39 protein-coding genes (1 of these 39 only partly in view) are annotated in these 46,322 nt (G+C 64.4%); 22 read left to right on the top strand and 17 right to left on the bottom strand.

The window, feature by feature from the left end:
• Positions 1-65 precede the first annotated feature (65 nt).
• Complete coding sequence (purM, locus tag FFS45_RS24125) at positions 66-1,133, bottom strand: phosphoribosylformylglycinamidine cyclo-ligase (protein ID WP_137957144.1); 1,068 nt, start codon at positions 1,131-1,133, stop codon at positions 66-68.
• Positions 1,134-1,247: 114 nt separating this feature from the next.
• Here purM and FFS45_RS24120 point away from each other — a divergent pair, with 114 nt between their 5' ends.
• The 8 genes from FFS45_RS24120 (at position 1,248) to FFS45_RS42785 (ending at position 7,976) form a co-directional block, all read left to right on the top strand.
• Positions 1,248-2,324 (top strand): AI-2E family transporter, encoded by a 1,077-nt coding sequence (locus FFS45_RS24120; RefSeq protein ID WP_137957143.1) that lies wholly within the window; start codon positions 1,248-1,250, stop codon positions 2,322-2,324.
• Between the two features lie 63 nt (positions 2,325-2,387).
• On the top strand, positions 2,388-3,170 hold the full coding sequence (gene hda, locus FFS45_RS24115) for a DnaA regulatory inactivator Hda (RefSeq protein ID WP_249362905.1): 783 nt from the start codon (positions 2,388-2,390) through the stop codon (positions 3,168-3,170).
• Complete coding sequence (locus FFS45_RS24110; protein WP_137957142.1) at positions 3,163-3,849, top strand: HAD family hydrolase; 687 nt, start codon at positions 3,163-3,165, stop codon at positions 3,847-3,849. Before hda ends, FFS45_RS24110 begins: the two co-directional genes overlap by 8 nt.
• Positions 3,846-5,447, top strand: a complete 1,602-nt coding sequence (gene pcnB, locus FFS45_RS24105) for a polynucleotide adenylyltransferase PcnB (protein WP_137957141.1) — start codon at positions 3,846-3,848, stop codon at positions 5,445-5,447. The genes FFS45_RS24110 and pcnB overlap by 4 nt, the downstream gene beginning before the upstream one ends.
• Positions 5,448-5,495: 48 nt before the next feature.
• Positions 5,496-6,062 carry a 2-amino-4-hydroxy-6-hydroxymethyldihydropteridine diphosphokinase gene (gene folK / locus FFS45_RS24100; RefSeq protein ID WP_137957140.1) on the top strand — a complete coding sequence of 189 codons (567 nt, stop codon included), beginning with the start codon at positions 5,496-5,498 and terminating at the stop codon, positions 6,060-6,062.
• Positions 6,059-6,784, top strand: a complete 726-nt coding sequence (locus FFS45_RS24095) for a deoxynucleoside kinase (protein ID WP_137957139.1) — start codon at positions 6,059-6,061, stop codon at positions 6,782-6,784. The genes folK and FFS45_RS24095 overlap by 4 nt, the downstream gene beginning before the upstream one ends.
• Before the next feature lie 37 nt (positions 6,785-6,821).
• Positions 6,822-7,637 (top strand): 3-methyl-2-oxobutanoate hydroxymethyltransferase, encoded by an 816-nt coding sequence (gene panB, locus FFS45_RS24090; protein ID WP_137957138.1) that lies wholly within the window; start codon positions 6,822-6,824, stop codon positions 7,635-7,637.
• A 204-nt stretch (positions 7,638-7,841) separates the two neighbouring features.
• Positions 7,842-7,976: a hypothetical protein gene (locus tag FFS45_RS42785; RefSeq protein WP_283204772.1), complete on the top strand. Its 135-nt coding sequence runs from the start codon at positions 7,842-7,844 to the stop codon at positions 7,974-7,976.
• An 87-nt stretch (positions 7,977-8,063) separates the two neighbouring features.
• Here the strand turns inward: FFS45_RS42785 and FFS45_RS24085 are convergent, their stop codons facing one another.
• The 7 genes from FFS45_RS24085 to hrcA all read right to left on the bottom strand — a co-directional run bounded on the left by FFS45_RS24085 (position 8,064) and on the right by hrcA (position 17,684).
• Positions 8,064-10,079: a bifunctional anthranilate synthase component I family protein/class IV aminotransferase gene (locus FFS45_RS24085; protein WP_137957137.1), complete on the bottom strand. Its 2,016-nt coding sequence runs from the start codon at positions 10,077-10,079 to the stop codon at positions 8,064-8,066.
• A 28-nt stretch (positions 10,080-10,107) separates the two neighbouring features.
• Entirely contained in the window at positions 10,108-11,247 is a 1,140-nt protein-coding gene (gene dnaJ / locus FFS45_RS24080; protein WP_137957136.1) for a molecular chaperone DnaJ, read from the bottom strand.
• 267 nt (positions 11,248-11,514) lie between these two features.
• Complete coding sequence (dnaK, locus tag FFS45_RS24075) at positions 11,515-13,473, bottom strand: molecular chaperone DnaK (RefSeq protein ID WP_137957135.1); 1,959 nt, start codon at positions 13,471-13,473, stop codon at positions 11,515-11,517.
• Positions 13,474-13,809: 336 nt separating this feature from the next.
• The gene (gene grpE, locus FFS45_RS24070) at positions 13,810-14,403 is read right to left on the bottom strand and encodes a nucleotide exchange factor GrpE (RefSeq protein WP_137957134.1); all 594 of its coding nucleotides are present in this window, start codon (positions 14,401-14,403) and stop codon (positions 13,810-13,812) included.
• A 495-nt stretch (positions 14,404-14,898) separates the two neighbouring features.
• Positions 14,899-15,306: an RNA-binding S4 domain-containing protein gene (locus FFS45_RS24065; RefSeq protein WP_137957133.1), complete on the bottom strand. Its 408-nt coding sequence runs from the start codon at positions 15,304-15,306 to the stop codon at positions 14,899-14,901.
• Positions 15,307-15,367: 61 nt separating this feature from the next.
• Complete coding sequence (gene hemH / locus FFS45_RS24060; RefSeq protein ID WP_137957132.1) at positions 15,368-16,438, bottom strand: ferrochelatase; 1,071 nt, start codon at positions 16,436-16,438, stop codon at positions 15,368-15,370.
• Between the two features lie 226 nt (positions 16,439-16,664).
• Positions 16,665-17,684, bottom strand: coding sequence for a heat-inducible transcriptional repressor HrcA (gene hrcA / locus FFS45_RS24055; RefSeq protein ID WP_137957131.1), 1,020 nt, complete (start codon positions 17,682-17,684; stop codon positions 16,665-16,667).
• Between the two features lie 301 nt (positions 17,685-17,985).
• Between hrcA and FFS45_RS24050 the strand changes: the two genes are divergently transcribed.
• A complete protein-coding gene (locus tag FFS45_RS24050) occupies positions 17,986-18,888 on the top strand; it encodes an NAD kinase (protein ID WP_137957130.1) in 903 nt (300 codons plus the stop codon).
• A gap of 54 nt (positions 18,889-18,942) precedes the next feature.
• Positions 18,943-20,652, top strand: a complete 1,710-nt coding sequence (recN, locus tag FFS45_RS24045) for a DNA repair protein RecN (RefSeq protein WP_137957129.1) — start codon at positions 18,943-18,945, stop codon at positions 20,650-20,652.
• A gap of 78 nt (positions 20,653-20,730) precedes the next feature.
• Here recN and glnE read toward each other — a convergent pair whose 3' ends face one another.
• Positions 20,731-23,523 carry a bifunctional [glutamate--ammonia ligase]-adenylyl-L-tyrosine phosphorylase/[glutamate--ammonia-ligase] adenylyltransferase gene (glnE, locus tag FFS45_RS24040; RefSeq protein ID WP_137957128.1) on the bottom strand — a complete coding sequence of 931 codons (2,793 nt, stop codon included), beginning with the start codon at positions 23,521-23,523 and terminating at the stop codon, positions 20,731-20,733.
• Between the two features lie 174 nt (positions 23,524-23,697).
• Here glnE and FFS45_RS24035 point away from each other — a divergent pair, with 174 nt between their 5' ends.
• The 6 genes from FFS45_RS24035 to FFS45_RS24010 all read left to right on the top strand — a co-directional run bounded on the left by FFS45_RS24035 (position 23,698) and on the right by FFS45_RS24010 (position 32,709).
• On the top strand, positions 23,698-27,888 hold the full coding sequence (locus FFS45_RS24035; protein WP_137957127.1) for a YhdP family protein: 4,191 nt from the start codon (positions 23,698-23,700) through the stop codon (positions 27,886-27,888).
• A 127-nt stretch (positions 27,889-28,015) separates the two neighbouring features.
• The gene (locus FFS45_RS24030; RefSeq protein ID WP_137957126.1) at positions 28,016-28,858 is read left to right on the top strand and encodes a carbon-nitrogen hydrolase family protein; all 843 of its coding nucleotides are present in this window, start codon (positions 28,016-28,018) and stop codon (positions 28,856-28,858) included.
• A gap of 97 nt (positions 28,859-28,955) precedes the next feature.
• Positions 28,956-30,422, top strand: a complete 1,467-nt coding sequence (gene tldD, locus FFS45_RS24025; protein WP_137957125.1) for a metalloprotease TldD — start codon at positions 28,956-28,958, stop codon at positions 30,420-30,422.
• 296 nt (positions 30,423-30,718) lie between these two features.
• A complete protein-coding gene (gene aroG, locus FFS45_RS24020; RefSeq protein ID WP_137957124.1) occupies positions 30,719-31,792 on the top strand; it encodes a 3-deoxy-7-phosphoheptulonate synthase AroG in 1,074 nt (357 codons plus the stop codon).
• Between the two features lie 243 nt (positions 31,793-32,035).
• Positions 32,036-32,374: a type II toxin-antitoxin system RelE/ParE family toxin gene (locus FFS45_RS24015; protein ID WP_137957123.1), complete on the top strand. Its 339-nt coding sequence runs from the start codon at positions 32,036-32,038 to the stop codon at positions 32,372-32,374.
• Positions 32,375-32,376: 2 nt separating this feature from the next.
• Complete coding sequence (locus FFS45_RS24010) at positions 32,377-32,709, top strand: XRE family transcriptional regulator (protein ID WP_137957122.1); 333 nt, start codon at positions 32,377-32,379, stop codon at positions 32,707-32,709.
• A 46-nt stretch (positions 32,710-32,755) separates the two neighbouring features.
• On the opposite strand, the gene FFS45_RS24005 is transcribed toward FFS45_RS24010, so the two are convergent.
• Positions 32,756-33,310 carry a cob(I)yrinic acid a,c-diamide adenosyltransferase gene (locus FFS45_RS24005; protein ID WP_137957121.1) on the bottom strand — a complete coding sequence of 185 codons (555 nt, stop codon included), beginning with the start codon at positions 33,308-33,310 and terminating at the stop codon, positions 32,756-32,758.
• Positions 33,311-33,492: 182 nt separating this feature from the next.
• Here FFS45_RS24005 and FFS45_RS24000 point away from each other — a divergent pair, with 182 nt between their 5' ends.
• The 6 genes from FFS45_RS24000 to proC all read left to right on the top strand — a co-directional run bounded on the left by FFS45_RS24000 (position 33,493) and on the right by proC (position 40,533).
• Positions 33,493-34,908 (top strand): FAD-linked oxidase C-terminal domain-containing protein, encoded by a 1,416-nt coding sequence (locus tag FFS45_RS24000; RefSeq protein WP_137957120.1) that lies wholly within the window; start codon positions 33,493-33,495, stop codon positions 34,906-34,908.
• A 90-nt stretch (positions 34,909-34,998) separates the two neighbouring features.
• Positions 34,999-36,492 carry an FAD-linked oxidase C-terminal domain-containing protein gene (locus FFS45_RS23995; protein WP_137957119.1) on the top strand — a complete coding sequence of 498 codons (1,494 nt, stop codon included), beginning with the start codon at positions 34,999-35,001 and terminating at the stop codon, positions 36,490-36,492.
• Positions 36,493-36,597: 105 nt separating this feature from the next.
• On the top strand, positions 36,598-37,686 hold the full coding sequence (gene glcE, locus FFS45_RS23990) for a glycolate oxidase subunit GlcE (RefSeq protein WP_137957118.1): 1,089 nt from the start codon (positions 36,598-36,600) through the stop codon (positions 37,684-37,686).
• Between the two features lie 7 nt (positions 37,687-37,693).
• Complete coding sequence (gene glcF / locus FFS45_RS23985) at positions 37,694-38,920, top strand: glycolate oxidase subunit GlcF (RefSeq protein ID WP_137957117.1); 1,227 nt, start codon at positions 37,694-37,696, stop codon at positions 38,918-38,920.
• Positions 38,921-39,002: 82 nt separating this feature from the next.
• Positions 39,003-39,701 (top strand): YggS family pyridoxal phosphate-dependent enzyme, encoded by a 699-nt coding sequence (locus FFS45_RS23980; protein WP_137957116.1) that lies wholly within the window; start codon positions 39,003-39,005, stop codon positions 39,699-39,701.
• 16 nt (positions 39,702-39,717) lie between these two features.
• Positions 39,718-40,533 (top strand): pyrroline-5-carboxylate reductase, encoded by an 816-nt coding sequence (gene proC / locus FFS45_RS23975; RefSeq protein ID WP_137957115.1) that lies wholly within the window; start codon positions 39,718-39,720, stop codon positions 40,531-40,533.
• Positions 40,534-40,677: 144 nt separating this feature from the next.
• Here proC and ubiA read toward each other — a convergent pair whose 3' ends face one another.
• The 7 genes from ubiA to recG form a co-directional block, all read right to left on the bottom strand.
• Positions 40,678-41,541, bottom strand: a complete 864-nt coding sequence (gene ubiA, locus FFS45_RS23970) for a 4-hydroxybenzoate octaprenyltransferase (RefSeq protein WP_137957114.1) — start codon at positions 41,539-41,541, stop codon at positions 40,678-40,680.
• Positions 41,542-41,665: 124 nt separating this feature from the next.
• Entirely contained in the window at positions 41,666-42,154 is a 489-nt protein-coding gene (locus FFS45_RS23965; protein ID WP_137957113.1) for a Dps family protein, read from the bottom strand.
• A 164-nt stretch (positions 42,155-42,318) separates the two neighbouring features.
• Positions 42,319-42,477, bottom strand: a complete 159-nt coding sequence (locus FFS45_RS41830; protein ID WP_171029728.1) for a hypothetical protein — start codon at positions 42,475-42,477, stop codon at positions 42,319-42,321.
• A 195-nt stretch (positions 42,478-42,672) separates the two neighbouring features.
• Complete coding sequence (locus tag FFS45_RS23960; RefSeq protein WP_137957112.1) at positions 42,673-44,124, bottom strand: catalase; 1,452 nt, start codon at positions 44,122-44,124, stop codon at positions 42,673-42,675.
• Between the two features lie 45 nt (positions 44,125-44,169).
• On the bottom strand, positions 44,170-44,307 hold the full coding sequence (locus tag FFS45_RS41825) for a hypothetical protein (protein ID WP_171029727.1): 138 nt from the start codon (positions 44,305-44,307) through the stop codon (positions 44,170-44,172).
• Positions 44,308-44,526: 219 nt separating this feature from the next.
• The gene (locus FFS45_RS23955; protein ID WP_137957111.1) at positions 44,527-45,486 is read right to left on the bottom strand and encodes a LysR substrate-binding domain-containing protein; all 960 of its coding nucleotides are present in this window, start codon (positions 45,484-45,486) and stop codon (positions 44,527-44,529) included.
• Between the two features lie 157 nt (positions 45,487-45,643).
• Positions 45,644-46,322, bottom strand: the 3' end of a protein-coding gene (recG, locus tag FFS45_RS23950) for an ATP-dependent DNA helicase RecG (RefSeq protein WP_137957110.1). 1,673 nt of this gene lie beyond the right edge of the window; the window shows 679 of its 2,352 coding nt (coding positions 1,674-2,352); the start codon falls outside the window, past its right edge; the stop codon is at positions 45,644-45,646.

Raw genomic sequence — 46,322 nt, 5'->3', positions numbered from 1 at the left:
CCTTCGAGCACCCCCAAACCCGCAGCGCGAAAAAACCCCCACCCCACGCTGCGCGCAAAAAAAACTCAAACCACCACAGTCTGCGCCTCACCCTCACCGCTATTGCGCACGACCCCAATCTTCCAGACCTGCTCCCCGGCGGCAGCCAACAGCCCAACAGCCTTATCAGCATCCTCAGCCGCGACAATCACGGCCATGCCAATCCCGCAATTGAACACCCGGTGCATCTCAGCGTCAGCAACGCCCCCATGCTTCTGCAACCACGAGAACAGCGGTGGCATCGTCCAAGCCCGATGATCCAGCTCAGCCGTCAGTCCAGCCCGCAAAACCCGCGGAATATTCTCCACCAACCCACCGCCGGTGATATGCGCCATCCCCTTGACGGAAATCTGCTCCATCAACGCCAACAACGGCTTCACATAAATATGCGTAGGCGCCATCAACGCATCAGCCAACGACCGGCCATCGAAGTCCGCCGACAGGTCCGGCTGCGCCCGCTCAATGATCTTGCGCACCAGCGAGAAACCGTTCGAATGAATCCCGCTGGAAGCCAGACCCAGCACAACATCACCCGGCTTGATCGTGCTGCCGTCGATAATCTTGCTCTTTTCGACCGCGCCAACCGCAAAACCCGCCAGGTCGTATTCGCCGTCCGGGTACATGCCCGGCATTTCCGCCGTTTCGCCGCCAATCAGCGCGCAGCCCGCCAGTTCGCAACCCTGTGCGATGCCCTTCACCACCGTCGCGGCCGTGCCGACGTCGAGCTTGCCGCAGGCAAAGTAGTCGAGGAAGAACAGCGGCTCGGCGCCCTGCACCAGGATGTCGTTGACGCTCATCGCCACCAGATCCTGGCCAACCGTGTCATGCTTGTTCAGATGAAACGCCAGCTTCAGCTTGGTGCCGACGCCGTCCGTGCCCGAAACCAGCACCGGTTCGCGGTATTTCTTCGGCACCTCGAAGAGCGCGCCAAACCCGCCGATGCCTCCCAGCACACCGTCACGCAACGTCTTTTTGGCAAAGGGCTTGATTGCGTCGACAAGAGCGTCGCCCGCGTCGATGTCCACGCCGGCGTCGCGATACGACAGACCTTGGGCCGAATCGGTTAGATGCTGGTCGGATTTCGGTTGATTCATGGGGAAGAGCTCGAAGGTCGGTAAAATGCGATTTTACCCGATGCCGGCCGCTTGGCTGGACTTTCACCCGCGCCCTATTCTGGAAAGCACCCAGCAACCCCCAGGAAACCCATTTTGCAGCAGAACTCCTCGATCCTGACACCGTATCAGCGCCGCGCCTTCGTCTGGGTCGCCATCGCGCTCGGCCTCGGCATCCTGCTCTGGCTGCTGAGCCCCGTCCTCACGCCGTTCCTGCTCGGCGCGATCCTCGCCTATATCCTCCAGCCCGGCGTTGCGTGGATGGTGCGGCGGCGCGTGCCGCGCGGCCTCGCCGCCCTGCTGATGATGCTGCTGTTCACCCTTCTGCTCACCATCCTGATCCTGCTCGTGCTGGTGGTGATCCAGAAAGAAGGCCCGCAGCTCAAACAGCAGGTGCCGGTGCTGTTCGCACACGTCAGCGCGTGGCTGCAACCCAAGCTCGCCCTGCTCGGCCTCGCCGATTCGCTCGACTTCGCCAGCATCCGCGACCTCGTGATGGGCCAGCTCGAAGGCAGCGCGCAAACCGTCGCCCTCTATGCGTGGACCTCGATCCGCACCAGCGGCAACGTGATGATCACCGTGATCGGCAATGTCGTGATGGTGCCGCTCGTGCTGTTCTACCTGCTCTACGACTGGAACCGCATGCTCGAGCGCGCCGAAAGCTTCGTGCCGCGCCGCTGGCTCGCCAAGACCGTGCAGCTCGCCCGCGACATGGACCAGATGCTCTCGCAATACCTGCGCGGCCAGTTGCTGGTGATGGGCGTGCTCGCCGTGTTCTACGCCATCGCGCTCACCATAGCGGGTTTTGAGATAGCGCTGCCGGTCGGCATTTTTACCGGTGTGGCGGTCTTTATTCCCTATATCGGCTATGCCACGGGCCTCGCGCTGGCGCTGCTCGCCGCGCTGCTGCAGTTCGGCGACTGGTATGGCTTCGGCGCCGTCGCCATTATTTACGGCGTCGGGCAGATTCTCGAGAGCTTCTTCCTGACGCCGCGGCTGGTCGGCGAACGGATCGGCATGCATCCGCTCGCAGTGATTTTCGCCTTGCTCGCGTTCGGCCAACTGTTCGGCTTTTTCGGCGTGTTGCTGGCGCTGCCCGTTAGCGCGATCCTGTCGGTGGCCCTGCGTGAACTGCGGCAAGGTTATCTGTCGAGCACGCTTTACAAGAACTGACAATTTACTGGCTAACTCGCTCATCGGCTGCCAGCGGTTGCTGGTAGTTCCTGATGGTTGCTGATGGTTGCATTACCGGCTTCTACACTTACTGTGCTTCGTCAACTGACGCTCGATCTCGGCACCCCGCCGCCATCGACATTCGACAATTTCTTCGCCGGCGCCAATGCCGAGCTGGTCACGCGGCTGCGCGAGCTGGAAGGCGCGCTCGCGGCCGGCCCCGTGGCCGATCGCAGCTTTTATATCTGGGGCGAAGCCGGCAGCGGCCGTACCCATCTGCTGCAGGCGCTGGTCCACGAGGCGCAGCCCGGACACGCGCGCTTTGCGAGCCCGCAGAGCAGCCTCGCCGCCTTTGGCTTCGACCCGCGCGTGGCGCTCTACGCCATCGACGATTGCGACAACCTCTCAGGCGCACAGCAGATCGCCGCCTTCAACCTGTTCAACGAAGTGCGCGCGCACCCCACCAGCGCGCTGGTGGCCGCCGGCAATGCCGCGCCGATCGGGCTTGCGGTGCGCGAGGATCTGCGCACGCGCCTCGGCTGGGGTCTGGTGTTCCATCTCGCGCCGTTGCCCGACGAAGGCAAGGCCGCGGTGCTCAAGCACGCCGCCCGCGAACGCGGCATCGCGCTCGCCGACGACGTGCCGGCCTACCTGCTCACGCACTTCCGGCGCGATATGCCGAGCCTGATGGCCCTGCTGGACGCGCTCGACCGCTTCTCGCTCGAGCAGAAACGGGCGGTCACGCTGCCGCTGCTGCGCACCATGCTGGCATCCCCGGCAGGCACTGAAGAGTTGAGAACGGCAACCGTTCCACCCGCTTCAAGTAAAATAGGCCCCCATGGCTAATCTCGCTCTCTTCGACCTCGACCACACGCTCATCCCCACCGACAGCGACCACGAATGGGGCCGCTTCATGGTGAAGCACGGCATGGTCGACGCCGAAAACTTCGCACGTGAAAACGACCGCTTCTTTGCCGACTACAAGGCCGGCAGGCTCGACATTCACGCCTATCTGGTCGCCATGTTGACGCCGCTTGCGAAGTACTCGCGCGCGCAGCTCGACGAGTTCCATCAGTTATACATGCACGAAGTGATCAGGCCCGCCATCGTGCCGGCCGCGCTCGAACTGGTGCGCCAGCACCGCGACGCGGGCGACCTGTGCTGCGTGGTCACGGCCACCAACGAATTCATCACCGGCCCGATCGCCGCTGTGTTCGGCGTGGACAAGCTGATCGCCTGCGAAGCGGAAACCGTCGACGGCCAGCCGCACTCGGACTACACCGGCCGCCCCACCGGCACCCCCAGTTACAAGGAAGGCAAGATCGTCCGTACCGAGGCGTGGCTCGCCTCGCTCGGCAAGACATGGTCTGATTTCGAGCGCAGCTATTTCTATAGCGATTCGCACAACGACATTCCGCTGCTCGAAAAGGTCACCGACCCGATCGCGACCAATCCGGACGACACGCTGCGCGCCCATGCGCAAGCACACGGCTGGCGCATCCTAGAACTCTTTCAACCCACGTGATCAAAAAACTTATCCGCAAACTGTTCGGACAGGATCCGGCACCCGCTGACGCTACCGTACCCTCCGAAGCAGACCAGGCCGCCCACGCGCCATCCCGGGCTGGCCGAAGCGACGCCAGCAGCGGCACCGCTGCCGCCCGGCCGCGCCGCAAACCCGCCGCGCGCGACACCGGCAAGGCCGCACGCGACCCGGACGTGCCCGTGATCATTTCCGCGGACGTGCACGGCATCAACCCCGCGCTGATCTCGCGGAACGCCATCCGTGTCACCGAAGGCCTGCAGCAGGCCGGCCACCGGGCATTTATCGTCGGCGGCGCCGTGCGCGATCTGCTGCTGGGCGTCGCGCCGAAAGACTTCGACGTCGCCACCGACGCCACCCCCGAACAGGTGCAAAAGCTGTTCCGCCGCGCGCGCATCATCGGCCGGCGCTTCCAGATTGTGCATGTGCAGTTCGGCCAGGAAATCATCGAAACTTCCACGTTCCGCGCCCTCGTCGATCCGCCGGCGGCCGATGCCGCGCCGCCGCGGCGCCTGAAGCGCGACGAGCTCGACCGCCGCACTCACGCCGTCGACGCAAGCGGCCGCGTGCTGCGCGACAACGTCTGGGGCGAGCAGCACGAAGACGCCACGCGCCGCGACTTCACCATCAACGCGATGTACTACGATCCGGCCACGCAGACCGTGCTGGATTATCACAACGGCATGGCCGACGTGCGCGCCCGCCTGTTGCGCATGATCGGCGATCCGGCCACGCGTTACCGCGAAGACCCGGTACGCATGCTGCGCGTGGTGCGTTTTGCCGCCAAGCTCGGCTTCGAGATCGAAGACGCCACCCGCGCGCCGATTAAAGAGATGGCCGACCTGATCAACAACGTGCCGGCCGCGCGTCTGTTCGACGAAATGCTCAAGCTGATGCTGTCGGGCCACGCGCTCGCCTGCCTGCAGCGTCTGCGCAAGGAAGGCCTGCATCACGGCCTGCTGCCGCTGCTCGACGTGGTGCTCGAGCAGCCGCACGGCGAGAGATTCATCACGCTCGCGCTCACCAACACGGATAACCGCGTGCGCGCCGGCAAGCCGGTCTCGCCGGGCTTCCTGTTCGCCACGTTGCTGTGGCACGACGTGCAGCAGCGCTGGCAGGCATTCGAGGCACAGGGCGAGTATCCGGTGCCCGCACTGCACCGCGCAATGGACGATGTGCTCGACACGCAGACCGAGAAGCTGGCGATCCACAAGCGCTTCTCATCGGACATGCGCGAGATCTGGGGCCTGCAGCTACGTCTCGAAAAGCGCTCGGGCCGCAGCGCGCTGAAGCTGCTGGAACACCAAAGATTTAGAGCGGGGTATGATTTCCTCCTGTTGCGCTGCGAATCGGGCGAACTCGACGAGTCGGTCGGTGCGTGGTGGACGGAGTTCATCGAAGGAGACGCCGCGGCGCGCGAGACATTGCTCACGCAAGGCGGGAAGGACCGGAGCCCCAAAAAACGCCGGCGGCGCAGCAGTAGCGCCAGAAACCGCAAACCGGGGGACGGAATGGAAGGCGGTGCGACCGTGGACCGCGCAGCAGACGACGTGAGCCAGGGCGGCTCGCACGAAGACTGACGCGGCCGCGTTGCGGGCCGTCGAACGATAGTCGCAGGAAGTGATGCCATGACGGTTGCTTATCTCGGCCTCGGCGCGAATCTCGGGGATGCGCGCCAGACCCTGAAAGACGCGGTGGTGTGCCTGGCCCAACAGCACACCATCACCGTGCTCGCCAAGTCGAGCCTGTATCGCACTGCCCCGATCGACGCGGGCGGTGACGACTACTACAACTGCGTCGTGAAGCTCGAAACGACGCTGCCGGTTCGGCATCTGCTGGCGCTGTGCCACACGATCGAGTTGCACTTCGGCCGCGAGCGCCCGTTTCGCAACGCGCCCCGCACGCTCGATCTCGACATCCTGCTATACGGCGATCAGTCGATCGACGAACCCGACCTGATCGTGCCGCACCCGCGTCTCATCGAGCGCGCCTTCGCTCTCGTGCCGCTGGTCGAGCTCGAGCCGGCTCTCACGATTCCCCAACATGGCCGCGCCGACGCGTTCCTCGCCGCGGTCGCCGATCAGCGCATCGAGAAAATGAAATCGCCGTGCCAGTGCCAGGCGCTCAATGCGCTCAGCGGCGGCAACACAGATGCCGCCAAGGTCACGAAAGTCACCAAAGGCCCTTGCTCATGAGCGCCTCCCCGCTGACGGTCACGGCTCCCCAGTTGCGCCCGCCGTTCCGCTACATTGCGATTGAAGGGCCGATCGGGGTCGGCAAGACTTCGCTGGCACGGCGCCTCGCCGAACGATGGTCGATGCACGCGTTGTTCGAACGCCCCCAGGACAATCCGTTTCTCGAGCGTTTTTACCGCGACACCGCCCGTTACGCGCTGCCCGCGCAACTGCACTTCGCGCTGCAGCGTGCGCAACAGGCACAGGAGGTGACAGCCGTGTATGCCGCCGGCACGCCGCTGATCGCCGATTTCATGACGCAGAAAAACGAGATCTTCGCGCGGCTCACGCTGCCTGAGGATGAATGGCAACTGTACCGCGCGCTCGCGAGGCGCATCGACGCAAGCACCGAGACCCAGGCGCCCCGGGCCTCTGCGGGAAGCCCGGGCGCAGCGCCGGCGCCGGATTTCGTCGTGTACCTGCAGGCCAGCCCGGAAGTGCTGTTTGCGCGCATCCAGAGGCGCGCCGTCGCAATGGAGCTGCAGATCTCCGACGCGTACCTGCGCGCCCTGTGCGATGCCTATAACGAGTTTTTCTATCACTACGACCGCACGCCCGTGCTGACGGTCAACGCCGAACACCTGAACCCGCTCGACTCGGACGCGGACCTTGCACTGCTCGTCGAGCGCATCGAGACGATGCGCGGGCGCAAGGAATTCTTTGTCAAAGGCACCTCGCTGTAAGCGACGTCGCCCTTCTCTTTCTTCAACGGATTACCTCATGACCTATTTGCAGGAAACGAGCCGCAACGCCATTACAGTGCCGAAACTGCAGGCGATGCGCGACGCGGGCGAGAGGATCGTCATGCTCACCTGTTACGACGCGAGTTTTTCGGCGCTGCTGGACCGCGCGGGGGTCGACGTTCTGCTGATCGGCGATTCGCTGGGCAACGTGGTGCAGGGCCAGACCACGACGCTGCCGGTCACGCTGGCCGAGATTGCCTATCACACAGCCTGCGTGGTACGGGCGCGCCCGCAGGCGCTGGTTGTTGCCGATCTGCCGTTCGGCACCTACGGCACACCGGAAGCAGCATTCGCCAGTTCCGTGGAATTGATGCGCGCCGGCGCCCAGATGATCAAGCTGGAAGGCGGCGAGTGGCTGGCCGACACGATCCGCTTCCTGGTAGAGCGGGCGATTCCGGTCTGTGCGCACATCGGCCTCACACCGCAATCGGTGCATGCGTTCGGCGGCTTCAAGGTGCAAGGCAAGACGGAAGCGGCCGCCAGCCAGTTGCTGCGCGATGCGCTCGCGATCCAGCAGGCCGGCGCGCAACTGGTGGTGATGGAAGCTATCCCTACCCTGCTCGCGGCCGAAGTGACCAAACAGCTGCGGATTCCGACCATTGGCATTGGCGCAGGCGTGGATTGCTCGGGTCAGGTGCTCGTGCTGCACGACATGCTGGGGATTTTCCCCGGCAAGCGTCCACGCTTCGTGAAGGATTTCATGCAGGGACAGCCGAGCATTGGCGCCGCTGTTGAGGCGTATGTGCGTGCGGTCAAGGACGGCTCGTTTCCGGGACCGGAACATACGTTTTGACGCTTTTGAGATAAGCGGCGGCCCGGTGGCCGCGATGGTTGCCCTTCGGGGCGACCTCTGTAAAAACTGGGGCACAGGTTCAATGCGGAAATTCCGAACGTACCGCCTCTGAATTCGGACACGTCCGATTTCAGCCGAGAATCATGTCGTCTATCTTTGGCGATTCACTCCTGCGGCCTCGCCGCAAACCGAATCGAGACGACCATGAGCCCCATTTGCCTGATCAACATCGCGGAGATCCGCGATCACGCCCGCCCCTCGCCTGAACTGCACAACATCGTGTGGTATGCGCGCTTTATCAACTCGATCGAGCGTCTGCTGCGCATGAACCGCTGCTGAACCAGTGCTCGTTGCGAAGGACTGTTCATCTTGGTCAGACAAGGCCGACAACTGGCCAAACTCTCAGCGGCTCGTCTGAGCCGTGCGCTACAGGACGCGTGCCTGCACAGCACCGCGCAAGGCATTGCAAACAAGAAGCGCCTCAGCATTCATTACGTCGGCGCGCGTTAGCACGCGCTCACCCGCACCCAGCTCCGCATCGTCGAGCAACACACCACGCATCACGCCAGGCAAAACGCCTGACGACAACGGCGGAGTCCACCAGCGGGCTGCCAGCTTTACGAACACATTCGAACGGCCGCCTTCTGTCAATTCGCCGCGCTCGTTGAAGAACAGGGTGTCGAAGGCGCCGAGCGCCTCGGCATTACGCCAGCCACGGTCGTAGTCCGCGCGGCGCGTGGTTTTGTGGTGCAACAGTGCATCGTTGGCCTCGGTCGCGGCAAAGCCATGATCCGGTGCGAGCAATACGCCGACCACGCTGTCTGCGAGCGGAGTCAACGGCGCTGCGCTCAGTTGCACGGCGCCGCTCTTGGCGAGCGCGAGCCGGACACGATGCGGCGTTCCCGCCGGTAGCCCCGCGCACTGCGCTTCGAGGCGCCCACGCAAGTCAGGTTCATCGAACCGGAAACCTAGCCATGCGGCACTTCTCGCCAGCCGTGCGAAGTGGCGCGCAAGATGCCGGACGCCGTTCTCATGCGTCGCGTACATGGTCTCGAACAGCTCGAAGCCGGGATCGGCTCCGGTCAGGAAGCTGGCCTTCAATTCGCACTCCGCATATTCGTCGGCGGCGACGCTATCCAGCACGATTCCCGCTCCCACGCCCATGCTGCCCCGGCGTTCGCTGACGCCGGGCGCGGGCGCATCGAGCGTCAAGGTCCGGATGGCGACGGAGAGGCAGAAGTCGCCGCAAGCGCCTTCTGCCGGATCGTGAGTGCCCGCGTGCGGCGTGCCGTCTGGCTGATCCCTGGAACTGAGGCCGGTTGCAACCTCCTGAGCATCGAGCCAGCCGATCGCGCCGGTATAAAGACCGCGCGGCGTACTTTCGAGCGTGTCGATCAGTTGCACCGTGTGGTGCTTCGGCGCCCCGGTGATCGACCCACAAGGAAACAAGGCGCGCAGCACGTCGGCAAACGAGGTCCGCGCGCGTAACTGCGCTTCCACCGTCGACGTCATCTGCCACACCGACGCATACGGCTCGACCGAGAACAACGCCGGCACGCTGACCGAGCCCGTCTCGGCGACCCGCGACAGATCGTTGCGTAACAGGTCGACGATCATGACGTTTTCGGCGCGATTCTTGGGATCGTTGGCGAGAAACTCCGCTGCGTGCCGATCGGCGATGGGGTCTTCCGGCACACGCGGTGCTGTGCCCTTCATGGGACGCGCGCGCAGCCTCGTCCCCGCCTTCTCGACAAACAGCTCGGGCGAGCACGACAGCACCCAGCGGTCGCCCGGCAACGCGATCAGCGCGCCAAACGGAACCGGCTGCCGCTCCCGCAGGCGTCGGTAAAGACCAGCCGGCGTGCCGAAGACATCAAAGCCGAGCCGGTAGGTGTAGTTGACCTGATAAGAATCGCCGATCCGCAGCGCTTCATGAATTGCGTCAATTGCCGCTTCGAACTGCGCCTGGTCGACGCTGGCGCACACACCCGCCGTGCCCGCCACCGATGGCTGCGCCAAGCCGCCATCGCATTGTGTGAGCCATGCGTCGGCTTCGTCACGCGAGAGCTTCGCGCAGCGTTCGAACAATAAAAAACGCAGCGAGGCATCGCCACGCTGCGTTTTCTGTTCACAAGCCGCCTCGCCAGCGGACGACCGCGAAGCGGCTCGCGGCGAAGCATCGCGTTGCGCAACCGCAACCCCGGTCACTCCAGCCGCACGCTCCAGCACAAGCTGACGACCGAACTCATAATCGCCCAGCACCACAGCATGCAAACCGCGCTGCAGATCGGCCGCGACCGCGGCGCACACCGCGTCGAGCTGCGCCGCCTCGGCGCAAACCCGTTCGTGCACAAGCTGCGTGTAGAGACGGCTCGAGCGCCGCGCCGCAGTCGCGTCGCAATCGTCGAGCAATGCGAACACGCCGCCGCGATCATCAACCATCTCGCCTACCGCCAACTTCAAACTGCCATTAATCGAAGAAGCTCTTCACGCGATCGAACCAGCTCTTGCTTTGCGGGCTGTGACGCGCACCGCCCTCGACCAGTGACTTCTCGAACTGCTGCAGCAACTCGCGCTGCGGCTCGGTGAGCTTGACCGGCGTCTCGACCTGCACGTGCACATACAGATCACCGGCAATGCTCGAGCGCAGCCCCTTGATGCCCTTGCCGCGCAGACGGAACGTCTTGCCCGACTGCGTGCCTTCGGGCACGGTGAAGCTCGCGCGGCCCGCCAGCGTCGGCACTTCGATCTCGCCGCCGAGCGCCGCGGTGGTGAACGGAATCGGCATCTGGCAGTGCAGATCGTCACCGTCGCGCTCGAACACCGAGTGCTGCTTGATGTGAATCTCGACGTACAGGTCGCCTGAAGGACCGCCGTTGATGCCCGGCTCGCCGTTGCCGGCCGAACGGATGCGCATGCCGTCGTCGATACCCGCCGGAATCTTCACTTCCAGCGTCTTGGTTTCCTTCACCTTGCCCGCGCCGTGGCAGTGCAGGCACGGATCGGGAATATGGCTGCCGGTGCCGTGGCATTTCGGGCAAGTCTGCTGAATGCTGAAAAAGCCTTGCGACATGCGCACCGAACCCGAGCCGTTACAGGTGGGGCAGGTTTCCGGCTTGGTACCGGGCTTCGCACCCGAGCCGTGACAGATTTCGCACGACACCCAGCTCGGCACACGGATCTGCGTGTCATAACCGTGCGCAGCCTGTTCCAGCGTGATTTCCATGCTGTAGCGCAGATCGGCGCCACGATACACCTGCGGGCCGGCACGGCCGCCGCCACGCGCGGCGCCGCCGGCCGCCTGGCCGAAAATGTCGCCGAAAATATCGCCGAACGCATCGGCAAACCCGCCGAAACCCTGCGCGCCCGCGCCGCCCATGTTCGGGTCGACGCCTGCGTGGCCGTACTGGTCGTACGCCGCCCGCTTCTGCGAGTCCGACAGCATTTCATAGGCCTCCTTCACCTCCTTGAAATGCTCTTCCGCATCCTTGTTGCCCGGATTACGGTCAGGGTGATGCTTCATCGCAAGCTTGCGATAAGCCTTCTTGATTTCGTCGTCGCTCGAGTTCTTTGCGACGCCCAGAACCTCGTAGTAATCCCGTTTCGCCATATCGGTTCAACGCCCTCCGCGCAGCAAAGGCACGGCGGCTCCTCTTGAATGCTGGAGTCTAGCGACTCGTCCGGCCGCCGCCCGTCCGTCATTTGCACGGATCGAGCAACGTCCTCCTTAAAACAAACGTGCCCGGAGAGCCCAAACAGGCTCACCAGGCGCGATAACCGCTTTGCAGGTTGTGCATCCGGAACGGCTGCAGACCATTTTGCTGCCGGGCCGCACACATCGCTGTGTGCGGCTTTACGGTCAAGTTGCGACCTGGCTTTAGTCCTTCTTCACTTCCTTGAACTCGGCGTCGACCACGTCGTCTTCCGGCTGGCTCGCACCGCCGGCCGAGGCACCGCCGGCTGCACCGGCAGCACCTGCCGCTGCGCCTGCTGCACCTTGCGCAGCCTGCATGTCGGCGTACATCTTTTCGCCGAGCTTCTGCGAGGCCGTTGCCACGACTTCGATCTTGGCTTCGATCGCTGCCTTGTCGCTCGCACCGCTCTTCAGCGTTTCTTCGAGGTCCTTCAGCGCCGCTTCGATCTTTTCCTTCTCAGCCGCTTCCAGCTTGTCGCCGTACTCGGTGAGCGCCTTCTTCGTGCTGTGCACCAGCGCGTCGCCCTGGTTGCGGGCATCGGCCAGCTCACGCAGCTTGTGATCTTCTTCCGCGTTCGCTTCTGCGTCCTTCACCATCTTCTCGATTTCGGCTTCCGACAGACCCGAGTTCGCCTTGATGACGATGCGGTTTTCCTTGCCCGTTGCCTTGTCCTTGGCGCCGACGTGGAGAATGCCGTTCGCGTCGATGTCGAAGCTCACTTCGATCTGCGGCACACCGCGCGGTGCCGGCGGAATACCTTCGAGGTTGAACTCGCCCAGCAGCTTGTTGCCGGCTGCCATTTCGCGTTCGCCCTGGAACACCTTGATCGTCACGGCGCCCTGGTTGTCGTCCGCCGTCGAATACACTTGCGCGTGCTTCGTCGGGATCGTGGTGTTCTTGTTGATCATCTTCGTCATCACGCCGCCGAGCGTTTCGATGCCGAGCGACAGCGGGGTCACGTCGAGCAGCAGAACGTCCTTGCGGTCGCCCGACAGAACCTGGCCTTGAATCGCGGCGCCCACAGCCACGGCTTCGTCCGGGTTCACGTCACGGCGCGGGTCCTTGCCGAAGAATTCCTTAACCTTTTCCTGCACCTTCGGCATACGCGTCATACCACCGACGAGAATCACGTCGTCGATTTCGCCGACCTTCACGCCCGCGTCCTTGATAGCCAGACGGCACGGTTCGATGGTGCGCTCGATCAGTTCTTCCACCAGCGCTTCGAGCTTTGCACGCGTGATTTTCAGGTTCAAGTGCTTCGGACCCGACGCGTCTGCCGTGATGTACGGCAGGTTGATTTCGGTCTGCTGGCTCGACGACAGTTCGATCTTCGCCTTTTCAGCCGATTCCTTCAGGCGTTGCAGCGCGAGCACGTCCTTCGACAGGTCGACGCCTTGTTCCTTCTTGAACTCACCGATGATGTAGTCGATGATGCGCTGGTCGAAGTCTTCACCGCCGAGGAACGTATCGCCGTTCGTCGAGAGCACTTCGAACTGCATTTCGCCGTCAACGTCGGCGATCTCGATGATGGAAATGTCGAACGTGCCGCCGCCGAGGTCATACACGGCAATCTTGCGGTCGCCCTTCTCAGCCTTGTCGAGACCGAACGCGAGCGCGGCTGCGGTCGGTTCGTTGATGATCCGCTTGACTTCCAGACCGGCGATGCGGCCGGCGTCCTTGGTAGCCTGGCGCTGGCTGTCGTTGAAGTACGCGGGAACCGTAATCACCGCTTCGGTGACCGGCTCGCCAAGGTAGTCTTCAGCGGTCTTCTTCATCTTGCGCAGGACTTCAGCCGAGATTTGCGGCGGAGCCAGCTTCTGATCGCGCACTTCGACCCATGCGTCGCCGTTGTCGGCCTTGACGATCTTGTACGGCATCAGGCCGATGTCTTTCTGCACTTCCTTTTCTTCAAAGCGGCGGCCAATCAGGCGCTTGACCGCGTACAGCGTGTTGCGCGGGTTCGTGACCGACTGACGCTTCGCAGGCGCGCCGACGAGAATCTCGCCGTCTTCCATGTAAGCAATGATCGACGGCGTGGTGCGCGCACCTTCCGAGTTCTCGATCACCTTGACCGAATTGCCTTCCATGATCGCCACGCACGAGTTGGTCGTGCCGAGGTCGATGCCGATAATTTTGCCCATTTTCACTAATCTCCTGACTTTGATCGCTGCAGTAGGTTGCCTTGTGCCCATCCGGCGGCAAGGCAACCCGCCTTCAATTCATACCTGCACTCAACATAAGTGCGCCCGCATCGTTTTCAAGACCTTGAATGCAATGCGGTCTTTAATTTTTTTCAATCACTCGCGACTTCGGGATTGATGGGGCCACCGTTGGCAGGCCGCCGCCGCAAGCGCCGAGCCGAACGACTCGGCGCTCGACACCCGCATCCCAAACACGGTGAAAGCCGTGGCGTCGCCGGGAAGGCTGGCCATGATAACGAGGTCCCGGCCCGGGAACGCCTGGGCTATGCCTTACGCTTACTTCGGCTGGGCGACGGTGACGAGCGCCGGACGCAGGACGCGGTCGGCGATCACGTAACCCTTCTGCAGCACGGAGACGACCGTGTTCGGTTCCTGCTCGGCCGGCACCATCGAGATGGCCTGGTGGCGATGCGGGTCGAACTTCTCGCCCGCGGGCGGGTTGATCGCGACAACGCGGCCCTTCTCGAGCGCGCCGCTCAGTTGACGCAGCGTCAGCTCGACGCCTTCGCGGACCTTTTGCAGGTCGTCGGACGAGTGGGCAACGGCCGCCTCGAGACTGTCGACCACCGGCAGCAGATGCTCGGCGAAGCTTTCAATGGCGAACTTGTGGGCCTTGGTGACATCTTCCTGCGCACGGCGGCGCACGTTTTCGGTCTCGGCCTTGGCACGCAGGAAGCTCTCCTGCAACTCGGCGATCTTCGCCTGAGCTTCAGCGAGGGCGGCTTCGGCGCCGGCTGGCGCAGCGGCGCCCGGCGCAGCTTCAGCCGGATTGGCTTCCGGCTGAACCGCGGCAGCCTCGGCGGCCTGGCGCGCGGCTTCTTCGGCGGACGTGGGATTCTGGCTCGTCGGGTTCTCTTGCGTGTTTTCCATGTCGCTGAAAGTCTTTAAAAATTAAAAGCCAAAGGGTGGCCCGCACGGGTTTCCGGCCGGCTCGTTCGAGCGTTGCGCAAACGCCACACGCCACCTCTCATCGTCGCTGCAGTTGGGGGCCCAAACCACGATTTCAAGGCGCCAAAAAGGAACTTTTGGGAACTTTTCGCACCGCAGCAGTGCCACCGAAATGCCTCGTTACAACCATTACTCTGACTTCATCAGAATGAGATTGAGCGCGCTCGTGGACTGACCTAAACTCCAGTCATTCGCTGGAAAACGCACGTTAACCCTAACCCGGCGCATACCATTTCATTTAACTTAACGCGCGGGTTCGTACTGCATCCTTTCGGGGAAGTACCGTGAAACTGACCTTTGCAATATCCGTGGTTGCGCTGGTGCTCATCGCGGGAACCACAACCATCTGCATGTCCGGTGCCGTCAATGACAGCACGACGGAGTATGGCGGCGTACATGCCACCATGGAACAACTGTTCAATCCCCACCTGAAAATCTGTCGATAGTGCGCCGGTCGCGCTTGGTCGGGCGTCCGTGCAAGGCGGCGGCCGGCTCACGATAAGTCTTGCGCCGCTCCTGCTCCACCTGCCGCTTCACCTTGCTGTCCTCAGTCTCCGCATACAGCGTCTGCGCCACACTCGCCGGACCGCGCACGTCGCAGACACCCAGCACCTCCACCTGCCAGACGATCCGCTCGATATCGATCTCAACGAGGTCGCCCACTCGCACGTCCTTGGCCGGCTTGACCGCTGCACCGCCAATCCGCACATGACCTTTGTCGACCGCGTCCGCCGCAAGCGAGCGGGTCTTGAAGAAGCGCGCAGCCCATAGCCATTTGTCGATGCGCAAACGCGCACCGGGTTCAGTTGCGATCTTGTAGTTCATCGGTCAGTCCAGCGCCCTAAGCGACGCATCAAGCGCGTTGAAGCAATGCAGAACGGCAGGCTCACGCGGTCACCACACCCTGCGCGGCCGCTGCCTGTACCGGCCAGCCCTGCAGATTCTGCGCGACGATTTCCCCCAGCGCGGCAATCCACGCCTGCGAGGCGTTCAGGCAAGGAATCCGGTGAAACTCCTTGCCGCCTGCATGCACAAACTCGTCGCGAACTTCCATGCCGATCTCCTCGATAGTTTCGAGGCAGTCGGCAGTGAAGCCCGGACAAAATACATCCGCGCGGCGCACACCCGCCGCACCCAACTCCTTGAGTGTCGGCGCAGTGTAAGGTTGCAGCCATTCGGCCTTGCCGAAGCGCGACTGGAACGTGACGCGGCACTCCACCGGCGTCAGCTCGAGCGCCTGCATCAGCAGCGCCCCCGTTTGCTGGCACTGATCATGGTACGGATCGCCCAGATCGAGTGTGCGCTTGGGCACACCGTGGAAACTCAGCACCAGCTTGTCGCCCGCCGCGAAATCCGGGCGGCCGTGCGCGTGCCAGTACTGGTGCACTTGCGCGGCCAGCGCCGCAATATAGGCCGGATGGTCCGCGTATTGGCGAATGGTGCGGATTTCCGGCTGGTTGCGCATACGTCTGAGCGCCGAAAAGGCGTCGTCGAAGGCCGTAGCTGTGGTCGACGACGAGTATTGCGGGTACATGGGCACCAGCAGCACCCGCTCGGCGCCGGCCAGCTTCAACTGGTTCAGCATGGCCGGAATGCCCGGCATGCCGTAGCGCATCGCGTACTCGACGATCACCGTGTAGTCGTTCACCTGCAGCAGATGCCTCAACCCTTCCACCTGCTTCTCCGTGAATACGCGCAAGGGCGAACCCTCCGGTGTCCACACCGCGGCGTATTTCTTCGCCGAGGAAATGCCGCGCAACGGCAGGATCAGTAACCGCAGGATGACCTGCCAGATAACGGCGGGAATCTCCACCACGCGCGGGTCGGATAGAAACTGCGCCAGATAGCGGCGCACAGCGCGGGGGGTAGGAGCATCCGGCGTGCCCAGATTGATCAGCAAGACCGCGACACGATGGGATGTGGCGGGCTGCGAAGGCCGCTCGAGATCGAAACGCATAGGCGACAGGGTTGGCCGCGTACAGCCGGGAAACGGTTCAGATGGAAGTCATTATAGCGGTGCGGTCCGTCACGGATACCTGGCCGTTCGGCCGATTGGCAGGCGCCGCGCCGCCCTGCATGATTGGCATGCATGACGCTACCGCTGCACGACGGGCCGGTTGGCTCGAGACGGCAGCAGCGCCGGGGCGCCGGTACCTCAACCCACGGTTCGCGAGAACCGGCGCTTACTGCTGGCTGAGCGTCAGCGAAAGCAGTCGCGCGGTAATGTCGACGATCGGAATCACGCGGTTGTAGGCCATCCGCGTCGGTCCGATGACGCCGAGCGTGCCCACGATCTTGCCGTTCACCTCGTACGGCGCGGTCACCACGCTCATTTCTTCGATCGGCACGAGGTTCGACTCGCCGCCAATGAAAATCTGCACGCCCTGGGCGTGACTCGATACGTCGAGCAACTGAAGGAGGCTGGTCTTTTGGTCGAATACGTCAAACAGCTTGCGCAGCCGCGCCATGTCCGAGGACAGGTCAGCCACTTCGAGCAGGTTGCGCTCACCCGAGATCAGCACGGTCTCGCCGGTGTCGGCTTCGTCGGTGCTGGCCGTCACGGCGGCGTGCATCAGCGTGGTCATGTCGCCGCGCAACGCGTCGATCTCTTCGCGCAGACGGCGGCGCACTTCGTCGAACGACAGGCCTGCGAAGTGCGCATTGATGTAGTTGGAGGCCTCGACGAGCTGCGACGGCGAAAAATCGCGCTGGGTCGCCATGATGCGGTTCTGCACGTCGCCCTCGGGCGTCACGATGATCAGCAGGATGCGCTTGTCGGACAGGCGCATGAACTCGATCTGCTTGAACACGTGGCTGCGCCGCGGCGTCAGCACCACGCCGGCAAACTGCGACAGGTTGGACAGCACGCTCGCGGCTGCCGCCACGATCTTCTGCGGCTCGCCGGCCTGCAGCGTGGTCTTGACCGTGCGCATGACGGCCTCTTCGTCAGCGGCCGACTCGACGGTCAGCATGGTGTCGACGAACAGGCGGTAGCCGCGCGGCGTTGGAATGCGGCCCGCCGAAGTATGCGGACTGATGACGAGCCCCAGCTCCTCCAGATCGGACATCACGTTGCGGATCGTTGCCGGGCTCAGTTCCAGGCCGGAATAGCGGGACAACGTGCGCGAGCCGACCGGCTGACCCTCGGCGATATAGCGCTCGATCAGCGTTTTGAGGAGGGTTTGTGCGCGGGGATCTAGCATGACGGAAAATTCTAGCTTAATGATGCGACGACCGCGAGCGCTAACAATTCTAGCGTTGCCGGCAATCTTGCCCGGGCGCGGACCGGGTGGACCGAGCTCCGCCCTGCGCCAACCCGCAACCGCGGAAAGTGCGGGTCCGGCGCGGCCTATGCCGCAAAGGCCGGCAACTGTCATCAGGACTTCACCATTCTAACGATAATCCTGCGCAGACCGGACAGCGCACCGCTCACCCATCCCGAGCCGGCCGCCCATGTGGCCGGGGACGGTTCTTTTCAGCCCCCACCTATGGTGTAATGCCGGCATGCAAGTTACCAGCCAGTTCAAGACCGTCGCGCTCGTCGGGCGCAACAATACGCCAGGCATCGGGGAGCCGCTGACCGCGCTCGCCTCGTGCATCGCCAGGCGCGGCTTCGACGTGGTGTTCGAAGCGGAAACCGCGGCGGAGATCGGCGTGACCGAATACCCCGCCCTACGCCCGGCGGAGATCGGGGCACGCGCCGACGTAGCCGTGGTGCTGGGTGGCGACGGCACGATGCTGGGCATCGGCCGCCAGCTTGCGCCCTACCGCACGCCGCTGATCGGCATCAACCACGGGCGGGTCGGCTTTATCACCGACATCCCGATTTCCGACATGCAGGAAATCGTCCCGCAGATGCTTGGCGGGCACTTCGAGCGTGAGGAACGCATGCTGCTGGAAGCGCGCATCATGCGCGACGGCAATCCGATCTACCACGCGCTGGCGTTCAACGACGTGGTGGTGAACCGCAGCGGCTTCTCGGGGATGGCGGAACTGCACGTGGCCGTGGACGGCCGCTTCATGTACAACCAGCGTTCCGACGGCTTGATCGTCGCCACGCCGACGGGCTCGACCGCCTACGCCCTGTCGTCGTCGGGTCCTATCCTGCATCCGCAGTTGCAAGGCATCGTGCTGGTGCCGATTGCACCGCACGCGCTCTCCAACCGCCCTATCGTGCTGCCGGACGACTCGAAGGTCAGCATCCAGATCGTCTCGGGCCGTGACGTAAACGTCAATTTCGACATGCAGTCGTTCACCGCGCTCGAACACAACGACACGATCGAAGTGCGCCGCTCGCGCCATACCGTGCCGCTGCTGCACCCGATCGGCCACAGCCACTACGCGACGCTGCGCAAGAAGCTGCACTGGAACGAATACCCGTCGCACGAAGACGACATCAAGTCCTGAGCGAATCCTGAGCACCTGGCCGCAACCGGTAACCCAAGCCACCACACGACCTCCATGCTTCGCCACCTCTCGATACGCGACTTCGTCATCGTCGCCGCGCTCGATCTTGAATTCGACAGCGGCTTTACGGTTTTTTCAGGTGAAACGGGCGCCGGCAAGTCGATCCTGATCGATGCCCTGGCGCTCGCGCTCGGCGCCCGCGCCGATGCCAGCGTCGTGCGCACCGGCGAGGCCCGCGCCGACATCACCGCCGAATTCGAAACCCACGCGCTGGCCGAGCAATGGCTCGAAGAGCAGGCGTTCGCGACGCCGGGCCCGACAGGCGCCCCGGACGGCGCCGGGCATGAGGCAAACGGCGCGGACCCGCACGGCAACACAGTCATGCTGCGGCGCGTGGTGGACGCGAACGGCCGCTCGCGCGCCTTCATCAACGGCACCGCGGCAACGCTCGCGCAACTGCGCGAGGTCGGCGAAATGCTGGTCGATATTCACGGGCAGCACGCCCACCAGTTGCTGATGCGCCCGGACGCCCAGCGTGAGCTGTTCGACACCCATGCGGGCCTCGTCGATAAGGCCGCCGCCGTGAGCCGCGGCTGGCGCACGTGGCGCGAGAAGGTGCAGGCAGTGGAAACGGCCAGGACGCGCGACCGCGAACTGCAACTCGAACGCGAGCGTCTTGCCTGGCAACTGACCGAACTCGACAAGCTCGCTCCACAACCGGGTGAGTGGGAAGAGGTCAACGCCGAACACAACCGCCTGTCGCATTCGGCCAATCTGATCGATGGCGTGCAAGGCGCGCTCAACGCGCTATCCGAATCGGACGAGGCGATGATCACGCATCTCGCGTCGATCGTCTCGAAGCTGCGCGACCTGGCTGAGATTGATCCGGCGCTGAACGACGCCCTCGCCGCGCTCGAACCGGCCGAGATCCAGTTGCAGGAAGCGGCCTATTCACTGAGCCACTATGCGCAGCGGCTGGAGCTCGACCCCGAACGCCTCGCGCAGATCGAAAAACGCGTCGACGCCCTGCATTCGGCCGCGCGCAAGTTCCGTCTGCAGCCGGAGACGCTGCCCGAGGAACACGCGGCACGGCGCGCGCAACTGGCCGCGCTCGATGCCGCCGCAGATCTGGAAAGCCTGCACGCCGCCGAAGCGAAAGCGAAGGAAGCCTATCTGGCCGAAGCCCGGCTGCTCTCGAAGGCCCGGACCAAGGCCGCCAAGGCGCTGGGGTCGGCGGTCACGACCGGCATGCAGGAACTGTCGATGAAAGGCGGCAGCTTCGAAGTCGCGCTCGTCGCGCTGCCGGAAGGCGGTGCACATGGCCTGGAGCAGGTCGAGTTCCGCGTGGCAGGCCATGCCGGCGTGCCGCTGCGCCCGCTCGCCAAAGTCGCCTCAGGCGGCGAACTGGCACGCATCAGCCTCGCGCTCGCCGTGATCGCCAGCACCGCCAGCCCAACGCCAACCCTGATCTTCGACGAAGTGGATACGGGCATTGGCGGCGGTGTCGCGGAAGTGGTCGGGCGGCTGCTGCATCAGCTCGGACGCGCACGCCAGGTGCTGTGCGTGACGCACTTGCCGCAAGTGGCCGCGCGTGGCGACCATCACTTCCAGGTGGCGAAAACGTCCAACAAGAAGGGCGGCACGGTCAGCAGCGTGACCTCACTGGACAAGGCAAGCCGAATCGAAGAGGTAGCGCGCATGTTGGGCGGCCTTGAGATCACCGCCACGACCCGCAAGCACGCCAAGGAAATGCTGGCGGCGTAGCCGGCGCTGCGGCCACACGGCCGCAGCCAGCAAGTCCACGTCGCCCGCGCAAGCCACGTAGCCCGCGTAGTCCGAACCTCATCCAAACACGCGCTTCCACAGCGCCAGCACTGCCTGCCGCTCGGTCTCGACCGCCGCAGGTTCGACCCGTGCCTTTTCCATACCGTCGAGGCGCAGCTTGTGCTGCAGCTTGCGATAGGTGCGATACGCGGCGCCAACCGTCTCGGCCTCTTCCTCGCTCATCATTCCGAAGCGCGATACCTCGCGCAGCAACGCGATATTGCCGGTATTGCGGATCAGTTCAGGATCTCGCGCCGCGTGCAGCAGCACCCAGTACTGCACGGTGAACTCAATATCCACCATGCCGCCGCGGTCGTGCTTCAGGTCGAACAGTTCGGTCCGGTTCGGATGCCCGGCCTCGACGCGCTCGCGCATTTCGACGATCTCCCTCGCCAGCGGTCCGGCTTCGCGCGGCGTGGTCAAAACCTGCTCGCGGATCGCTTCGAAGCTCGCGCCGATCTCCGCATCGCCCGCGCAATAGCGCGCCCGCGTCAGCGCCTGATGCTCCCAGACCCACGCGGTGTTGGCTGCATCGCCTTCGCGCAGCTGGTAACGCCTGAACGCGTCCAGGTCCGTGACGAGCAGGCCCGATTCGCCGTTCGGCCGCAGCCGCAGGTCCACGTCGAACAGCGTGCCGGCGCCCGTGGCCATCGTGAGCCAGGTGATCAGCCGACGCGTAAAGGTCGAGTAGACGTCCGCCGCTGCATCGTCCGGGTCGTCGTACAGAAAGATCAGGTCGAGATCGGACGCATAGCCCAGTTCCTTGCCGCCCAGCTTTCCATACGCGATCACGGCAAAGCGCGGCACTTCGCGATGACGTTTGGCCAACTGCTTCCAGACCGCTTCGAGCGTCACGTCGAGCACGGCATCGGCGAGCTCGGAGAGCCGGTCGCTGACGTGCTCGACGCTCAGCTTGCCGGCCAGATCGATCAGCAGGATCCGGAACACCTCGGCCTGATGAGCGTGGCGCAGCAGGTCCATCTGCTGTTCGACGCCGTCCGCTGCCGCAAGGCGCAGGCGCAGCGTGCGCTTGAACTCAGGCCAGTCGAACGGGCTGGCAATCGCCTCGTCGTCGAGCAGTTCATCGAGCAGTTGCGGATGGCGCAGCAGATAACCGGCCGCCCAGCGCGAGGCGCCCAGCACCGACAGCACCCGGTGCAACGCCTGCGGATATTCGGTGAGCAGCGCCAGGTACGCGCCGCGCCGGCTCACGGCTTCGAGCAGATCGAAGAAGCGCGCCACCGTATCGCCGCGCCGCGCGGGCGGCTCCAGCGTGCGCGCGGCTTCGAGCGCCCGCTGCGCAACGATGTCGAAGCGCTGCCGGCTGCGCTCGGCGAGCCCCGCATAACGCGACGAATTCCACACCGCCCGCAGCCGCGCGAGCAGTTCGTCCGGCTCGGCAACCCCCAGTTCGTTGAGTCGCGCGTGGAGGGCCTCGTCCGCGCTGTCGTCGGCGAGCGCGCTGCTCCAGACCCAGGCCGCAGCGCCGTCTTCCGGCGCACCGCAGCCGTCACGGCCATTCACCTTGTCGGCGAAAATCTGGTCGAACTGCTGTTCGACCAGCTCGCGGTGCGCGTCGAGCTTCGTCATCAGCGCCGCGTAATCGTCGAAGCCCATCGCATGCGCAAGCGCCGCGCGTTCATCCGGGTCGACCGGCATGGCATGAGTCTGCGCGTCGTTGCGGTACTGCAGGCGGTGCTCGAGTTCACGCAAGAAACGGTAAGCCTGCGACAGCGCCACGCACACGGCCGGCGCAATCAGGCCATGGGCCGCGGCGTGGCGCAGCACGGCCAGCGTCGGCCGCACCCGAAAGCCCGCGTCCTGCCCGCCGCGAATCAACTGGAACACCTGAGCGCTGAACTCGATCTCGCGGATACCGCCGCGGCCCAGCTTGATGTCGTCAGCCTTGTCCGGCCGCATGGAGGCTCGGCGCTGGGCTTCCTGGCGAATCTGCAGGTGCAGGGCGCGGATCGCGCTGATCACGCCGAAGTCCAGATAGCGGCGGTAGATAAACGGCGTGACGATCGCATCGAGCTGCTTCGAAAGCCGCTGCGCGGCGGCGCTGCCGCCCTCGGAGACGAGCCGCCCCTTGATCCACGCGTAGCGCTCCCACTCGCGGCCCTGCACGTAAAAGTACTCTTCGAGCATGCCCAGGCTGCATACCAGCGGCCCCGAATCGCCGTTCGGACGCAGCCGCATATCGACGCGAAACACGTAGCCATCGGCGCTCACTTCGGCCAGCGCGGCAATCAGCCGTTTGCCGAGGCGGGTAAAAAAGTCCTGAGTAGCAATCGGCGAGCGTTGCCCGCCGGCGGTTTCGCCGTCTTCTTCATAGACGAAGATCAGGTCGATATCCGAAGACACATTCAGTTCGCGGCCGCCGAGCTTGCCCATGCCGACCACCCCGAGCGTCAGGCGCTCGCCTTCGGGGCCGCGCGGCTCGCCGTAAAGCACTTCAAGATCGGCGGACAACACGGCCATGGCCCGCTGGATCGTGGTCTCAGCGAGATCCGTCATCGCGCCGGTCACTTCGGCCACATCAGCCCGGCCAGCCAGATCGCGCTCCATCACGGCGCAGAACACCTCGGTGCGCAACTGGCGCAGTGCGCGTTTGAGGCCGTCCTCGGTCAACGCGCCGCCGTTGCCGGACGCCAGCGCCGCGCACAGGTCATCGAAACGAGCCTCGATGCGCTCGCGGGTGACGGGCGCCTGCGCCAGCGCGGCGACCCGCCCGGCGAGTTCGGGACGGGCTGCGAGCGCCCGCGCCGCATAGTGTGAATAGCTGGAACTGAGAAGGGAGGCGTCGGTCATCGAAGGTCTGGATCGCTTATTGCTGCATTCGTCTTATCACGGAGCCTCGCGCCGCGTCGCGAGGGTCGCGAGACGGCATGGGCACAGGCTTTGACGGATATCGTCGGCACAGGCCCGTGTGTTACATTTCGTGGTCAGATCGCAAAACTACCATACGCCCACCCCCGCCGCAGCATGTCCGAGCGAAACGAATCCGCCGAGCAACAGGAAGCCGGACAAGTCAGGTCAGTAGAGGGCGACCACCACGTGGTGCTGCGTCACACCCTGAGGGTGCTGCTGGCCATCGCGCTCGTCGTCTACTTCATCGTGGCGGCTCTGCTGGTCGGTCTGCGCTATGGTTTGCTGCCGCGCGTCGACGCGTTCCGGCCGCGCATCGAAGCCCTCGTCTCCGAGAAAATCCACGCACAGCTCACCATCGGCAAACTCGCGCCGCACTGGACCGGCTTCCAGCCGGGCATCGACGTCACCGATCTGACGATTCGCGACCACGACGGCAAGCTCGGGCTGAACGTCCCGCATGCCACCGCAACCGTTTCGTGGAGTTCGCTGTGGCAGTTAAAGCCGATCCTCTCCACCCTGATCGTCGACCAGCCCGACCTGCTGATCGAGCGCGGCTCGGACGGTTCGCTCTCGGTGGCCGGCGTCACCGTGCCGAGCACCCACACCGGCAACGACACCTTCAGTTCCTGGCTGCTGCGCCAGCAGGCCATCGTGCTGCGCGGCGGCACGCTGCGCTGGCGCGACTTGCGTCATGACGCGCCTGAGCTGGCGCTGCAGAACATCCGCCTTGCCATCCTGAACGACGGCTATGACCACCATCTCGCGTTGCAGGCGCCACCGGACGGCAACGTGCTGCACGGCCCGCTGGATTTCCGCGCCTACTTCAGACACGCGCGCCTCGCGGCCATCGGCAAGCCGATCAACTGGACCGGTCAGGCCTATATCTCGACCGGGCCGGTCGATCTGCCGGCGCTCGCGCATTACATGGACTTTCCGATCGAGACCTACGCCGGCCGGATCGACAACGCTATCTGGATCGACTTTGCCCAAGGCCAGATGAAGTCGGCAAGCGGCGAACTGTCCGGCACCAGTGTCTCGATGCGCGTGCGTCCGACCCAGCCGCGCCTCGATGTGCCGGTCGCCAGCTTCTCCTGGAAGCTCGCCATGGCGCCGGGCGACTACACGCTGCAGCTCGATCATCTGCACGCCGAACTGGGCCAGCCGCCGCTCGACGACGGCACGCCATTGACGCGCACCCTTGCAATTTCCACGCTGACCGGCCACTACCGCCGGGCGTCGGTGCAGCATGGCCAGTTGATCAGCGTAAGCGGTGACCGGGTGGATCTCGGGATCCTCGCCGAATTCAGCCGTGCACTGCCGCTTTCGGGCCGTCTGCTTAACGAACTGGTGCGTTTCGATCCGCGCGGCCTGGTGGCGAACTACGTGATCGAGGTCGAACGGGCCAAGCCCGATTCCGGGGAAGCCGCGAGCGAGCACAACGCGAGCGGCTCCGAGCCGATCGTGCGCTACCGCTTCAAGGCGGACCTGCAGGGCATCAGCGTCGCAGCCCAGGAACCGCCGCCGGGGCTGACCCCGCTCGGCCACCCCCGGGCCGGTCTGCCGGGCGTCGAAAACCTGTGGGGCAGCGTGGATGCCGACGAGACCCACGGCGCCATGACGATCGACACCAACAATGTGGCCGTTACCTTGCCGGGCGTGTTCGACGACCCGCGCCTCAAGTTCGACCGCCTGCAAGGCAACGGCAGCTGGACCGTCAAGCCGGCCGCCCCGGGTGAGCCGCACAAGGCGTTCGCCATTTCCGTGCCGCAACTGAGCGTCGCCAACGCGGACGCCGTCGCCACAGTCACAGCGAACTACGGCAACCCCGGTCACGGCCGCGGTTCGCTCGACCTGACGGCGAAGTTCCAGCACGCCCAGGTCGCGCGCATCGTACGCTACCTGCCCACCAGCATCAGCGAGAAGCTGCGCACCTACCTCGGTCACGGGCTGCAGGCCGGCGTCTCGCGCGGTGCGGTGATCGAGGTACATGGCGATCTCACCAAATTCCCCTACTCGCGCGACCCGAGCGCCGGCGTGTTCCAGATCGTCGCGCCGTTCAAGGGTGGCAAGTTCGACCCCTCGCCGTATCCGCCGCGCAAGATGAAGGACGGCGTGACGCCGAACGTGTGGCCGCCGCTCGCCGACATAGACGGCACGTTCCAGCTCAAGGAGAACGTGCTGCGCTTCGATATCGACCGGGCGCGCTACAAGCGGGTCGCGCTCAACCGGGTCAACGGCAAGATCGACGATCTCGGCACCAAAACCTCGAGCCTCATCATCGACGGCGCCGGCCACGGCCCGCTCGCCGACATGATCGACTACGTCGATTCGAGCGCGCTCGGCAGCCTTTCGAAGCACGTCGGCGAGAAGGTGCGCGCCGAGGGCCCGGCGTCGCTGGCGCTGAAGCTGACCATACCGCGCACGCCGAAACCGCATATTGCCGTCGACGGCACATTGGGCTTCCAGGGCAACCGCCTGAGCATGGACAACACGCCGCCGCTATCGCAACTCACCGGCAAGGTGCGTTTCACCGAACACACTGCCCAGCTTGACCGGCTCGCCGGCCAGTTCCTCGGCGGCGACGTGCATGCCAACGGCGGGGTGCAGAACAACGGCGCCTATGCGCTCGACCTGAACGGCCACATTGCCGTCGATGCCGCTCGCGGGCTCAACCTGCACGGCCCGGCAGCCGAGGTACTCACGCGCATGAGCGGCAGCGCGCCGTATGCCCTGAGCGTAAGCGGCGCCAAGGGCCACCTGCCCGACGTCACCGCCAACTCCGACCTGAGCGGCCTCGCGCTCGATTTTCCGGCGCCCTTCAACAAGCCGGTCGGCAAGCCGATGCCGCTGCACTTCACCTTCAAGCCCGCCGCCACGGATGACGACCCCGGTCTGCAGCGCGCCGACCTGCAATTCGGCCCGATTGCCGCCAGCTATCTGCTGCGCCATACGCCGGGCCAGCCGCCGACGGTGGTGGTCGGCGCGGTCGGCGTCAACAAGCCCGCCGAGTTGCCGACCGAGGGCGTGATTGCCGCAGCCGACATCGACACCTTCGACGCCGACCAGTGGCGCGCCCTGGTGACCCAGATGCGCAGCAAGGAACCCCCCGCGCCCGCCACGCCGGCCGCCGCGCCCAATCCAACGCTCACGCAGTTTCTGCCGAACCGCTTTGCCGTGCACATCGGCACCCTGACGCTGCTCAAGCGGCATTGGGAAAGCGTGATCGTCGGCGCCTCGCGCGACAACGGCAACTGGCAGGCCAACATCGCCTCGAACCAGGTCTCCGGGCACGTGGCCTGGCTGCCCGGCGCGATCAAGGGTTCGCCCGGCACGCTGCAGGCACGCCTCGCCCGGCTGGTGATTCCCTCCGCCACCGAAAACGACCTGCTCGGCCAGGCAATCTCGGCGCCGGCTCAGAACATGCCGTCGATCGACCTGCTGGTGAACGAGCTGATCGTGCGCGGCCACAATTTCGGCCGCCTCGAAGTCGACGCGCACAACTTCGAGGAAGACGGCGTACCGGTCTGGCAACTGGACAAGCTCGATATCAGCAATCCGGCCGCGACGCTGACCGCCACCGCCAACTGGCGCACCTCGACCCGGCTTGGCGCCAGCGCCGACGAAGATACCCCGAAGCGCACCGTGTTCGACTTCAAGCTCGACATCAAGGACGCCGGCGCGCTGCTCGAACAGGCTGGCCAGCCGCGCACGCTCAAGGGCGGCAGCGGCACACTGTCAGGCAAGGTGGTGTGGCGCGGCGGCCCGACCCAGATCGACTACCCGACGTTGAACGGCAACCTCTCCGTGGATTTGCGTCATGGCCAGATTCTCAAGGTCGATCCGGGTGTCGCCAAGCTGCTGGGCGTGCTGAGCCTGCAAAGCCTCGCGCGCTTCGCGACGCTGAATTTCCGCGACGTGATCGGCGAGGGCCTGCCGTTCGAGAGCGTGACCGGCACGGGACAGATCAGCGACGGCATCGGCCGCACCGATAACTTCAAGATGGTCACCGCACCGGCACGCGCCGAGATGTCGGGATCGGTGGACCTCGCCCAGGAAACCCAGGACCTGCACGTGCACGTCGTGCCGACGGTCAGCGCCGGCGCGGGCGTGGTTGCCGCCACAGTCATCAATCCGCTGTTCGGCCTTGCCGCGCTGGTGGCCGACTTCGCGCTGTCGAAGTCGATCTCGAAAGCGTTCGCGCTGGACTACGCCATCACCGGTTCGTGGTCGAAACCGCACGTCGAGCGGGTGCACGACGATCGCGGTAAGATGGACCTGCCGGCCTCGACCGTGGAAGCGCAGTGAACCCAGAGCCAGCAGGCCTGGCGGGCTCAGGGCGTCTGCGGCGGCTGACCGGCGGTGGTACCACCCTGATCGACGTATGCAGCGCCTGCGCCTGGCGCTGCCCTGCCGGGAGTCTTTCGAAACGTTCATGAGCGAACAACACAGCTACTCCACCTCCGTTAGCCCGTCCTTTCGCGTCGCCGCGTTGCAGATGGTGAGCACGCCGGATCGCGAGCGCAATCTGGCCGAAGCGGGACGCCTGATCGCAGAAGCTGCCGCGGACGGTGCGCAACTGGTCCTGCTGCCCGAATACTTCTGCTTCATGGGCTTCAAGGACACCGACAAACTCAGCGTGCGCGAGCCCTATGGCGACGGCCCGATCCAGCGCTTTCTGGCGGACGCGGCGCGCCGCCACGGCGTCTGGGTAATCGGCGGCACGCTGCCGCTGACCGCGCCGGAAGCCAACCGCGTGCTGAACACCACGCTGGTATTCAACCCGCAGGGCGAAGAAGCCGCGCGCTACGACAAGATTCATCTGTTCAACTTCGAAAAAGGTGACGAATCATTCGACGAGGCACGTACTATCCGCCCCGGCGACACGGTCCGTACCTTCGAAGCGCCGTTCGGGCGCGTCGGCCTGTCGGTCTGCTACGATTTGCGCTTTCCGGAGCTGTACCGCCGGATGGGCGATTGCGCGCTGATCGTGGTGCCGTCGGCCTTCACGTACACGACTGGCCGCGCACACTGGGAAATGCTGCTGCGCGCCCGCGCCGTGGAAAACCAGTGCTACGTGCTCGCCGCGGCGCAAGGCGGCAAGCATGAGAACGGCCGCCGCACATGGGGACACAGCATGCTGATCGACCCGTGGGGCGAGATCGCCGCGGTGCGTGACGAAGGCGCCGGCGTGGTGGCCGGCAATCTGGAGCGAGCCCGCATCGACGAAGTCCGGCAAAGCCTGCCGGCCTGGCGCCACCGCGTGCTGACCAGCTAGAACCGAAGCCGGCATTGAAAGTCCGGCGCCGCCCACCCATGTATGTGATGCGCGTGCGCCAACCGAATCCCTTTGTATTGAGCAGAACACACTTCGCATGAACATCATCGAACCCGGTATCCGTAATCTCGCCACTGCCAAGGACGTGCTCCTCACGCCCTACGGCCTCGACGAAGCCCTGCTCACCCGCACGCTCGCCGAGATCTTCACGCACCGCATCGACTACGCGGACCTGTACTTCCAGGCCACCCGCAGCGAAGCCTGGAGCCTTGAAGAGGGCATCGTGAAATCTGGCAGCTTCAGCATCGATCAAGGGGTGGGCGTGCGCGCCGTCTCGGGCGACCGGACCGCGTTCGCTTACTCGGACGATCTGTCGCCCGAAGCGATCCGCCAGGCCGCGCTCGCCACGCGGTCGATCGCCAAGGCCGGCGGCGGCAAGCAGAAGATCAAGGTGGCGTCCTCGTTGACCGGCATTGCCGGGCGCGATCTGTACCTGCCGTCCGACCCGCTGCATTCGCTCGACGCGACCGCCAAGGTCAAGCTGCTCGAACGCATTGAACAGATGGCGCGCAGCCGCGATCCGCGCATCACCCAGGTGATGGCGGGCCTCGCCGGCGAATACGACGTGGTGCTGGTGGCGCGCAGCGACGGCGCGCTCGCCGCCGACATCCGGCCGCTGGTGCGCGTCTCCGTCACGGTAATCGCCGAACAGAACGGCCGCCGCGAAATCGGCAGCGGCGGCGGTGGCGGGCGCTTCGACTACGGCTATTTCACGGATGACGTGCTGTCGAAGTACGTCGACGACGCGGTGCATGCCGCTCTCGTCAACCTCGACGCCCGCCCCGCCCCGGCCGGCGCGATGACAGTCGTGCTCGGGCCGGGCTGGCCTGGCGTGCTGCTGCACGAAGCGATCGGCCATGGCCTCGAAGGCGACTTCAACCGCAAGGGTTCGTCGGCATTCGCCGGGCGCATCGGCGAACGGGTCGCGGCCAAGGGCGTTACCGTAGTCGACGACGGCACGCTGCCGAACCGCCGCGGCTCGCTCAATATCGACGACGAAGGCAATCCGACCCAGTGCACCACGCTGATCGAAGACGGCATCCTGAAGGGCTACATCCAGGACACGCTGAACGCGCGCCTGATGAAGATGCCCGTAACCGGCAACGCGCGGCGCGAATCGTACGCCGCACTGCCGATGCCGCGCATGACCAACACTTACATGCTCAACGGCGACAAGGATCCGCAGGAAATCATCGCCTCGGTCAAGAACGGCCTGTATGCGGTGAATTTCGGCGGCGGCCAGGTGGACATCACCAACGGCAAGTTCGTGTTCTCCGCCTCCGAGGCGTACATGATCGAAAACGGCAAGGTGACCTATCCGGTCAAGGGCGCGACGCTGATCGGCAGCGGCCCGGAATCGCTCAAGTACGTCAGCATGATCGGTAACGATATGGCGCTCGATTCGGGCGTCGGCGTCTGCGGCAAGGAAGGCCAGAGCGTGCCGGTGGGCGTCGGCCAGCCGACCCTGCGGATCGAGAAGATGACGGTCGGCGGAACAGCCTGATTGGCATAGCAACGCATACTTCGTGCGCGAATTGCGCGAAGTATGCGGATTTTCCGCATTTTCGCCACCCCCTGGTTGTCAATCACGACTGCTCGGGTTATAAAGTCAATCACCCTTTTTGACCAGCGACCTTACTTTCGCCATGTCCGCCAAGTTTTACTTTTACTTTTTTTGGTATCTCAGACCGCTGGCGGATCGAGAGGGGTACTAGTGCACGTAAGGCACCCCAAAATTCCCGAAAAACCGCCAGCTAGTCTGGCGGTTTTTTTTCGCCCCGAAAATCCTGGAGAACACCCATGCCCCCGCACAATACCGACGATGTCCGTATTCGAGAACTGAAAGAACTTACGCCGCCGGCTCATCTGATCCGCGAATTCGCCTGCGAAGAAGCGGTCTCGGACCTGATCTACCATTCGCGCCAGTCGATGCACCGCATCCTGCACGGCATGGAAGACCGCCTGATCGTCATCATCGGGCCGTGCTCGATCCACGATACCAAGGCAGCGCTCGAATACGCGGGGCGTCTGGTCGAGCAGCGCAAGCGCTTTGCCGGCGAGCTCGAAATCGTCATGCGGGTGTACTTCGAGAAGCCGCGCACCACCGTAGGCTGGAAGGGTCTCATCAACGACCCGTACATGGACAACAGCTTCAAGATCAACGAGGGCCTGCGCACCGCACGCGAGCTGCTGCTGCACATCAACGAACTCGGCCTGCCGGCCGGCACCGAATACCTCGACATGATCAGCCCGCAGTACATCGCCGACCTGATCTCGTGGGGCGCGATCGGCGCGCGCACCACCGAATCGCAGGTGCACCGCGAGCTGGCCTCCGGCCTGTCGTGCCCGGTGGGCTTCAAGAACGGCACCGACGGCAACGTGAAAATCGCCGTCGACGCCATCAAGGCCGCCTCGCAGCCGCACCATTTCCTCTCGGTGACGAAGGGCGGCCACTCGGCGATCGTCTCAACGGCCGGCAATGAGGACTGCCACATCATCCTGCGCGGCGGCAAGACGCCGAACTACGACGCCGACAGCGTCAACGCGGCCTGCGCCGATATCGGCAAGGCGGGCCTCGCGGCACGTCTGATGATTGATGCGAGCCACGCCAACAGCTCGAAGAAGCACGAAAACCAGATTCCGGTGTGCGCGGACATCGGCCGTCAGATCGCCGGCGGTGACGAGCGGATCATCGGCGTGATGGTTGAATCGCATCTGGTCGCCGGCCGCCAGGACCTCAAGGAAGGTTGCGAGCTGACCTACGGCCAGAGCGTGACCGATGCGTGCATCGACTGGGACGAAAGCATCGGCGTGCTCGAAGGCCTGGCCGAAGCGGTCAAGCAACGCCGCGTGGCGCGCGGCAGCGGGAATTGAGCCGCAACTAGGCAAGATCGCACCCTCGCGCCACGATCTCGCGAAGCGGCCCGCACACCCCATTCAAGCCCAGTAAAAACGGTCCACCCGGCTTACGCCAGGTGGGCCGTTTCCTTTTGGGCTGGCCGATTGGCCGAATGTTCGTTTATCGCACGTCCCTGTAACGTCATTGTCCAGGCGGGACAGGGAGCATCTTGCTCTTCCCGGATGATAGGTATACAATTTTATACATGAAGGGCGCGCATGCAATGCGATAAAGAGATTCGCTGGGTCGGTTCCAGCTTTGACGATTTACTGGCCTTTCCAGACGAGGCACGTCGTCAGGCCGGTTTTCAACTCGGTAAAGTCCAGGCGGGTCTCGACCCAGACGACTGGAAACCCTTTGATGCCGTCGGCGCCGGTACGCGCGAAATCCGCATCAAGGAGGCCAACGGGATTTACCGGGTCATGTACGTGGCAAAGTTCGTAGAGGCGGTGTACGTGCTGCACTGCTTCCAGAAACAGAGTCAGGTCACAAGCCGGCACGACCGGGATATTGCCGAGGCGCGCTATCGCGCGGTGATTAACGAGAGAAGGATATAGCCATGACTATCGACACCAAAATCCGTCACGTGACGAAGCCGGGTGCAAATCTGTTCCTGGAGCTGGGCTTCCCCGCTGAGGAGGCCGCGCGCCTCCACGCCGCGTCGCAGAAACAGATCAACGACACGCGGCTCCTCAAGGAGCAGTTGATGACCGAACTCTCGAGCTGGATCGACGAGCACCATCTGAAGCAGGCCGAAGCCGCCGAGATTCTGATGGTGTCGCGGCCGCGCGTCTCGGACGTGGTCAACAAGAAAACCGCCAAGTTCACCATCGACACACTGGTCGAAATGATGAGCCGGATCGGCAAGCCGGTTACGCTCGCAGTCGGCTGACGCGCCGCTACGCGGCTGTGGCGTGGCCGGCAGCGCCCCGCGCAACCTACTTCGCGCCGCGCTCGTGCTGCCAGAGCACATCGCTGCCGCCATCCGCGCGGTTCAGCACCCGCGCCAGCACGAACAGCAGATCGGACAGGCGGTTCACATACTGACGCGGCGCGGCATTGATCGCCTCGCTCTGGCCCAGCGCCACAATAGCCCGTTCGGCGCGACGGCACACGGTTCGGCAAACATGTGCAAGAGCGGCTGCGCGCGAGCCGCCGGGCAGAATGAACTCTTTGAGCGGCGGTAGCGTCGCGTTGTAGTCGGCAAGCCAGCCATCGAGCCGGGCGAGATGCTTGTCCGTAATCATCGTGTGGCCCGGAATGCAAAGCTCACCGCCCAGATCGAACAGGTCGTGCTGGATCGCGGTCAGGGCCAAGCGCAGATTCTCCGGTAAGCTTTCGCACAGCAGCACGCCGAGATTCGAATTGAGTTCATCCACCTCGCCGATCGCCGCGATCCGCACGTCGTCCTTGCGTACCCGGCGGCCATCGCCAAGGCCGGTGGTGCCGTCGTCGCCGGTGCGGGTGGCGATCTTGCTCAAGCGGTTGCCCATGATCGATGCGGTCCTTTCAGTGTCGGATGCGCGGCGCGGCCTGCCGCTGGCGTGCATCCTGGTGTCGTCGCCATTATAGGTTCGGCCAACGGCCGCGCGCCGGGCCAGCGGCGTAACGCACGGGGATCGGCGTAAAATGAATCACACGCTGCAGACGCCATGCCCGTCATCAGGAGACACGAGTGAACCATCCCGCGCCGCCGGCCCCCTTGCGCCGTCCCTTCCCCGTTGAGCTGCTCACTTCGCTCAAGTCCGCTTTTGGCGAGCGTGTCTCGGTTGCCGAGGCGGTGCGTGCCCATCACGGGCGCGACGAATCGCCATTTGATCCGCAATTGCCCGACGCCGTCGTATTCGCACGCAGCACGGAAGACGTGCAGAGCGTCGTCAAACTCTGCGGCCAGCACGAGGTGCCGATTATTCCTTACGGCAATGGCTCGTCGCTGGAAGGGCATCTGCTAGCGGTACAGGGCGGTGTTTCGATCGATCTGTCGGAAATGAACCGAGTGCTGTCGATCAACGCGGAAGACCTCACCGTCACCGTCGAGCCGGGCATCTCTCGCAAGCAACTGAACGAAGCGCTGCGTGACACGGGCCAGTTCTTCCCGATCGACCCGGGCGCGGATGCCAGCATCGGCGGCATGTCGGCCACGCGCGCCTCGGGCACGAACGCCGTGCGCTACGGCACGATGCGCGAGAACGTGCTCGGCCTCACCGTGGTGCTGGCCGACGGCCGCGTCATCAAGACCGGCACGCGGGCCCGCAAGTCCTCGGCGGGCTATGACCTGACGCGCCTCTTTGTCGGCTCGGAAGGCACGCTCGGCGTCATCACCGAAATCACCTTGCGGCTTTATCCGCAGCCGGAGGCCGTCTCGGCAGCCGTGTGCGCGTTTCCCTCGATGGGCGATGCGGTGCGCGCCGTGATCGAAACCATTCAGATGGGCGTGCCGATCGCACGCGTGGAGTTTGTCGATTCGCTCGCCATCCGCTCGATTAACCGTCACTCGAACCTCACGCTGCGTGAGGCGCCTACCCTGTTCTTCGAATTCCACGGCACCGAGGCCAGCGTGAAGGAACAGGCGCAAACGGTGCAGGAGATCACTGCGCAGAACGCCGGCGAAGATTTCGAATGGGCCACCCGTCCGGAGGATCGCAGCCGTCTGTGGAACGCGCGGCACAACGCTTACTTTGCCATGCTGCAACTGAAGCCCGGCTGCCGCGCGGTCACCACCGACGTCTGCGTGCCGATCTCGCGGCTCGCCGAGTGTGTGGTCGAAACGGAGCAGGATCTGCTGGCCTCGCCGCTACCCTGCCCGATCGTCGGCCACGTGGGCGACGGCAATTTCCACGTCGCCATCCTGATCGACCCTGCGAAGCCCGAAGAACTCGCCGAGGCCGAACGGCTCAACCACCGGATCGTACAGCGCGCGCTGCGCATGGACGGCACCTGCACGGGCGAACACGGTGTCGGCCTGCACAAGATGGGCTTTTTGCTGGAGGAACACGGCGAAGTGGCGGTCGACACCATGCGTTCGATCAAGCACGCGCTCGATCCGCGCAATCTGATGAACCCCGGCAAGATTTTCTCGTGGGCGGCCTAGGCCGCGCCCGTTAGCACCTGCCCTTGCAGTTGCAATACCTCGCGCGGCAAGCCCGCGCCCCTGGCGCCACGGAGTACGAGGAGAGGAAAGATGAATGCACCCGCCGAGCTGTCGGCTGAAGTGCTCGCCCAGCGCCAACGCGAAGTCGTGCAGGCGCTGATGGCCGTGCTGCCGACGCATTGCCTGCTGTACCGGGAGGAAGACACCGTTGCCTATGAGTGCGACGGTCTGGCCGCCTATCGCCGGCTGCCACTGGCGGTGGCGTTGCCGGAAACCGAATCGCAGGTGCAACGCATCGTGCAGATCTGTCACCGGCTCGACGTGCCGATCGTCCCGCGTGGCGCCGGCACGGGCCTGTCGGGCGGCGCCATGCCGATCCGCCACGGCGTGGTGGTGTCGCTCGCGCGCTTCAGGAAGATCGTCGAAGTGGATTCGTATGCGCGCACCGCCACCGTTCAACCCGGCGTGCGCAACCTCGCGATCTCCGAAGCGGCCGCGCCTTACGGGCTCTACTACGCGCCGGACCCCTCCTCGCAGATTGCCTGCACGATCGGCGGCAACGTCTCGGAGAATTCCGGCGGTGTGCACTGCCTGAAATACGGCTTGACCGTGCACAACGTGCTGCGCGTGCGGGCCATCACGATGGAAGGCGAAGTGGTCGAATTCGGCTCGCTCGCGCCCGACGCGCCGGGGCTCGACCTGCTGGCCGTGCTGATCGGCAGCGAGGGGATGTTTGCGATCGTCACCGAAGTCACCGTCAGGCTGATCCCCAAGCCACAGACCGCGCAGGTCATCATGGCCAGCTTCGACGATGTGGTGAAAGGCGGCGACGCGGTCGCCGGCATTATTGCGGCAGGCATCATTCCGGCGGGACTGGAAATGATGGACAAGCCCGCGACCCGCGCCGTCGAAGAGTTCGTCAACGCCGGTTACGATCTCGACGCCGCCGCCATCCTGCTGTGCGAATCCGACGGCACGCCTGAAGAGGTGGCCGATGAAATCGTCCGTATGACGGCGGTGTTGCGCGAACACGGCGCGACGCGCATCCAGATCTCACGCTCCGAGCAGGAACGGCTGCGCTTCTGGTCCGGGCGTAAGAACGCCTTCCCGGCCGCCGGCCGCATCTCGCCGGACTACTACTGCATGGACGGCACGGTGCCGCGCCGCAGTATCGGGCCGCTGCTTGCGCGCATCGAGGTGATGGAAAAAAAGTACCAACTGCGCTGCATCAATGTCTTCCATGCCGGCGACGGCAACATGCACCCGCTGATCCTGTTCAACGGCAACGATCTGGACGAGTGGCACCGGGCCGAGGCGTTCGGTTGCGACATTCTTGAAGCCTGCGTTGAACTGGGCGGCACGGTCACGGGCGAACATGGCGTAGGCATCGAAAAGATCAATTCGATGTGCGTGCAGTTCTCGCCCGAAGAGCGCGACGCGTTCCATGCGGTCAAGCGCGCCTTCGACCCGCCCGGGCTGCTGAACCCGGACAAGGGCATCCCGACGCGCGCCCGCTGCGCCGAGTACGGCAAGATGCACGTGCGCGGCGGCTTGCTGCCGCATCCGGATCTGCCGCGTTTTTAGGCACTGTCCAGCTCCGCCATCTGACAATCCGCTAGGGGTCCGCTCCGGGTTGTCAGTCCGTCCCCGCCAGGTACAATCGAGCAAAACACAACGACGCAGGACACCATGGAAGAGGACGACACCGTCGCCGCATGGTCCGAACGCATCCGTTCGGCCACCGCCGAAGGCCGCCCGCTGCGCATTCGCGGCGGTGGCACCAAGGACTGGTACGGGCAGACGCTGGAGGGAGACATCCTCGACACGCGCGCGCATCGCGGCATCATCGCCTATGACCCGGCGGAACTGGTCATCACCGCGCGCGCGGGCACGCCCCTGCTGGAAATCGAAGCTGCGCTCGCCGAACACGGCCAGATGCTCGCCTTCGAGCCGCCTCATTTCGGTCCCAACGCCACCTTCGGCGGCTGCATCGCGGCCGGCATCGCCGGGCCGCGCCGCCCGTCGGCAGGCGCCCCGCGCGACTTCGTGCTCGGCGCCGTGATCATGAACGGCCAGGGCCAGGTGCTGCACTTCGGCGGCCAGGTGGTGAAAAACGTGGCCGGCTACGACGTGTCGCGATTGCTGGCCGGCTCGCTCGGCACGCTCGGGCTGATCCTCGAGTTGTCGGTGAAAGTCCTGCCGTTGCCGAAGGCCGAAGCTACCCTCAAATTCGACATGAACGGCACCGACGCGGTCCGCAAGCTCAACGAATGGGGTGGCCGGCCACTGCCGATCACGGCCAGCGCCTGGCGCCACGGCACGCTGGCGGTGCGCCTCGCCGGCGCCGAAGCAGCGGTCAAGGCGGCACGCTCGGCATTGGGTGGCGAAGTGGTCGACGCGGTTGAAGCCGAGCGTTTCTGGGCCGGTCTGCGCGAACAGACCGATCCGTTCTTCGCTGCCATCGCGCCGAAGACGGCCCTGTGGCGCCTCGCGCTGCCGTCGATCACCGAGCCGCTGCAATTGCCGGGCGCCCAGTTGATGGAATGGGGCGGCGGCCAGCGCTGGTGGATCACCGACACCGACGCGCAGACCGTGCGCATCAGCGCCAAGCAGGCCGGCGGCCACGCCACGATTTTCCGCACCGGCCACGGCTATGACCGCAGCGCCGGCGTGTTCACGCCGCTGCCGGCCCCGCTGATGAAAATCCACCGTGGCCTGAAGACCGCTTTCGACCCAGCCCGCATCTTCAACCGCGGCCGGCTGTACCCCGACTTCTGAGCGCGCGATGCAAACCAACCTCGCCGACTTCATTCGCGACACCGCCGACGGCGCCGAAGCCGATGCCATTCTGCGCAAGTGCGTGCACTGCGGCTTCTGCACCGCCACCTGCCCCACCTACCAGTTGCTCGGTGACGAACTCGACGGCCCGCGCGGGCGCATCTATCTCATCAAGCAGATGGTGGAAGGTGCGGAGGTCACGCGCAGCACGCAGACTCATCTGGACCGTTGCCTGACCTGCCGCAACTGCGAGACCACCTGCCCATCTGGCGTGCAGTACGGGCGGCTGGTGGAAATCGGCCGCAAGATCACCGAAGAAAAGGTCACCCGGCCGCTCGGCCAAAGGCTGCTGCGGCGAATGCTGGCGAGCTTCGTGCCGAACAGCGCGGTGTTCACGCCAACCATGCGCCTTGGCCAGCATGTGCGCGCGTTCTTGCCGAAGAAGCTGCGCGACAAGGTGCCGGCGCGCCAGCGGCCGCTCGAATGGCCGGATGCGAAGCACGCCCGCAAGATGCTGATGCTTGCAGGCTGCGTGCAGCCGTCGATGATGCCGAACGTCAATATCGCCACGGCGCGCGTGCTCGATGCGCTCGGGGTGGAGACGATCGTTGCGCCCGAAGCCGGCTGCTGTGGCGCAATCCGTCTGCATCTCGGCTACAACGACGAAGCGCTTGGCGATATCCGCGCCAATATCGACGCCTGGTGGCCATACGTCGAGCAGGGCGCGGAAGCGATCGTCATGAACGCCTCCGGCTGCGGCGCGACAGTCAAGGAGTACGGGCACCTGCTGCGCGACGATCCGGCCTATGCCGGGAAAGCACAACGGATTGCCGCAATGACCCGCGATATCTCCGAGATCCTGCCCGAGTTCGAGGAGGCGCTTGCCGCAGTGACGCGCCGCCGCTCCGTGCATACCGTGGCGTTCCACCCGCCCTGCACGCTGCAGCACGGCCAGCAGTTGCGCGGCAAGGTCGAACACCTGCTGGCCGCGCTCGGCATCGAAGTGCGCCTGCCCGCTGACAGCCATCTGTGCTGCGGCTCGGCCGGCACCTATTCGCTGACGCAGCCGGCGCTGTCGTATGCCTTGCGCGACCAGAAGCTCGAAAAGCTGCATGCGCAGGAGCCGCAGGTGATCGTGTCAGCCAACGTCGGTTGCATCGCCCATCTGCAAAGCGGCACCTCGACGCCGGTGGCGCATTGGATCGAACTGGTCGAACACATGTTGTACGCATGAGGCGTACACATGACGGGCAAGCCCGGCGGGCGTCCGTATAATCCGGTACATCGCCTCCGCGCAGATTTTTCTCCGACGTCTCATGTCCGATCTCGTCCATAACCTCGCCGCGGTCCAGCAGCGCATCGACCGCGCCGCGCAGCTCGCTTCCCGCGAGCCGCGCTCAGTCGCGCTGCTAGCCGTCTCGAAGACGTTTCCTGCCGACGATGTGCGCGCCGTCCATGCGGCCGGCCAGCGCGCGTTCGGCGAGAACTATGTGCAGGAAGCCGTGGCGAAAATCGAAGCGCTGGCGGACCTGCGCGCGTCGCTCGAATGGCATTTCATCGGACCGCTGCAATCGAACAAGACCCGCCCGGTGGCGGAAAACTTCGACTGGGTCCATTCCGTCGATCGCCTGAAAATTGCCCAACGTCTTGCGGAACAGCGACCGGCGCATTTGCCGCCGCTCAACGTATGCCTGCAGGTGAACGTCAGCGGCGAAGCGACCAAGGCCGGTGTGACGCCGGCTGAAGCCGCCGGAATCGCGCAAGCTGTCGCCGCGTTGCCGCAACTGCGCCTGCGCGGTCTGATGTCGATTCCCGAGCCGGCCGGGACCGTCGAAGCCCAACGCGTGCCGCATCGCCAGTTACGCGAGCTGTTCGAGCAACTGCGCGCCGGCGGACTCGAACTGGACACGCTCTCGATGGGCATGTCGGCCGACCTCGAAGCCGCGGTGCTCGAAGGCGCGACGCTCGTGCGCGTCGGCACGGCGATTTTCGGCGCCCGTGATTACTCCCACTGAACTCCCTCGGAACATCATGAAAATTGCCTTCATCGGCGGCGGCAACATGGCCGCTGCAATCATCGGCGGCCTCATCAAGCACGGCATTGCGCCGGCCGATCTGTACGCGATCGACCCTAACGAAGACGTGCGCCAGCGCAACCAGCAGCAATTCGGCATCGGCACCGGTGCTGCGGCGGATGCCGCGCTCGCGCCGTTCGACGCGATCGTGCTGGCCGTGAAGCCGCAAGTGCTCAAAGCCGTGGCTCAAGGACTCGCCCCGTATCTGGGTGCGACACAAGTGGTGATCAGCATCGTCGCCGGGATTCGCACCGAGGATCTCGCGCGCTGGCTCGACGGCCATCAACGCATTGTCCGGGTGATGCCGAATACCCCGGCGCTGATCGGCAAGGGCGTAGCGGGCCTGAGCGCAACGGGCAGCGTCGACGCGGCCGACCGGGCGCTCGCGACGCAAGTGCTGGGCGCCGTCGGCGAGACCGTCTGGTTCGACGACGAAGCGAAAATTGACGCTGTCACCGCGATCTCGGGCAGCGGGCCGGCCTACGTGTTCTACTTTATTGAAGCCCTGCAGGAAGCCGCGCGCCAGCTCGGCATGGATGAAGCGCAAGGCCGCGCACTCGCCGTCGCAACCTTCACCGGCGCGGCGCAACTCGCGGCCCAGTCCGACGAGCCGCCGGGCGTGTTGCGAGAACGGGTGACGTCGAAGGGCGGCACGACCGCGGCGGCGCTCGCTTCGTTCGACGCGAGCGGTATCAAGGACGCGATTGTGCGCGGTGTGCTGGCGGCCGATGCACGCGCGAAGGAAATGGGCGACGAGTTCGGCCAGCAGTAAGGCTGCCTGCAGGAAGCGGTAGAAGTCCTGAAGGAGCCCGAAGAAAACCGGGATTAACCCACGCGGCCCCGGCACGGGCCGCCCCGGCACAGCACGCTGCGTAACGGCAATTAGCCGTGCGCGGCGCGCGCCACGCTCAGAACCTCAGAACGAAGCGGCGGCGTAATGCGCCGCAATCCCCGCGAACAGCGCCCCACCGAGCCAGTTGTTATGACGGAACGCCGCGAAACACGGCATGCGTTCGCGGCCGCGGATCAGCGTGTAGTGGTAGATCGCGCAGCCCGCAGCGGCGGCCCAGCCGAGCCAGTACGGCCAGCCGAAACCCAGCGTCAGGCCAATACGGATATAGATACCCAGCGTCAGCGCGTAGCACAGCATGATCGCGAACACGTCATAGCGGCCAAACGTCAGCGCGGAGGTGCGGATGCCGATCTTGATGTCGTCGTCGCGATCGACCATCGCGTATTCGGTGTCGTAGGCCACCGACCAGAACACGTTGGCGAGCAGCATCAGCCACGCGAGCATCGGCACGTGGTCCTGCACGGCGGCGAAGGCCATAGGAATGCCAAAGCCGAAGGCGATGCCCAGATACGCCTGCGGGATCGCAAAGAAGCGTTTGGTGAACGGATACGAACCCGCGACGAACAGCGCCGCCACCGACAGCTCCTTGGTCAGCGCATTGAGCGGCAGGATCAGCAGAAACGATACCAGCGCCAGCCCGGTAGCCAGCACCAGCGCCTCCCACGCCTTGATCTTGCCCGAGGTGATCGGCCGGTTTTCGGTGCGCTTCACGTAGCGGTCGAAATCGCGGTCGGCGTAGTCGTTGATCGCGCAGCCCGCCGAGCGCATCAGCACCGTGCCGAGCGTGAAAATCACCAGCAGGGACAGCGAGGGGCGCCCGTCCGAGGCAATCCACAGCGCGTTGAGCGTCGGCCATAGCAGCAACAGGCTGCCGATCGGCTTGTCCATGCGCACGAGGCGCAGATACAGAGGGAGTCGGGCGAACATGGGCGGGCGTCGTCAAGTACGGGCAGTGACGACATTTTAAGGTATGTGCGCCGAGGGAACCCTGCAAGCGCGCAGGGGATGCCCTGAAAAACGAAACCTCCCGTGCGGGAGGTTCTTTGTTGCATCAAGCCAGCATCGAGCGCAGCATCCACGCCGTCTTTTCGTGCGTCTGCATGCGTTGCGTCAGCAGGTCGGCGGTCGGTTCGTCATTGGCGGCCTCGGTTGCCGGGAAAATGCCGCGCGCGGTGCGCACCACCGCTTCCTGGCCTTCCACCAGCTGGCGAATCATTTCTTCTGCGGCAGGCACGCCGTCCGCTTCCGGAATCGACGACAGCTTCGCGAAGTCCTTGTAGCTGCCCGGCGCATGCACGCCCAGCGCGCGGATACGTTCAGCGATCGAATCGACAGCCAGCGCCAGTTCGTTGTACTGCGTCTCGAACATCAGGTGCAGCGTGTTGAACATCGGACCCGTGACGTTCCAGTGGAAGTTATGGGTCTTCAGATACAGCGTGTAGGTGTCCGCCAGCAAACGCGACAGGCCCTCTGCGATCTTCTTGCGATCCTTGTCGCTGATACCGATATTGACGTGTTGTACGGCTTCTTTCTTGGCCATGATGACTCCTTTGAAGAGTGTGCGAACCGGCAGGCAGAGCATGAGTCGTTCATGCACAAACCATTAACCTGCGAACGTCCGTTAGTTTATCGTACAAATATGCAAACTTTGTGCGACCGCTCGTCACGACCCGAGGAAGCGCAGCACCGCTTCGGCAGTCGGGATTAGCGGCCCGGCAGATGCTGCAATGCGTGCGAAGCGATCAATGCGTAGCCGGCCGCGAGAATCGCAAAACCGACCAGCTTGCGCGCAACGTTGCCGCCAAAAACAATCTGTGCGTCACGTGCGAGCCGTGCGCCACCGCTACTCAACAACTGGACCATGATCGTTCTCCTTCTCTCTGGTTTCGAACAGGCGAGGCGCCGATGCGCCCGCCACGACTAACGAATCAGACTCAAGCGGCCTGCCTTAGCTGCCTTAGCTGCCTTAATTGCCTTAGCTGCCTTAACCGTTCCAGCCGCTTGAGCCCGCACTCCCGCACCTGGCCGCCTCATCAGCCGGCCCGCTAACACCCCGCCTTACTTCGCCTTCTCATTGAGCGTCGCCAGCGCGGCGATCACCCCTTCTGCGTAGGCCGGATCGATCCGGCGGAAATGCTCGAGCTGACGGGCGAGAATCTCCTGCGGCACACCGTTGATATGGCGCGCGATGTTGCCGAAGAAGCGTTCGCGTTGCGCCGCATCGAACAGGCGGAACAGCGCCGCCGGCTGGCTGTAGTAGTCCTCGTCCTCGCGATGCTCGTAACGGTCCACAGCGCCCGCTGCCAGAGGCGGCTCGGATGCGTTGCGGTCCTGCGCGAAATCGCCGAAACGGTTCGGCTCGTAATTCACCCTGCCACCGAGGTTGCCGTCCGTGCGCATTGCGCCATCACGATGGAACGAATGCTGACGCTGCGCGCGCGACGCGTTCACCGGAATCTGGTGATGGTTGATGCCGAGGCGATAACGCTGCGTGTCGCCGTACGAGAACAGACGCCCCTGCAACAGACGGTCCGGCGAGAAGCCAATGCCCGGCACCACGTTGGCCGGCGTGAAAGCTGCCTGCTCCACGTCCGCGAAGTAGTTTTGCGCGTTGCGGTTCAGTTCGATCGTGCCTACGTCGATCAGCGGGTAGTCCTTGTACGGCCACACCTTGGTGATGTCGAACGGGTTGTAGCGGTAGTTCGCCGCATCCGCTTCGGGCATCACCTGAATGCAGAAGCGCCATTTCGGGAAGTTGCCGTTGTCGATGTTCTCGACCAGGTCGCGCTGCGCGCTTTCGCGGTCTTGCGCCACCACCTGCGCCGCTTCGGCGTCGGTGTAGTTCTCGACGCCCTGCATCGACTTGAAGTGGAACTTCACCCAGAAGCGCTCGTCGTTCGCGTTGATGAACGAGAACGTGTGCGAACCGAAGCCGTGCATCTGGCGGTAGTTCTGCGGAATGCCGCGATCGCTCATCAGGATCGTCACCTGATGCAGCGACTCCGGATGACGCGACCAGAAGTCCCACGCCGCCACGTTGCTGCGCAGGTTCGTGTACGGATCGCGCTTTTGCGTGTGGATGAAGTCCGGAAACTTGAGCGGATCGCGAATGAAGAACACCGGCGTGTTGTTGCCGACGATGTCCCAGTTGCCCTCTTCCGTGTAGAACTTGATCGAGAAGCCGCGTACGTCGCGTTCTGCATCGGCTGCGCCGCGCTCGCCCGCCACCGTCGAAAAGCGCATAAACAGCGGCGTTTCCTTGCCGACTTCGGCAAACACCTTGGCCTTCGTGTAACGCGAGATGTCGTGCGTCACTTTCAGCGTGCCGAATGCACCCGAACCCTTGGCGTGCACACGCCGCTCAGGGATCACTTCGCGATCGAAGTGAGCGAGTTTCTCCAGCAACCACACGTCTTGCAGCACCACTGGGCCGCGGCTGCCTGCGGTCATCGAATTCTGGTTGTCGGCGACAGGCGCGCCGGCTGCCGTGGTGAGTTTGCTTTCGGACATCGTGTACTCCTGATTCTGATGAGGGGTTTCTTGGCTGAAAGGAAATCAGGCGCTCAGCGCGCGGTCGACCAGCAGCGAGAACGCCACAGTGCGTACGCCGCTCATCGAGGCGGGGAATCGGGAAGCCGGTGCGGCGGATTGGCCAGAAACCTGCTGGGGCTGCTGCGCTTGGGGCTGCGTCATGATTTCCTCCGTGTTTTGTTGGATCCGCTGATCCATGGAGGAAACTATATCAATGCTATCGAATTAGCGTGTTTGATTAATTTTATCTATTCGATAGAGGCCGACACTATCGGCTTTTCGCGTGGAAAATGCGGACAAGGCCGGCGCACGGGGTGCGGCCGGCCTTGTCTTGACCTGCGCCGTGGCGCCTCACGGGCGCAGCCACGGTGGAGCTTCGGCTCAGTTCACGGCGACCGGCAGATCGAGCTTGCTCACGCCCGGCAGTTCGCAGGCGTTGATGGCATCGCAAATCGCTTCGATGGCGGGCATGCGGGTGAAGCTCTTGCGCCAGGCCAGCACCACGCGGCGATCCGGCACCGGTTCGTCGAAGGCCACATAGCTGAGCAGCCCCGAGTCAATGCCACCTGCCTGCGGCTTCACTTCCTGCACCGACATGCGCGGCAGCACCGTAATGCCCACCCCGCTTGCCACCATATGGCGGATCGTTTCGAGCGAAGAGCCTTCGAAGGTCTTCTGGATGCCGTCCGCGTTCTGCGAGAAGCGCATCAGTTCAGGGCACACACCCAGCACGTGATCGCGGAAGCAATGGCCGCTGCCGAGCAGCAGCATGGTTTCCTGCTTGAGATCGTCCGGGTCGATCTTCGAGCGCTGCTCCCACGCATGGCCGGACGGCAGCGCGACGACAAACGGCTCGTCGTAGAGCGGGCGCAGCATCAGCCCGGTTTCCGGGAACGGCAGCGCCATGATCGCCACGTCGATCTCGCCCTGCTTGAGCAGTTCGATCAGCTTGAGCGTGTAATTCTCCTGCAGCATCAACGGCATCTGCGGGACGCGCTTGATCATCTGCTTGACGAGAGTAGGCAGCAGATACGGTCCGATCGTGTAGATCACGCCAAGGCGCAGCGGGCCGACCAGCGGATCTTTGCCCTGCTTGGCGATTTCCTTGATGGCAAGCGTCTGTTCGAGAACGCGCTGGGCCTGGGTGACGATTTGCTCGCCGATCGGCGTCACGCTCACTTCGCTCGTGCCGCGCTCGAAAATCTGCACGTTCAGTTCGTCTTCGAGCTTCTTGATCGCCACGGACAGCGTCGGCTGGCTGACGAAACACGCCTCCGCCGCACGGCCAAAATGCCGCTCGCGGGCAACTGCGACGATGTATTTCAATTCAGTGAGCGTCATTGGGGACCAATCAGTACGATGAATTCGATAGGTTTCAGTTATACACCTATGGGGCCAATTCGCCAACCTCCCCCGGCACAGGGAATGCTGCGGAAACGTTACCGGCCGTAACGAAGGCCGGTTCAATGCCGCTCGCAACGTCCGTCATGACGCCGGCTCAGGCTTTCAGATATTGTTCCCGCGCACCGAGCCAGCGCGCCAGGTGCTGGGTGACCACCTCCGGATACTTTTCCAGCAGATGCGCCGCCGCTTCGCGAGCCGGTTCGATCAGCCAGCCGTCCTCCTGCAGATCGGCAAAGCGCAGCATGGCCGCGCCGGACTGACGGGCGCCGAGAAACTCCCCCGGGCCGCGGATTTCGAGGTCGCGGCGGGCGATTTCAAAGCCATCGGTGGTTTCGCGCATGGTTTGCAAACGGGCGCGCGCAGTCATCGACAGCGGCCCCGTGTAGAGCAGCACACACACCGACGCCGCGCTGCCCCGCCCGACCCGGCCACGTAACTGGTGCAGTTGCGCGAGGCCGAAGCGCTCGGCGTGCTCGATCACCATTAGCGAGGCGTTCGGCACATCCACGCCGACTTCGATCACGGTGGTCGCCACCAGCAACTGCACCTCGTTGCGGGTGAACGCGTCCATCACTGCGGCTTTCTCCGCCGGGGCGAGCCGCCCGTGCACGAGACCGACCTTCAGCTCGGGTAACGCGGCGACCAGCGTTTCATAGGTTTCGACGGCGGTCTGCAACTGCAGCGTCTCGCTCTCTTCGATCAGCGGACAGACCCAGTAGACCTGCCGCCCGGTCAGCGCCGCTTCGCGCACCCGGCCAATCACTTCTTCGCGG

Origin of the sequence: Burkholderia sp. 4M9327F10, from assembly GCF_005503145.1 — a bacterium.
Classification (GTDB): Bacteria; Pseudomonadota; Gammaproteobacteria; order Burkholderiales; family Burkholderiaceae; genus Paraburkholderia.
The sequence above is the reverse complement of the archived record's forward strand: the minus strand, read 5'-3'. Positions and strand labels throughout refer to the sequence as shown.

Excerpts from the sequence above, each read along its gene's own strand:
- purM (WP_137957144.1), bottom strand. The coding sequence starts at position 1,133 with ATGAATCAACCGAAATCCGACCAGCATCTAACCGATTCGGCCCAAGGT.
- hda (WP_249362905.1), top strand. The coding sequence starts at position 2,388 with ATGGTTGCATTACCGGCTTCTACACTTACTGTGCTTCGTCAACTGACG.
- FFS45_RS24110 (WP_137957142.1), top strand. The coding sequence starts at position 3,163 with ATGGCTAATCTCGCTCTCTTCGACCTCGACCACACGCTCATCCCCACC.
- folK (WP_137957140.1), top strand. The coding sequence starts at position 5,496 with ATGACGGTTGCTTATCTCGGCCTCGGCGCGAATCTCGGGGATGCGCGC.
- FFS45_RS24095 (WP_137957139.1), top strand. The coding sequence starts at position 6,059 with ATGAGCGCCTCCCCGCTGACGGTCACGGCTCCCCAGTTGCGCCCGCCG.
- panB (WP_137957138.1), top strand. The coding sequence starts at position 6,822 with ATGACCTATTTGCAGGAAACGAGCCGCAACGCCATTACAGTGCCGAAA.
- FFS45_RS42785 (WP_283204772.1), top strand. The coding sequence starts at position 7,842 with ATGAGCCCCATTTGCCTGATCAACATCGCGGAGATCCGCGATCACGCC.
- FFS45_RS24085 (WP_137957137.1), bottom strand. The coding sequence starts at position 10,079 with ATGGTTGATGATCGCGGCGGCGTGTTCGCATTGCTCGACGATTGCGAC.
- dnaJ (WP_137957136.1), bottom strand. The coding sequence starts at position 11,247 with ATGGCGAAACGGGATTACTACGAGGTTCTGGGCGTCGCAAAGAACTCG.
- dnaK (WP_137957135.1), bottom strand. The coding sequence starts at position 13,473 with ATGGGCAAAATTATCGGCATCGACCTCGGCACGACCAACTCGTGCGTG.
- grpE (WP_137957134.1), bottom strand. The coding sequence starts at position 14,403 with ATGGAAAACACGCAAGAGAACCCGACGAGCCAGAATCCCACGTCCGCC.
- FFS45_RS24065 (WP_137957133.1), bottom strand. The coding sequence starts at position 15,306 with ATGAACTACAAGATCGCAACTGAACCCGGTGCGCGTTTGCGCATCGAC.
- hemH (WP_137957132.1), bottom strand. The coding sequence starts at position 16,438 with ATGCGTTTCGATCTCGAGCGGCCTTCGCAGCCCGCCACATCCCATCGT.
- hrcA (WP_137957131.1), bottom strand. The coding sequence starts at position 17,684 with ATGCTAGATCCCCGCGCACAAACCCTCCTCAAAACGCTGATCGAGCGC.
- FFS45_RS24050 (WP_137957130.1), top strand. The coding sequence starts at position 17,986 with ATGCAAGTTACCAGCCAGTTCAAGACCGTCGCGCTCGTCGGGCGCAAC.
- recN (WP_137957129.1), top strand. The coding sequence starts at position 18,943 with ATGCTTCGCCACCTCTCGATACGCGACTTCGTCATCGTCGCCGCGCTC.
- glnE (WP_137957128.1), bottom strand. The coding sequence starts at position 23,523 with ATGACCGACGCCTCCCTTCTCAGTTCCAGCTATTCACACTATGCGGCG.
- FFS45_RS24035 (WP_137957127.1), top strand. The coding sequence starts at position 23,698 with ATGTCCGAGCGAAACGAATCCGCCGAGCAACAGGAAGCCGGACAAGTC.
- FFS45_RS24030 (WP_137957126.1), top strand. The coding sequence starts at position 28,016 with ATGAGCGAACAACACAGCTACTCCACCTCCGTTAGCCCGTCCTTTCGC.
- tldD (WP_137957125.1), top strand. The coding sequence starts at position 28,956 with ATGAACATCATCGAACCCGGTATCCGTAATCTCGCCACTGCCAAGGAC.
- aroG (WP_137957124.1), top strand. The coding sequence starts at position 30,719 with ATGCCCCCGCACAATACCGACGATGTCCGTATTCGAGAACTGAAAGAA.
- FFS45_RS24015 (WP_137957123.1), top strand. The coding sequence starts at position 32,036 with ATGCAATGCGATAAAGAGATTCGCTGGGTCGGTTCCAGCTTTGACGAT.
- FFS45_RS24010 (WP_137957122.1), top strand. The coding sequence starts at position 32,377 with ATGACTATCGACACCAAAATCCGTCACGTGACGAAGCCGGGTGCAAAT.
- FFS45_RS24005 (WP_137957121.1), bottom strand. The coding sequence starts at position 33,310 with ATGGGCAACCGCTTGAGCAAGATCGCCACCCGCACCGGCGACGACGGC.
- FFS45_RS23995 (WP_137957119.1), top strand. The coding sequence starts at position 34,999 with ATGAATGCACCCGCCGAGCTGTCGGCTGAAGTGCTCGCCCAGCGCCAA.
- glcE (WP_137957118.1), top strand. The coding sequence starts at position 36,598 with ATGGAAGAGGACGACACCGTCGCCGCATGGTCCGAACGCATCCGTTCG.
- glcF (WP_137957117.1), top strand. The coding sequence starts at position 37,694 with ATGCAAACCAACCTCGCCGACTTCATTCGCGACACCGCCGACGGCGCC.
- FFS45_RS23980 (WP_137957116.1), top strand. The coding sequence starts at position 39,003 with ATGTCCGATCTCGTCCATAACCTCGCCGCGGTCCAGCAGCGCATCGAC.
- proC (WP_137957115.1), top strand. The coding sequence starts at position 39,718 with ATGAAAATTGCCTTCATCGGCGGCGGCAACATGGCCGCTGCAATCATC.
- ubiA (WP_137957114.1), bottom strand. The coding sequence starts at position 41,541 with ATGTTCGCCCGACTCCCTCTGTATCTGCGCCTCGTGCGCATGGACAAG.
- FFS45_RS23965 (WP_137957113.1), bottom strand. The coding sequence starts at position 42,154 with ATGGCCAAGAAAGAAGCCGTACAACACGTCAATATCGGTATCAGCGAC.
- FFS45_RS41830 (WP_171029728.1), bottom strand. The coding sequence starts at position 42,477 with ATGGTCCAGTTGTTGAGTAGCGGTGGCGCACGGCTCGCACGTGACGCA.
- FFS45_RS23960 (WP_137957112.1), bottom strand. The coding sequence starts at position 44,124 with ATGTCCGAAAGCAAACTCACCACGGCAGCCGGCGCGCCTGTCGCCGAC.
- FFS45_RS41825 (WP_171029727.1), bottom strand. The coding sequence starts at position 44,307 with ATGACGCAGCCCCAAGCGCAGCAGCCCCAGCAGGTTTCTGGCCAATCC.
- FFS45_RS23955 (WP_137957111.1), bottom strand. The coding sequence starts at position 45,486 with ATGACGCTCACTGAATTGAAATACATCGTCGCAGTTGCCCGCGAGCGG.